Origin of the sequence: Neobacillus kokaensis, assembly GCF_014656545.1 — a bacterium.
GTDB lineage: Bacteria > Bacillota > Bacilli > Bacillales > Cytobacillaceae > Neobacillus > Neobacillus kokaensis.
This window is the reverse complement of the sequence record NZ_BNDS01000005.1, coordinates 180,571-237,893: the sequence shown is the minus strand read 5'-3', so window position 1 is coordinate 237,893 and position 57,323 is coordinate 180,571. Positions and strand designations below refer to the sequence as shown.

Here is a 57,323-nt window from a genome sequence, read left to right as displayed (position 1 = left end):
TATAAAAAGCAGAACTATAAATTTATCATTATATGAAATGTGATTGTGGAAAACATATATAATAAGGATAAAATGCAGTATTTCGACAATATCCACTTGCTGTGGACAAGTTTTTACAGAGCCTTAGGATAACATGTCCACATGTTATCCACAATTTGTGGATAATTTATTTTTTGTTAGAAGTTATTCAGAGTGAAAACATAGTTATAATATCAAATAATAGCTAGCAGTGCAATGGTTTTTCTAAACTTATCCACAAGAGCAACATGATGTGCATGGGAATTGTCCACAGATAGATATTTTGTGAAAAACCTGTCAACATCTTGTGTGGATAGCAAAAAAAATGTCGATTTATTATCCACAGTTGATGGTGGGGCGTTCTCTAGAGAACGCTTATTAAAAAATGATTATGCTGGTTAGGTTGTATTCTTTTTTTTTATTTAATGCAAAACATTGAATTGGAAATTTGAAACAATGTTTGGAGAGCAGTTGACAATTTATGTGGGACATCTTTATAATAAGTAAGACTGTCGTCTGAATTTGAATTCTAGGACTTTTCCTTTTAGGGGGTGTCATATATGAAAAGAACTTATCAACCAAGTAAACGTAAACATAGCAAAGTTCACGGTTTCCGCAGTCGTATGAGCTCAAGCAACGGACGTAAGGTTCTAGCTCGTCGTCGTCGTAAAGGTAGAAAAGTATTATCAGCTTAGACCACTGAAACGTCTCAGTGGTCTTTTTTCTAATTAATTATAATTTTTTGGGATGAGCGAAAGTCTATTTTGATTGAAGGTGCTGTTTGATGAAAAAAGAATTACGCATAAAAAAAAATAAAGACTTTCAAACGGTTTTTCAAAAAGGCAAGTCTTTTGCAAATCGACAATTTGTCGTTTATTCGCTGTCAAAAGAGGATCAGGATTATTTCCGTATTGGTTTGTCTGTTAGTAAAAAAATTGGTAATGCTGTAACTAGAAATAGAGTGAAAAGGTATATTAGACAGTCCATTTTAGAACTGAAAGATCAGTTAGTACCTGGAAATGATTATGTCATTATCGCCAGGAAACCAGCGGCTGAAATGGATTTCCCTGCGGTAAAAGGCAGCCTGACACATGTACTTAAAGTCGGTAAGGTATTAAAGAAAAATGGAAAAAATCAATAAACAATTGCTTTCAATAAAGAAATTTTTATAGAAAAATGGTAAAATTACCTTTGGAATTACTTAAAAAGGCAGAGTAAATACATAAGAAACTTTTTTATATATTTTCATTTTATCTTTGAGGAGGAAAAACTGGTTGAGAAAACGAATATTACTTATATTTGGTGTACTTTCGATCTTCCTGCTTTTGACTGGATGCAGTGAATTCAATAAGCCAATCACAGAAGAAAGTACAGGCTTTTGGAATGAATATATTGTCTATCCGTTGTCATGGCTGATTAAGGAAGCTGCCTATTTGCTAGGCGGCAGCTATGGTCTTTCAATTATTGTTGTTACCATTTTAATCAGGTTGGTTATTTTACCGCTGATGATTAAACAGACGAAAAGTTCAAAAGCGATGCAGGCTTTGCAGCCAGAAATGAAAGCGCTCCGCGAGAAGTACAGTTCCAAAGATCAAAAGACACAGCAAAAGCTGCAGCAGGAAACAATGGCCTTATTCCAGAAGCATGGTGTTAATCCAATGGCCGGCTGTTTCCCGTTAATCGTTCAAATGCCGATTTTAATTGGTTTTTACCATGCCATTTCACGTACAAGGGAAATAGCGGAAGGGAACTTCCTATGGTTCGACCTTGGTGAAAAAGATCCATTTTATATTTTACCGATTGTTGCAGGAATCACGACATTTATCCAGCAAAAAATGATGATGGCCGGCACAGAAAACCAAAATCCGCAAATGGCGATGATGGTTTGGATGATGCCGATTATGATTGTTGTTTTTGCAATCAGCTTTCCATCAGCACTTTCCCTCTACTGGGTAGTCGGAAATATCTTTATGATTGTCCAAACCTATTTTATTAAAGGACCGGATTTAAAGATGCAAGCAGCCGGTAAAGCGGGAGGAACTAAAAAGTGAAACAGGTAACTGCTACAGGACAAACCGTCGAAGAAGCAGTAGAGTCAGCTTTAGCGCAATTAAGCACATCGAAAGATCAAACCAATATAGATATTATTGACGAAGGTAAAAAAGGGATTTTTGGCATCTTTGGGTCACGCCCAGCGGTTGTAAAGGTTACTGTAATCATTAATCCTATTGATGAAGCAAAGAAATTCCTAAAGCAAGTGAGCGAACAAATGGGTTCTCCTGCAGAGATTGAAGTAAAGCAGGAGGGGAAACAAGTTTGTTTTACCTTATCGGGTGAAAAAATTGCTTTGTTGATCGGAAAGCGAGGACAAACCCTTAATTCGCTGCAATATTTAACGCAGCTGGTGATTAACCGTTTTTCACAAAGTTATTTAACTGTCATTTTAGATGCTGAAGATTACCGCAATCGTAGAAATGAAACGTTAATTCAGCTGGCTCAGCGGCTGGCGCAAAAGGCCGTTAATACAGGTAAAGAGGTTTCATTAGAACCGATGCCTTCCTATGAAAGAAAAGCCATTCATACGGCATTGGCTGAAAATAGACGCGTAAAGACAAGTTCCGATGGAACAGAGCCGCATCGATTTGTCGTCATTTCACCGGTAAGAAAATAATTTGATTCAGGATAAGACATCCTTCCAATATGGAAGGGTGTTTTTTTATGGCCATTTTTAGAGAAAGAAGTATAAAAATTTGACTTTGAGAATTGTCTAGCTCCAGCACCCTAGCGGCTAGTGTCATTCGCTCTCCGTCCTACGATAAGTCAAGCACGAATGCGCCTCCGGCTCTTCGTGTTTCCTTTATCTCAGTTGGAGTGCCCAACAAGGAAAGCTTCGGGAGCATAGGCATCGCATGAAGGAGAATAATCATTAGCTTTTTTCGAGGAGGCCATACGCCGCTGGCCAGGGAGCTTGCGCTTTTCTTATGTGAATAACTTCTTTCGTTGATTTTGTTTTATTGTTATTCACATGTGGATAAGTTAAAATAATACAAGACTCTTTTGGATTGTGGATAAGACGCAGCTGGTTACTTAAAAAACTGGCTTTTTTGTGATAATCTAACCTTTTGGAGAAAAAAAGATCCATTTAAATATGAAATTTTTGATAGTGGTGAGGTGAATAGAAATGGATTTTGATACAATTGCGGCGATTTCGACGCCTATGGGGGAGGGCGCCATTGCGATTGTTCGCTTGAGCGGGGAAGAAGCAATCCCGATAGCTGATAAGCTATTTAAGGGAGCAAATGGCAAAACGCTTGCAGAACAAGGCAGTCATAGGATTCATTATGGGCATTTGAAAGACCCGAGCAGCGGCCAAGTGGTGGAAGAGGTTATGGTGTCTGTTATGAAGGGGCCAAAAACCTTTACTAAAGAGGATGTAGTAGAAATCAATTGCCACGGAGGACTTGTTTCGGTTAATCGAGTTTTGCAGCTTGTGTTAAATTATGGGGCACGTCTCGCAGAACCAGGAGAGTTTACAAAACGTGCTTTTTTAAATGGACGGATTGATTTATCGCAGGCAGAAGCGGTGATTGATTTAATTCGTGCAAAAACCGATCGGGCAATGAATGTCGCATTAGGGCAAATGGAAGGAAGGCTGTCCCGGCTGATCCGCCGCCTGCGTCAGGAAATATTAGAAATCTTGGCTCATATTGAGGTTAACATCGACTATCCGGAGTATGATGACGTAGAAGAAATGACCCATACAATGCTGCTGCCCAAAGCGAAGTATGTTCGGAACGAAATCAATAAACTTTTGCAGACATCGCAGCAGGGGAAAATTCTTCGTGAAGGGTTGTCTACTGTTATTGTCGGCAGGCCAAATGTTGGTAAGTCCTCATTGTTAAACAGCCTTGTTCAAGAAAATAAGGCGATTGTAACTGATATCCCGGGAACAACAAGGGATGTTATTGAGGAGTATGTGAATGTTCGCGGTGTACCGTTAAGATTATTAGATACTGCTGGGATCCGGGAAACAGAGGACATTGTGGAACGAATTGGTGTCGAACGTTCCCGCCAGGTTTTAAAAGAAGCTGATTTAATTTTGCTTGTGTTGAATTACTCGGACAAGCTAACAAAAGAGGATGAAAATCTATTCGAGGCTGTAAAAGGAATGGATACTATCGTTATTGTCAATAAAACAGATCTGCCGCAGCAGATTGACCTTGATAGGGTCCATGAGCTAGCGAAGGATCATCAAATTGTAACAACCTCGTTGTTAGAAGACCACGGTGTAGATGAATTGGAGGAAGCAATTGCTTCTTTATTCTTTGCAGGATCTATTGAAGCGAAGGATGCCACCTATGTATCGAATAGCCGTCATATTGCCCTTCTAAATCAAAGCTTTAGGGCAATCGAAGAGGCTATTGGCGGCGTGGAAATGGGAACACCGATTGACATCGTTCAAATTGATTTAACGAGAACCTGGGAGCTGCTAGGGGAAATCATCGGGGACAGTGTCCATGAAAGCTTGATTGACCAGTTATTCTCACAATTCTGCTTAGGGAAATAACAAATAGTATTTCCTATCCGAAATGCGGGAAAATCGGCCGCTGCGGTCAACGGAGCTAAGAACCACAAAACTTAAGGTTGAACAATATATACGTAAGGCATTTTTTCCGCGGCATGCGGAAAAGGAGGAACAAAACATAATGCAGCAATTTGAAGCAGGTAGTTATGACGTCATCGTTGTCGGGGCCGGACATGCCGGCTGTGAGGCGGGCCTAGCGCCGGCAAGAATGGGCGCCAAAACTCTATTGATTACGATAAATCTCGATATGGTGGCCTTTATGCCATGTAACCCTTCTGTAGGCGGTCCAGCAAAGGGGATTGTTGTCCGGGAAATTGACGCCCTCGGCGGAGAAATGGCTAAAAATATTGATAAAACATATATTCAAATGCGGATGCTCAATACAGGTAAGGGCCCCGCAGTGCGCGCCTTACGCGCGCAAGCAGATAAATTTGCCTACCAGCATGAAATGAAAAAGACACTTGAAGAACAGCCCAACCTTACGTTAATCCAGGGGATGGTAGAACAACTAATTGTTGAGGATGGCGTTTGTAAAGGGGTCATCACAAAAACCGGAGCTATTTATCGCTCGAAAACAGTTATTATAACAACAGGTACGTTCCTGCGCGGGGAAATTATTATCGGTGAATTAAAATATTCAAGCGGTCCTAACAATCAACAGCCATCGATTAAGCTGTCTGAACACTTGGAACAGCTTGGCTTTGAGCTTGTTCGCTTTAAGACTGGTACACCGCCAAGGGTTAACGGCAATACGATTGATTACAGCAAAACAGAAATACAGCCTGGCGACGAAGAGCCAAGGGCATTTTCATATGAAACAACGAAATATATTACCGATCAGCTCCCATGCTGGCTAACCTATACAAACGAATACACGCATCAATTAATTGACCAGAACCTTCACCGGTCGCCGATGTATTCAGGGATGATTAAAGGAACAGGTCCGCGTTACTGTCCTTCAATTGAAGACAAGGTCGTCCGCTTCAATGATAAGCCGCGCCATCAGATTTTCCTTGAACCTGAAGGTCGAAATACGAAAGAAGTCTATGTTCAAGGTCTTTCTACAAGTCTTCCTGAAGATGTTCAGCACAAGCTGATCAAAACAGTGCCTGGCTTAGAGCAAGCGGAAATGATGAGGCCGGGCTATGCTATTGAATATGATGCGATTGTACCGACACAGCTTTGGCCGACATTAGAAACAAAGGTGGTAAAAAACCTCTATACTGCTGGTCAGATAAACGGAACTTCGGGATATGAAGAAGCAGCCGCTCAAGGAATCATGGCCGGCATTAATGCAGGACTTAATGTCCAAGGGCGTGAAGAGCTTGTATTAAGCCGTTCTGATGCGTATATCGGTGTTTTAATTGATGATTTAATTACAAAGGGAACAAATGAACCTTACCGCCTGCTTACGTCTCGAGCGGAGTACCGCCTTTTGTTAAGACATGATAATTGCGATTTACGCTTAACAGAAATGGGCCATAAAATAGGTTTAATCCGCGAAGAACGCTATCAAGCTTTTTTAGCGAAAAAGGAAAAGATTGAAGCTGAAAAGGAAAGATTACGGTCAACGATCTTAAAGCCATCTGATAAAAATGTTCAAGAGCTGATTCGAAGCATCGGCGGGAGCGAGTTAAAGGATGGAATTCGAGCTTCTGACCTGTTAAAGCGTCCAGAAATGACGTATGAAATGCTAGAAACTCTAACAACACCGGAAATTTCTTTAGATGCTGATTTAAAAGAGCAAGTAGAAATCCAAATTAAGTATGAGGGCTATATTGAAAAATCCTTGCAGCAGGTTGAACGATTGAAAAAGATGGAAGATAAAAAAATTCCGGAAAACATTGATTATGATGCCATTTCGGGGCTTGCGACGGAAGCGAAACAAAAGCTGAAGAAGATACGACCGTTATCGCTGGCACAGGCATCGAGAATTTCCGGGGTAAACCCTGCTGACATCTCCATCCTGCTTGTCTACTTGGAACATGGGCGGATTGCCAGAATAGCCAATGAATAAGTGAGTGAGGAAGTTAGCAGATGAATATTGATCAATTTATCGCAAGTCTAAAGGAAAAAGGATTAAGTCTGACGGAAAAACAGCTCAATCAGTTTGAAAAGTATTATGAAACACTTGTTGAGTGGAATGAAAAAATGAATTTGACAGCAATTACGGATAAAGAAGATGTGTATTTAAAACACTTTTATGATTCCATCACCGCTGGGTTTTATTTTGATTTTACCAAGCCCTTACGTCTCGCTGATGTCGGGGCTGGTGCTGGTTTCCCAAGTATTCCGTTAAAAATTGTCTTTCCTGAAATCGAGGTAACCATTGTCGATTCCTTAAATAAGCGAATTTCGTTTTTAAACCATTTGGCCAATGTGTTAGGACTAGAAAAGGTTCAATTTGTTCATGACCGTGCTGAAACATTCGGTGTTAATCCAAAATACCGGGAAAGTTTTGATGTTGTCACAGCACGAGCTGTAGCGAGAATGTCTGTTTTAAGCGAACTATGTTTACCGCTTGTAAAAGTCGGAGGGCATTTTCTTGCATTAAAAGCAGCCAATGCTGAAGAGGAATTAACTGCAGGCAAAAAAGCTATCGCTACTCTTGGCGGCAAGGTTGAAAGCATGTCCACCTTTATATTGCCAATAGAAGAATCTGAACGGAACATTTTAATTATTAAAAAGGAAAAACAAACACCAAAAAAATACCCGAGAAAGCCAGGGACCCCGGGAAAGACACCAATTGAGTAGCGCGAAATGCAATACTCTTGTTAGGTTATGTTAATTATTGTTAACGGAAATCTGCTTTAGGGTGATGACAAAATTTTTGCAAAAATGTTATCCTAGGCAGGAAGAAATAATTAAAATAGAGAATAAGTAATAGGGAGTTTCGAAAGGTGGTGTTGGGGATGAAGAGTTCGTTTACACGCTTTTTTGGCCTCGGTGACAAAGGAGAACAAACGGTTGAACTGGAACAAGAGCTGAATATTGAAAGAAATGAAGAAATCAAAAAAATACCCATCGATCAAATTGTTCCGAACCGTTTTCAGCCGCGAACCGTTTTCGACGAAGAAAAAATTGATGAATTATCGCGAACTATTCATATACATGGAATTATCCAGCCAATCGTCGTGAGGGAATTTGCTGCAAATCAATTTGAAATTATTGCCGGTGAACGCCGCTGGAGAGCAATGAAAAAGCTTGGTTGGACCGAAGCACCAGCCATCGTAAAAGATATGACCGATACGGAAACAGCTTCTGTTGCGTTGATTGAGAATCTGCAGCGGGAGGAGTTATCTCCGATTGAAGAAGCCATTGCCTATGGCCGACTGTTAGAACTGCATAATTTAACCCAGGAGGCGCTGGCGCAGCGCTTAGGAAAGGGGCAGTCAACTGTTGCCAACAAGCTTCGACTTCTCAAATTACCACAGCCGGTTCAAGATGCCTTATTAAATAAAGTGATCACAGAGCGCCACGCTCGAGCTTTGATTCCGCTAAAAGACCCGGAAAAACAAGTCGCATTGCTTGCGGAAATCATTGAGAAGAACTTCAATGTTAAACAAACGGAAGACCGCATTGCCAAGCTGTTGGAAGAAAAGACAGCCAAACCGAAACCAAAGCGTAAGGCATTCAGCAAAGATATGAGAATTGCCGTAAATACGATTCGTCAATCGTTATCAATGGTGACAGATAGCGGCATTAATCTTAATGCTGAGGAAGAGGAATTTGACGAATTTTATCAATTTACCATTCGTATTCCAAAGAAAAAATAATAGTTTTGAAGATGGAAGAACCAAGCAGCCACTTTGTTTGGTTCTTATTTATTTCCCCAATATATTGCCAAATCTAACTATAATCTCCTCTCGTCTATTTGGAATATTTTTTGAAAAAATTCAACAACCCGGATGTTTCATGATAAAATAGAGAAATGGAATTTTAATTTTACGTATGAAGGCAGAATATTCTTGAAAATCACTACAAATTGCTAGAATAAGAGAAATATATTTTTTTAGAAGCAAAGGATGGGTGACAAAGTGGGTAAAATCCTTTCAATCGCGAATCAAAAAGGTGGAGTTGGTAAAACAACTACCTCTGTCAACCTAGGCGCCTGTTTAGCATATATCGGCAAGCGAGTATTATTAGTAGATATAGATCCGCAAGGAAATGCAACAAGTGGGATTGGTATTGAAAAGGCTGTTGTCGAACAGTGTGTATATGATGTTTTGGTAGATGATGTAGAGGCAAAAGAAGTCATCCTGCCAACAGCGGTAGAAAATTTGTACGCCATTCCGGCCACAATTCAATTGGCTGGGGCGGAAATTGAGCTTGTGCCGACCATTTCAAGGGAAGTCCGCTTAAAACGGGCTCTTGAGGAAGTAAAGGATCAATTTGATTATATTATTATCGATTGTCCGCCATCACTAGGACTGTTGACACTTAATGCCTTAACAGCATCAGATTCCGTCATTATTCCAGTACAGTGCGAGTATTACGCCTTAGAAGGATTAAGTCAATTATTAAACACCGTTAGATTGGTGCAAAAGCATTTAAATAAGGACTTAAAAATTGAAGGCGTTTTGTTAACAATGCTAGATGCGAGAACCAATCTGGGGATTCAGGTTATTGAAGAGGTCAAAAAGTATTTTCAAGATAAGGTGTATAAAACGATTATTCCACGGAATGTACGTCTAAGTGAAGCACCAAGCCATGGGGAACCGATTATTACGTATGATGCAAAATCACGCGGAGCGGAAGTGTATGTAGATTTGGCAAAGGAAGTGGTCGCAAATGGCTAAAGGATTGGGAAAAGGTTTAGGAAAAGGTCTAGACGCCATCTTTTCCAATATGGAGGCCGGGAAAGAAGAGACGGTACAGGAGATTAAAATTAAAGAACTAAGACCAAACCCTTATCAGCCGCGGAAATACTTCCAACAGGAGGCAATCGATGAATTAAAGGCCTCTATTATCGAACATGGAATTCTCCAGCCAATAATCGTCAGAAAAAGTATAAAAGGCTATGAGATTGTAGTCGGAGAACGCCGCTATCGAGCAGCAAAGGAGGCAAAACTTACCACTGTTCCAGCCGTAGTGAGAGAGCTTACGGAACAGCAAATGATGGAATTAGCCGTCCTAGAGAACCTGCAGCGGGAGGATTTAAATCCGATTGAAGAAGGGCAAGCCTATCAAACCTTAATGGACAAGCTTGACTTAACACAGGAAGAGGTTGCTAAAAGGTTAGGAAAGAGCCGGCCTCATGTAGCTAACCATATCCGCTTATTATCCCTGCCGCCGAAAATTCAAGAGCTGATTTCGGATGGGAAAATCTCAATGGGACATGGCAGGGCATTATTGGGACTTAGGAACAAGGCCACTCTGCCAATGGTGGTAGAAAAGGTTATCAATGAATCTATGAATGTCCGACAGCTGGAAAAATGGATACAGCAATTAAACGAAAATGTTCCACGTGAAACAAAGCAGCCGGAGAAGAAAAAGGATGTCTTTATCCTTGAGCGTGAGCATTCTCTCCGCGAACGATTTGGCACTTCGGTTACGATTAAACAAAATAAAAATAAAGGAAAAATTGAGATTGAATTTTTCTCCCAGGATGATTTAGAGAGGATTTTAGAAATTCTCGGCCAAGAACACGAATCATTGTAAGCCATCTATAGGATGGTTTATTTTTTTATAAAACCCTTTTCTGCAGATAGAAAACATGATAGGTTAAATTTAATACTATTTCGTGAGGCGAAAGTAAGGAGAAAGACAATGTTTTTATTGGGAACACTTGTGAACGGAGTATTGATTATTGTCGGTACGCTCCTTGGGAGACTGTTAAATCGAATTCCCGAGGGAATGAAGACTACAGTTATGTATGCGATTGGTCTTGCAGTAATGGTTTTAGGGCTGCAAATGGGCTTAAAAAGTGATAACTTCTTAATTGTTATTATCAGTCTTGTCTTTGGTGCGGTAATTGGAGAATGGATGAAACTGGAGGATAAATTGAATGATTTGGGCAAATGGCTTGAAAGTAAAGTAGGCTCAAATGGAAAAGGCAGTATATCGGAAGGGTTTGTGACTGCAACCTTAATCTTTGTTATCGGTGCGATGGCGATTATTGGAGCCTTAGACAGCGGCATTCGCGGCGACCACGATGTACTTTATACGAAAGCAATCATTGACGGTTTTACCGCCTTAATCCTCTCTTCTACACTTGGAATCGGTGTTATTTTTTCCGCCGTTCCTGTTCTATTGTATCAAGGATTAATTGCCTTGTTTGCGACGCAAATTAATCAATTCGTTCCAAAACTGCTGATGGAACAGTTTATTACCGAGATGACGGCAACAGGCGGTATCATGATTTTTGCCATCGGATTAAATTTAATTGGATTAACGAAGGTGAAGGTTGCCAATCTTCTCCCTGGTATAATGGTGGTAGGAATTATTGTAACGATTTTATATAATTTTTAATGGTAGAAAGAGGAAAAGGGATCTCCTGTAAAAATTGAGCTCCCTTTTTTCAATTGGTCTTTTCTTCTTCTGTAACAATTGTTTTTTGATAAATCAGGCCAGCTAGATAAATTCCTTCAGATATGGTTTTAGCCATTTTCATTACTAAATTTAGGCGGGTGTTTTGTAACACAAAAAACTCCATAAAACCGCTTACATTGACAATCCCTGTGATATGTATATCACCCACCGCAGGGAGCTCCTTATTTACCCCGGCCCCTGGTTTGACAGGGCCTTTTCCAACCTGGATCACGCCAACATTTTTTGTCCGTCCAAGACAGGCATCAATTCCAATCATATATGGATTATCGTGTTTTAATTGAATTTCATTCAGTCTATCTTCAAGATTTACCGCATGAATCGGCTCATCAAGTGTTCCGTATACATAAAAGGACGTTAGTTTTTTTTCTTCTAACAATGTACCGATTAAGGGTCCTAAAGAATCACCTGTGGAGCGGTCAGTGCCAATACAGACAAAGACAATCGGGCGGCTGGTCATTGCAGGAATAAAGCTAAGCAGCTCACCGGCCAAATTTTGGGCGGCATGAGCATCATCATGGAAAATTTGTGTTTTAGCCTTTTTATCGAAAAAGTGTGCTTTCAGATTCATTTCGATCCACCTCTTATCCACGATCAATCATGTGCTTTAACATTATACGGAAAATTTAGAATATCTATACATGGACAATCTAAAAATGCTAAAAACACTTCACTATTCTATGCTTATAAAAATTGTTAAAATAGAATAGGTATGAAAGTTTTGAAAGCAGGTGTATAAATGGAAGAGATTACAACGGAAAAAGGGTTTAAAAAAAATGTAATAGATAAACTACAAAATGAAGATACATGGATGAGTTTGGGTGAAGCGTTTTTAAAAATTTTAATCATTATGGCCATTTCTAATATCATTATTCGAATTGGGAAAGTAGCGATTCATAATGTTTTTAAACTAAGGAATTTGTCGCCGCTTAATAAGTCAGAGCGGCGGGAAGAAACATTGGCCAAGCTTTTGGATAATACACTGACATATGTAGTGTACTTTATTGCCATTATGATGGTTCTTTCCGTTTTGGGAATAGACGTTAAGGCACTGATTGCTGGTGCCGGAGTTGTTGGCTTAGCCGTCGGTTTTGGTGCGCAAAGCTTAGTGAAGGATATTATTTCTGGGTTTTTCATTATCTTTGAGGATCAGTTTTCCGTTGGCGATCATGTTCGAATCGGGGAATTCGAAGGAAATGTTGAAGCAATAGGATTAAGAACAACAAAAATCAAAAGCTGGACCGGGGAAGTGCATATCTTACCAAACGGAAGCATCACTCAGGTGACAAATTTTTCGCTCAATAATAGTATTGCCGTTATTGATATTGCCATTTCTAATGGTGAGGATATTGATAAGGCTCAAAAGGTTATTGAAGATGCGCTGGCAAAAATGCCTAGTCAATATGAACAATTAGTTGCTGTTCCGACACTTTTAGGGATTCAAACGATGGGACCGACGGAGGTGGTCTTGCGGGTTACCGCCGAAACATTGCCTATGCAGCATGCAGCGGTTACAAGAATGATTCGGAAGGATATCAAGAGTATTTTAGATGAGTATGGAATCAGGGTCCCTTCAGCGAAATTTGTGATGTTGCCAGATGGGGAAAAATAAAAAAGAGGTGAGCATGATGGAAGAAAAAGAATTTGGACTAAATGATGTGGTTGAGATGAAAAAACAGCATCCGTGCGGGACAAATCGCTGGAAAATCATACGAATGGGCATGGACATCCGGATCAAGTGCGAAGGCTGCGGGCATAGTGTAATGATTCCAAGAAGAGAGTTTTCCCGAAAAATGAAAAAGATTTTAGTGAAGCATGAAGGATAACATTTCATGCTTCTTTTTTTTGGTGTCAGGCACCATGTGAATTTTTCACATAGTGCCTTTTTTTATAGTTTTTCAAGATTTACAAGACAGTCATAGAGTGTGCTGCCCAAGCGGTTGTCTGATTCGCGGCTTGAGGTTAAATTATTGACTGGTCCGCCGAACCTGCGCCAGATTCCTTCATCGATATTTATCGTATTAGGGTGGGCTGCAGATAGAATGGAAACAAATCCTTTCACTTCCCCGCGATCGTTCCAGACTCTGACTTGATCACCATTTTGCAATCCTTGATCATCGGCAATATTTTGGGCAATCTCGACTTTAAGCTTAATATTCCCGCTCAACAAATGATAGTTTTGCGAATGATTGGATCGCATAGGGTGAATCGTCAGCAAGCTGTACGGATATTTTGCCGCAAGCTCTGGCATGGACCACTTAGATTCATCAGGAAGGGCTAATGTTAATTCCCCAGGAAACCCTTTTTGCTGGCCCAATTGGGAGGTGAATTCAAATTTACCTGATGGTGTTGCGAATCGTTTATCCTGCCATGGAATTTTCGCTGCTGGCAGTTCTAATGTGCTGTTTTCTTTTAATTTTTCCAGTGTGAAGCCCTTTTCCTTTAGCGGTTTTAGAGTCATGTTGAGCCATTCATCTCTGGTGAAGTTAAAATCCTCACCAAATCCAAGCTGCTGGGCTAATTGCGTCCATATCCATAAATCTGGCTTCACTTCGCCAGGGGTCTCTTGAACAAGCTTAGGACCATAATTAACATAATGATGATACATTGATGAATAATAAAAGTCCTCTTCCTCGAATGCAGTTGTAGTCGGCAGGATATAATCCGCAATTTTTGCCGTATCGGTCATAAATTGCTCAATGACGACTAATGTTTCTACTGAAGAAAAGGCTTTTTCGACCACCGTTGAATCAGGAACCTGAGTTAGCGGGTTGCCGCATGTTACGACAATCATCTTAATTTCCGGATTCTTTGCGGTTAATACGTCCTCAGCCTGCTTCATGATCGAAAACAGACGGTGGTTTTTTCTACGGTTCGGAAGGGTTAATTCCTCGAACGCAAAGCTTTGGCCCACCTGGATATTGGCGTAATTTGCACCGCCCCCGGGGATGCCGATATTGCCGCTGACAGCGACAAGGGCATCAATCAGGCGAATGGTGTTGCCACCGTTTTGATAACGCTGTAAGCCAAGCCCCATAAAGGTCGCTGTCGGCTTCTCGGCATAAACATACGCTAAGTTGGTGATGACCTCCACAGGAACCTCGGCCATTTCACTTACTTTTTCAAGGGATATACTATTTATTAACTTTTCTAAGTCGGCAAATCCGTATGTGGACCTTTCGATAAATGTCCTGTCTTCAAGGCCTAGGCGGAGTATTTCTTTGATAATCCCTGCTGCTAAAATACCGTCCATTCCAGGCTTTATTGTAATGTGCTCATCAGCAATTTTAGCTGTTGCGTTAAACAGCGGGTCAATAACAATTAATTTAGCGCCAAGCTTCTTGACCTCAAGCAGTTTTTCATAAAAATGCATATTGGTGCGAGCAGCATTTCGGCCCCAAATGATAATGCTTTTACTGTTGTAAATATCATTTGGTTCGTGGCTTAAGGCGTTGCCAAAATCCCATTTTTGTGCTTCAATTCCTGCCCCCCAGCAAAGTGATCCGTAAAGCTCAGTCACTCCGCCGTAACAATTAAAAAAGCGCTGGTCGAGATTTTTTAATATCCCATTATTCGCATAATCATGGCTGTGCAGGACAGCTGTTGTTCCGTACTTTTCTTTGATTTTCGTGAATTTAGCGGCGATTTCAGCGAGCGCCTGCTCCCAGGAAATTTGTTGAAATTGTCCGTTTACCTTTTTTAAAGGATAGAGTAAGCGTTCAGGTGAGTTTGTTCTTGTTTCAAGCATCCTGCCGCGTCCGCAGATTTTACCTTTCGTAATCGGGTGATCTGGGTCACCTTCGACTTTTGTCACCCGCCCATTTTCCACTGTTACATGAAAACCGCAGCTATCCCAGCAATTTAACGGACATGCCGCTTTTACGACTGTCGCCAAAAAATTCACCTCCAAATGCTGACTTTTTAAATAAGGATAATACAATTTCTTGAAAAATACTATTATCTTTTTCTTAACATGGTTCTAATGAGAAAGAAAAGGTTGTGGAGCCTATGGAAGTGTCTTTAATAAGGGTTCTTGAGGACAAAATCACTATTAAATTGCCTTACGTTAATTGAAAGGTAATGTGCGCTAATGAAGAAGCCGTTTGCGCTAATTGATAAGTGATTTACGCTAATTGAAATCGTAAAACTGCCTTTCATAAAGTTTTTTGAGGACAAAACCGGTAATGAAGATAGTAAAATGTCCCATAGCTCAGCGCACTATGGGACATTTAAGAATTTATTTGTATTGCGGTATTTCCAAAACAAGTTTATAAGAATCTATTAAACTATATAAATTATACATTTGTTTGACTTGTTTTGCTGCCCAGCCAATGTCTGTGGCGTACTGATGTGTGGCCTTTCCGTTTGCGGCTGCGGCTCTCGGATTCCATCTCATTTTGTAAAGGGTATCCTGACCTGCATTAATATAGCCGTTAGCAATAAATTGGGCTCCGCCAATAATCGCATCTTCAGGCGTAAACCAGCCTGCGTTATAGGCGAACTGTGCGCCGCCGTTAATGGCATCTGCGTCAATAGCCCCGATGCCGTACATATTGTAAACTGTTTTCCCGTTTACTTGGACACCATTTGCTAGATCGGATCTACCGTTACTGGTTTCTAACAGGGCATGGGCAATTAAATACATTTCATTAACCCCATACTTTTCGCCGGCTTTAATAAAGGTTGAAGCTAAACCATTTAAAATGCCTTTACCGGATAGCACTCTATCATTTACTTCTTTTGCATCGAGTTCTGCAGTTAATGATAATTTTAGAAATTGCAGAGAATTAGACGTACTTCCAAGGAAATTATTTGGATTTACATAATAGCTAACATCCTCAGGGCTGGCATTGACCCATGTTTTATTATAGGCTACCTTGTACCAGTCAAATCCATCTTTGCCTTTAATGGTTCCGAGAATTTGCAGGGTGTCTTTATCTTTTACTTGTCCGACATTCCAATAATCAGTACTTGCGCCGCCCCTTACATTCCAGCTCGCACCATTTACGGTACCACTTGTAGGACTTGATAAGGTTAAGGCATCGGCCCTGATATATGTATCATATTTTTTATCAGTTTGCGGACTAGAGGCCATCTCTATTCTTACCATGTCTGCTAAGCCAATATTATAGCTTTCATACACTTTTTCGATACTTGGACCTGTTGTATTTGGGTTAAACGGAGCAGTATCCGATAAATATTGAGAGCTGACAAATCCCGTCTTTCCATTTGCTGTTACTTTGGCCCAGCCATTTTCTTCAGATAAAACGGTGACTAACGTTCCCCTTGCCAGTTTCGTAATAACCGCTGCACTTGTAGAAGCTGTAGCTCGCATTTTTAAGCTCGATCCATAAAGGACATTGACATATTTTTCAACCGCCACAGGCTTATTCTGTTGAGAACCGTTATTGGCGGAAGAATCGGACCCAGACCCGGTATTTGAACCTGGAGCAGTATTAGCACCGCTGCCATTATTTAAATCTGATGATGGTTTCTTTTCACTTTCAGTATTGGAACCAGCAACTGGCTTCGTAGTTGTTAGAAAGTCACTACTTACGTAGCCTGTTTTTCCGTAAGCCTCAATTTTAGCCCAGCCATTTGCTTCAGAGTAAACAGCGACTTTCACACCTCGGGCTAATTTTATTAAAACAGAAGCTTTTGTTGAGGCACTTTTCCGCATATTTAATGAGGAACCAAGCTTCACATTCACATATTTGGCTGCCTTTTTTTGCTCCTCCTTCTTAGGGGGCTGCGGCTTAGGGCTTGAAATTTTAGAGACTAAAAATTCCGAGCTGACAAACCCTTGCTTTCCATTTACTTCTATTTTGGCCCAACCCTTAGATTCTGAAATAACCTTTACTTCAGTGCCATTTATCAGCTTTGTAATAATATCAGAGCTAGTTGAAGTGCTTTTTCTAACATTCAATCTTGAGCTGGCATTTATATTGACATATTTAATGATTATTTTTGGGGTACTCATAGAAGAACCGTTGTTTGTACCTTGAGATTTATCACCTAAGAAAGCGGAACTGACATAGCCTTTTTTTCCATAGACCTCGATTTTAGACCACCCTCCAGAGCTGGAGTAAACCTTGACAGGAGTCCCTTTTGCCAGCTTAACAATAATCGATGCACTGGTGGAAGCACCGTTCCGCATGTTTAATGACCCGCTTGCAACATTGACATATTTAGTAACCGGTTGGCTTGTGGATTGTTTAGTGAAACCATCGGAACCAGAGTTAGAGTCGGAATTTTTGGAAGCTAAGAAATTTGTACTGACGTATCCAATTTTTCTGCCGGCCTTTACTTTAGCCCAGCCCTTGGCTTCGGAATAAACCGTTACCGCGGTTCCTTTTTTCAAGGATCCGATGACGCTCGATTTGGTAGAAGCACTCTTGCGTAAATTTAACGCCCCGCTTGCAACATCCACATATTTAGTAACCGTTTGGCTTGTGGATTGCTTGGCGAATCCGTCTGAATTCTTAGAGGAAAGAAAGCTTGCACTGACAAAGCCAATCTTGCCGCTTGCTTTTACCTTCGCCCAGCCTTTTGCTTCGGAATAAACAGTTACTGCGGTCCCTTTTTTCAGCGAACTAATAACAGCAGAACCAGAAGTGGCACTTTTCCGTAAATTTAAGGAACCACTGGTTATATCCACATACTTTACATATGAATGGCCTGGATTTGCTTTTTCAGCCAAAACCGCTTCCTGATAAGCGGCCGTTGAAAGAACGGCAAAACAAAATGTAGGGATGATTGCCTTCTTTACGACATTCCCCGGCATTCGGGGTTGTTCTGGACTGGTTTGCGGTACGTCTGTTTTTTTCATTACTCCCCCTCCAATTTTTTACATAAATATGTATAATAATCCTGTATTTGGCGATACTAAAATGGAATTTGTAATAAATTTTACCATATTTACTAAAATAATAGAGAAGTTTGTTGAAATTTATCTTTTGTTTTTTTAAAAAAGTGGTAGAATAAGAGTCTTTTCTCCTGTCGGCTTTCTTGTTTTTTTGCCGACAAATGCCTATAATTGTGAAAGGTATTTATAAAGGGGCAGAGCGCCGCAAAAACGGGACACTTTATTTCCATGTGGTAGAAAGTAAAGTTTTTTTGTTGGAAATTAAGTGATGTTTAGCTCTGCTCACACCGCCTTTATAAAATTAATGATAGTTAAAATAGATGAAATTTTTTGAGGAGTGAAAGTGAATGGCTTTAACTGCTGGGATTGTCGGACTACCAAATGTTGGTAAGTCGACATTATTTAACGCAATTACCCAAGCTGGCGCAGAATCAGCAAACTACCCTTTCTGTACGATTGACCCGAATGTCGGGATTGTAGAAGTTCCCGATCATCGTCTGCAAAAATTAACAGAGCTTGTGCAGCCGAAAAAGACTGTACCAACGGCATTTGAATTTACTGATATTGCTGGAATTGTGAAAGGTGCTAGTAAAGGTGAAGGCTTAGGAAACAAATTCTTATCCCATATCCGTGAAGTTGATGCCATCTGCCAAGTGGTTCGCTGCTTTGCTGACGAGAATATTACTCATGTGTCTGGAAAAGTGGATCCGATTTCCGATATTGAAACGATCAATTTGGAATTAATCCTAGCTGATATGGAATCAGTAGAAAAACGTATTAGCCGCGTGGAAAAATTAGCGAAACAAAAGGACAAGGACGCAGCAGCTGAATTTGAAGTTCTCTCTATGCTGCGTGATGCATTTGAAGCGGAAAAGCCAGCCCGTTCAGTGGATTTTACTGAAGAACAAATGAAGCTGGTAAAGCATCTTCACTTATTAACCATTAAACCAGTTCTATATGTGGCCAACGTCAGTGAAGATGAGGTCGCAGATCCATCCGATAATGAGTACGTAAAACTGGTCCGTGAATATGCAGCAAATGAAAATGCTGAAGTGATTGTAATTTGTGCAAAAATCGAAGAGGAAATTGCCGAGCTTGAAGGCGAAGAAAAGCAAATGTTCCTGGAAGAGCTTGGGATTGCTGAATCAGGGCTTGATCAATTAATTCGTGCCGCTTACAGCTTACTTGGCCTCGCCACATATTTTACAGCAGGTGTGCAGGAGGTTCGTGCTTGGACATTTAGAAAGGGCATGAAGGCACCACAATGTGCCGGCATTATTCACTCTGACTTTGAACGTGGATTTATCCGTGCTGAAACAGTTTCCTATGATGATCTTGTTGCAGGCGGAAGCTACAATGCCGCTAAAGAAGCCGGCAAAGTCCGCTTAGAAGGAAAAGAATACGAAGTAAAAGACGGCGATGTTATCCATTTCCGTTTCAACGTATAAAGTCGTCATTTAGGGTGTCAGACACCATGTGAATTTTTCACATGGTGCCTGACACCCTTGCTTTTTATCAGCAAAATAGTGGCATAATTGTGAAGGAGATTGCATTTTGGGTTGCCCTATGCTATAATTTCAACTTGTGAGTAATGAATAATTGCTCCTTGCCCTTATTGAAGGGCCGTTTAGACCAAAAGGAGGTGACCGTGATGAATAAGTACGAAATCATGTACATCATCCGCCCAAACATTGAAGATGAAGCGAAAAAGGCTCTTGTAGAGCGTTTTAACACAATTCTTCTTGAAAATGGTGCGGAGACTGCTGAAACAAAAGATTGGGGTAAGCGTCGTCTAGCTTACGAAATCAATGATTTCCGTGATGGCTATTACGAAATCGTGAAAACAGCTTCTTCAGCTGCTGCAGTTCAAGAATTTTCTCGTCTTGCAAAAATCAGCGAAGATATCATTCGCCATATCGTAATTAAAGAAGAAGAATAATTTTTTATATAAAATTTCTAAAATGTTTCGCGTGGGATATTTTAGAAGGAAAAGGAGTTGATTCTGATGATCAATCGTGTAGTGCTTGTTGGCCGTTTAACAAAAGATCCTGAATTGAAATATACACCAAATGGCATTGCTGTTGCTACCTTTACCCTAGCTGTAAATCGACAGTTTTCAAACCCGCAAGGTGAGCGGGAGGCGGACTTTTTAAACATTGTTGTTTGGCGTAAAGCTGCTGAAAATGTCGCCAACTTCTTGAAAAAGGGAAGTTTAGCAGGAGTAGACGGCAGAATTCAAGTTCGTACTTACGAGCAAGATGGAAGACGTCAGTATTTTACTGAGATAGTAGCAGATACTGTTCAATTTCTTGAACCTAAAGGCTCTTCTGGTTCTGGCGGCGGAAACGGCGGCGGAAGAAGCAACGATTTCTACGGTGCTCCTCCAAGAGAGCCTCAAGGGTCTTCATATGGCGGCGGCAATCAGAATCAACGACAAAATTCCAACCAAGGTTTTACAAGAGTGGATGATGATCCATTTGCTGGAAGCGGTCAGATTGACATCTCAGATGATGATCTTCCATTCTAATAAACCATTTTATGAACGGACATAAAAAAAATCTAAAGGAGGGAATCTTCATGGCAGGAGGACGCAAAGGCGGACGTGCAAAACGTCGTAAAGTGTGCTATTTCACAGCAAACGGCATCACTCGCATTGACTACAAAGAAGTGGATTTACTTAAAAAATTCATCTCTGAGCGCGGTAAAATTTTACCACGCCGTGTAACTGGAACAAGCGCTAAATATCAACGTAAATTAACTGTTGCTATTAAACGTGCTCGTCAAATGGCATTACTACCATTCGTTTCAGGCGAATAATATAGCAAAAAAAAGGCACCCATCGTACGAGGGTGTCTTTTTTCTATACCGTTAAGATCTTGTGAAGTGAACGCATAGTAACATAATAAATGATATCCCGATCATACTCACGACCCAAAGCCAGGCAAGCTGCATATTACCGGAATCAAGTGCGACATAGATGGCAGTGGGAATGGTTTGTGTTTTTCCGGGAATATTGCCTGCAAACATTAACGTGGCACCAAACTCACCTAATGCTCTGGCAAAACTCAATATAGCACCAGATATAATCGCTTTAAGGGCAAGAGGAACGGAGATGGTCAGAAATAATTTAAGTTCATTGGCCCCGTCCACGCGAGCAGCATTCTCAATATCCTCATCAATTGCCTCAAATCCCGCTTTAGCTGACTGATACATCAGCGGGAAGGCTACAACGGTCGAAGCAATAACGGCAGCCCGTTTGGTAAACATAAGGGGCTGATGAATGACCCATTCTACTAGTTGCCCAACTGGACTATTTCTGCCAAAAATAATAATTAATAAGAAGCCGACAACAGTTGGCGGTAATACCAGCGGCAGCAGGAAGCCGGTTTCGACAAAGACCTTCCCTTTAAAATTCCTGTTTGCCATTAGCCTTCCAAAAAATAGACCTAAAATTAACACCAATATACCAGAAATCGAAGCAATTTCAACAGATAGTCTAATGGGTGACCAGAAGTTTGCTGTCATGACAATTAGTGCAGCCCCTTAAACCCGTACTTTTCGAAAATATCTATAGCTTTTTGGCTTTGCAGGTATTCAAAAAAAGCCATTGTCTCTTTTGGATGGGTGCTGGTCTTTATGATTCCCACCGGATAAATAATTGGTGCATGGGTGTTTTCTTCCGCGGAGGCGACAATCTGAACCTTCGGTGAAATCATGGCATCTGTTTTATAAACAATTCCTGCATCGACATTGTTTGTCTCTACATATGTAAGCACCTGCCGAACATCTTTGGCGAAAACAACTTTATCTTCGACAACTTTCCAAATATGTAAGTGTTCTAATGTATCCTTAGCATATTTTCCAGCTGGTACAGATTCTGGTGTACCTATGGAAATTTTATCTGCTTTTCTAAGGTCTTTAAATGATTGAATATTTTTATTTGTACCTTTGGGAACTACCAGCACAAGTTTATTTCCTACAAGATCTGTTCCGTTCTTCCTTTCAATTAGCCCGTCTGTCACTAATTGATCAAATTTGTCCTCTGTCGCTGAGAAATAGAGATCAACGGGTGCTCCTTGAGAAATTTGCTGCTGAAGTGCGCCGGATGCTCCAAAGTTATAGTTAATTTTTACATTAGTATATTCCTTTTCAAAGTTTGCTTGAATATCATTTAAGGCATCCTGCAAGCTTGCCGCTGCGGAAACCGTCAATTCTACTTTCTTTTCTGTTGTTACCTTTTTCTTACCGGAATCTTTGGAACTGCATCCAGTCGTAAACAGAAATAGAAGCAGGATTGAACAAAATAACAAGGATTGTTTTTTCATTTCATTCATCCTTCCACCGTCACATATTACTAATTATAACTCGTTATACGTTATTAACGCTAAGGAATTACGGAAGTTTTAAAAATAGTTGGAATGGATTGGTTGAATAGAGTCTTTCATGCAGATAAAATAAGGATTAGGTTTCCAGTTGATTTAGGGGTGAAGAAGTGAAAAATGTAGGTAAACTAACGGAAGGCGCTATTCTTTTGGCGGCCTTTGCTGCAATCTTACTAATAACGGTTTATGTACCACTTATTGGTTCCGGGTTGAATTTTGTCCTGCCGCTGCCGTTCATGATGTTTGCGGCAAAGAATACTATTAGAAATATCTTGGCTTTTACCATTGCTGCTGCTATACTTTCCTTTCTTGCCAGTTCCTTCATAGGTCTTGGGTTTATGCTTTTGTATGGCGTCATTGGCTCTGTCATAGGTTATTTACTGCAAAAAAATATGAGTCGGACCGCTATTTTAATCTCCAGCTCGCTTGTTTTCATGGCAGGGGTGGTTGCTATGTACGCGGTCAATGCTGCTTTCTTTAAAATTGATATCATTCAAGAATTTATGCAAAGCTATAAAGAGTCCGCTAAAATGTCTGAAGAATTGTTACGTTCAATGGGGCAGGAAAGTCAAATTGAGCAGTTGAATAAACAAAATGAACTGTTAATTAAAACATTGCAAATCTTAGCTCCTAGTTTATTAATTTGGGGATCGATTATTTGTGTATTTGTGATTCAGTGGATTTGTTTTCCAATCATTAAAAGGTTTGGCATTAAAGTGCAGCCGTGGGGCAGCTTTCGGAACTTGTCATTGCCGAAAAGTCTTTTATGGTATTACTTAATCGCTATGGCCATTAAGCTCTTTGGACATCCTGCAGAAGGGACCTATTTATATATCGCTGTTTTTAACGCTATATACTTATTGGAAATGTTTATGGTGCTGCAAGGACTCTCGTTTGTTTTTTATATATTCCACAAGCGGTCAGTGGCAAAGGGACTTGGTGTGCTTGTGGCAATTCTTGCTTTCATCATTCCGACTATTCATTATATAATAATGTTATTGGGAATTATCGATTTAGGATTTAATTTTCGAAAGCGATTGGAACAAAAAGAGTAAGACTTTCGATTGGAGCTGAAAACTTTGCCGGCATTTTTAGAAAAGAGGTCAATACGATACCCTTTTTACGGTTTAATAGGTGTTACAGTAGTATTGCTCATCGTCCTGTTCTTATATAATTGGATTTTAAGTCTTGCTGGATTAGTATTAATGATTATTCCAATTTATTTTATGTTTGTCATTGACCAGCGCCAAAGACAGGAAGTGGAAGAGTACATCTCGACCCTTTCTTACCGGGTAAAAAAGGTTGGCGAGGAAGCACTGCTAGAGATGCCGATTGGGATTATGCTCATTAATGATGATTATTATATTGAGTGGACCAATCCGTATTTAGCCACTTGTTTCGATGAGGATACGCTTGTCGGACGGTCGCTGTATGATGTGGCAGACGACCTGATTCCACTCATTAAGCAGGAAGTAGAATCAGAAGTGATTACCCTTTACGAGCGGAAATTCCGCGTCGTCCATAGGCATGAAGAGCGGCTTTTATACTTTTTTGATGTGACTGAGCAGACTGAAATTGAAAAACTGTACCAGAACGAACGGACCGTTATCGCAACGATTTTTTTAGACAACTATGATGATCTGACCCAAGGGATGGATGATCAAATGCGAGGAAGTATCAACAATTTGGTTACTTCCATTTTAAATAAGTGGGCACACGATAATGGCATCTTTTTAAAGCGGGTTTCTTCAGAGCGGTTTATTGCTGTATTTAATGAAGAGATCCTCCAAATTCTAGAAAAGGGTAAATTTTCCATATTGGATGATGTAAGAGAAATGACTTCTAAGCACAATGTCTCATTTACCTTAAGTATTGGTGTTGGAGCGGGAGTTTCCTCCCTGCCGGAATTAGGCGTACTTGCCCAGTCCAGCCTTGATTTAGCGCTTGGCAGAGGCGGTGACCAAGTAGCCATTAAACAGCCAAACGGAAAGGTCAAATTCTTTGGCGGCAAAACAAACCCAATTGAAAAACGAACACGGGTAAGGGCAAGGGTTATTTCACACGCTTTAAAGGATTTAATAACCGCTAGTGATAAAGTAATTATCATGGGACATAAAAATCCGGATATGGACTCGATTGGTGCAAGTATCGGGATTTATAAAGTAGCGCAAATGAATCAGAAGGATGCCTATATAGTAGTGAACGTGCAGGAAACAGACAATGGGATCAAACGGCTGATGGATGAAATTCGCAGCCAAGAGGCCTTATACTCCCGTTTTATTGGTTCCGATGAAGCACTGGAGATTGCCACAGATAAAACTCTTTTGGTTGTGGTCGATACCCATAAGCCTTCTTTAGTGATGGATGAACGTCTGCTGAACAAAATTGACCATGTCGTTGTTATTGACCATCATAGGAGAAGCGAGGATTTCATTACCAATCCATTGCTTGTATATATGGAGCCTTATGCCTCCTCTACTTCAGAGCTGGTAACCGAGTTTCTTGAATATCAGCCGAAGAAGGTTAAAATAGAAGTAATAGAAGCCACCGCGCTTTTAGCGGGAATCATTGTAGATACAAAAAGCTTCACGTTAAGAACAGGTTCAAGGACATTTGATGCTGCTTCTTATCTTAGAGCACATGGTGCTGATACAGTACTTGTCCAGAAGTTTATGAAAGAAAGCATTGATACATATAAACAAAGAGCAAAATTAATTGAATCTGTGGCTTTTTATCGTGATGGTATTGCCATTGCCAAAGGCGGAGAGATAGAGGTCCATGATCAAGTTATAATTGCCCAGGCGGCTGACACGTTACTTACAATGGAGGGTGTTCAGGCCTCCTTTGTGATTGCAAAACGAAATGAAGGTGTTATCGGCATCAGTGCCCGTTCCTTAGGGAATGTCAATGTTCAGGTGATTATGGAAAGCTTAAAGGGCGGCGGACATCTGACAAATGCCGCTACACAGCTTACGGGTTTAACAATTGCTGAAACGGAAGCAAAATTAAAGCAGGCAATTGATGATTATTTGGAAGGGAGCAAAAGGGAATGAAGGTTATTTTTCTAAAAGATGTTAAAGGAAAAGGGAAAAAGGGAGAAATTAAAAATGTTGCGGATGGGTATGCCCATAACTTCTTAATTAAGCAAGGTTTGGCGGTAGAGGCAAACAACGCAAATCTCAGCTCATTAGATGCTCAAAACAAGAAGCAGGAAAAGCTTGCAGCAGAAGAGCTTGCTGACGCAAAGAAGCTAAAGGAAAAGCTGGATCAAACGACAGTTGAATTAACGGCCAAAGCAGGTGAAGGCGGCAGATTATTTGGCTCAATCACTTCCAAGCAAATTGCTGAAGAATTACAGAAGAAGCATGGCATTAAAATTGATAAGCGTAAAATGGAATTAGCAGATGCTATCCGTACTCTTGGTCACACAAAGGTACCTGTAAAGCTTCATCATGAGGTAACAGCAACTTTAACTGTGCATGTGAAGGAACTGTAATATATTTTCCAGTTCAAATTTTAGTTAATCATGATAGAATAGAGTAAGATTGAGAGAACGTGATCGGTGTCTGCTGGTCACTTTTTCTTTTTGAATGGGATCTTCTATTAGGAGGTTTTTTGCAATATGAGTGAATTGTTTGCTGACCGCATGCCTCCACAAAATATTGAGGCTGAGCAGGCAGTTATTGGAGCAATCTTTTTAGAACCGTCTTCCTTGACAATGGCTTCAGAAATTTTGATTCCTGAAGACTTTTATCGGGCGGCCCACCAAAAAGTCTTTAACGTCATGTTAAAGCTGAATGATGAAGGAAAAGCGGTCGATCTTGTGACCGTAACAGAGGAATTATCAGCAGCTAAACTGATCGAGGATGTTGGCGGTGTTAGTTATTTAGGGGAGCTGGCGGCATCTGTCCCGACAGCGGCTAATATAGAGTATTATGCTAAAATTGTGGAAGAAAAGTCTTTACTTAGACGATTAATCCGTACGGCAACGAATATCGCAACAGATGGATATACGCGCGAGGATGAAGTGGAAACCCTCTTAAGCGAAGCAGAAAAAAGTATTCTTGAAGTGGCGCAAAGGAAAAATGCCGGGGCGTTTCATGATATTAAAGATGTCCTTGTCCGGACGTATGACAATATTGAGGAAATGCATAAACGCGTTGGGGATATTACCGGTCTAGAGACAGGGTTTGTGGAGCTTGACCGTATGACTGCAGGCTTCCAGCGCAATGACTTAATCATTGTCGGTGCTCGTCCTTCTGTGGGTAAAACGGCCTTTGCCTTAAATATTGCGCAAAATGTTGCGAAAAAAACAGGCGAAAATGTGGCCATCTTTAGTTTGGAGATGGGTGCTGAACAGCTGGTGATGCGTCTATTATGTGCCGAAGGGAACATCGACGCCCAGCGGCTTCGTACCGGGTCACTGACAGAGGATGACTGGGGAAAATTGACGATGGCAATGGGCAGCTTGTCTAACACAGGGATTTTTATCGATGATACTCCAGGGGTTAGAATCAGTGATATACGTTCCAAATGCCGCCGCTTAAAGCAAGAGCACGGCTTAGGAATGATATTAATTGACTATTTGCAGCTTATTTTAGGAAGCGGCCGTTCCGGTGAAAACCGTCAGCAGGAGGTTTCGGAAATTTCCCGATCCTTAAAACAATTAGCCCGTGAGCTAAAGGTTCCGGTCATTGCCTTATCTCAGCTTTCCCGTGGAGTTGAGCAGCGGCAGGACAAACGGCCAATGATGTCCGATATTCGTGAATCAGGAAGTATTGAGCAGGATGCTGATATTGTGGCCTTCCTTTATCGTGATGATTACTATGATAAGGAGTCGGAGAATAAAAACATTATTGAAATCATTATCGCTAAGCAGCGTAATGGTCCGGTCGGCACTGTGCAGCTGGCATTCGTAAAAGAATATAATAAATTCGTAAACTTAGAGAGACGTTTTGATGATACAATGTCCCCTCCAGGAGCTTAAATAGCAGTTTCTAGGTCAGCCAAGCTGTGGCTGGCTTTTTTATAGATTACTATTTGCACGAACGATTTTAATAGTTTAATATAAAACGTTCGTGTTTAATTGATTTTTGCTTTTGAAATTGGTACACTAAATTAGTGTTAAGATAAAAAGGCGTAAGCGCCTTAAGAACAAGCATAGCTTGTTCCTGCGAAGATTATTCTAAGAGGCTAGGCGCTGGCGCTGGACTACTTTAATTACCTAGAAGTGAATATTTCGGAGGTGCCTTTCATGTCATCAGTAGTAGTTGTTGGTACACAATGGGGAGACGAAGGAAAAGGGAAAATTACCGATTTTCTTTCTGAAAATGCAGAGGTAATTGCTCGTTATCAAGGCGGCAACAATGCAGGCCACACGATTAAATTTAATGGTGTTACCTACAAATTGCACTTGATTCCTTCAGGGATTTTCAATAAAGAAAAGATTAGTGTCATCGGAAACGGAATGGTTGTTGATCCAAAGGCACTTGTAGCTGAGCTTGCTTATTTACATGAAAGAGGCATTACAACTGATAACCTAAGAATTAGCAATCGTGCCCATGTCATTCTTCCATATCACATTAAATTGGATGAGGTAGAGGAATTACGGAAAGGCGCCAATAAGATTGGAACGACGAAAAAGGGGATTGGTCCTGCTTACATGGACAAAGCTGCCCGTGTCGGTATTCGCATTGCTGATTTACTTGATCGTGAAATTTTTGAAGAAAAATTAGAACAAAACTTAGCGGATAAAAACCGTTTATTTGAACGAATTTATGAAGTAGAAGGCTTTAAAAAAGAAGAGATTCTGGATGAATACTTCGAGTACGGCCAGCAAATTAAACAGTATGTCTGTGATACATCCGTTGTCTTAAATGATGCATTAGATGAGGGCAAACGCGTATTATTTGAAGGTGCTCAAGGGGTTATGCTTGATATTGATCAGGGTACATATCCATTTGTTACATCATCCAATCCTGTTGCTGGCGGGGTTACCATTGGTTCTGGTGTAGGTCCTTCAAAAATTACTCATGTAGTTGGTGTTTGTAAGGCTTATACTTCCCGCGTCGGTGATGGTCCTTTCCCAACTGAATTACATGATGAAATTGGACATCAAATTCGGGAGGTGGGACGTGAGTATGGTACAACTACAGGACGTCCTCGCCGTATCGGCTGGTTTGACAGCGTCGTTGTCCGCCATGCCCGCCGTGTCAGCGGTTTAACGGATTTATCGTTGAATTCGATTGATGTTTTGACTGGAATTGAAACGTTAAAAATCTGTACGGCATATCGTTACAAGGATGAGGTCATTACAGAGTATCCAGCAAGCTTAAAAGTGCTGTCTCAATGTGAGCCAATTTACGAAGAGCTCCCTGGCTGGACTGAAGATATCACAGGGGTGAAATCCTTGGATGAACTGCCTGTCAACGCCCGCCACTATGTGGAGCGTGTAACACAGCTGACTGGTATTCCATTATCTACTTTCTCTGTAGGCCCAGACCGGAATCAAACAAATGTAGTCCGCAGCCCATGGAGACAGATCTAATTAGGGATTTATGAGGGGCCCTCTAGTTTTGGGGGCTTCTTTTGTTTGGTGGAGATGTGACTTAGGAGAAAACAGCCTATGGGACAAAACGAATTGTGATGATGAGTAAACTGTCCCATAGGCGAGTTCTAAGGGACAAACAAGGTGGAAAGCCGAGAGGGAGTGTCCCATAGGGCAGTTCTAAGAGACAAACCAGGTGGAAAATCGAGAGGAAGTGTCCCATAGGCCAGTTCTAAGAGACAAACCAGGTGGAAAATCGAAAGGAAGTGTCCCATAGGCCAGTTCTAAGAGACAAACCAGGTGGAAAATCGAGAGGAAGTGTCCCATAGGCCAGTTCTAAGAGACAAATCTGGTGGAAAATCGAAAGGAATGTCCCATAGACGGGTTCTAAGGGACAAACCAGGTAGAAAATCGAAAGGAAGTGTCCCATAGAATGTTCCTTATGGTCAAATGGTTCGCAAAAACTGGTGGATTTTTATTCCATATGCTAATTGAAGGACAAAATCACTAAAATCATCTAAGAAAATATCCTTCAAAAAATTTTTCAAAAAATATATTAAAAAAAGTATTGCACTTAATATAATAACCATGCTATTATAAAAAGCGTCGTCACAAACACGATAAATAAGTACGAGCCATTAGCTCAGTCGGTAGAGCATCTGACTTTTAATCAGAGGGTCGAAGGTTCGAGTCCTTCATGGCTCACCACCTTTATAAAATGGCCCCTTGGTCAAGCGGTTAAGACACCGCCCTTTCACGGCGGTAACACGGGTTCGAATCCCGTAGGGGTCATCGGCATTTGGCAGGTCAGCAAGAGGCTGGCAAGGACGGTCTCCTTGCTGACTAGCCATTAATATAAATATTGGTCTGGTAGTTCAGTTGGTTAGAATGCCTGCCTGTCACGCAGGAGGTCGCGGGTTCGAGTCCCGTCCAGACCGCCACTTATACATAATTAAGTTGGTTTTAGGGAATAGTAACAAACTACAGCTAATCATTTTGTAGGGTACAAATTTAATACGGCTCAGTAGCTCAGTCGGTAGAGCAAAGGACTGAAAATCCTTGTGTCGGCGGTTCGATTCCGTCCTGAGCCATCCACGAAAAAGCTTGCACCCATTTGCAAGCTTTTTTACATTCCATCTAATCCCTCTATCATACCTGTAATTTATCTGTAAAAAAAGAACTATATTTTTACAAATCCTCCGCTAACTTTATCCTAATTTGTGTTATCTAAAACTACTACACTAGTACCAATGTAAACCTTGGTTTAATAGGTATTTGCGGCTGTATATCCTAAAAACATAATAGGTAAAATTTACTGGCATATTTCACAAAAAGCAGGAAAATGTCAGCAATTATACATTTATGTTACATTATTGAGATTCTTCAATTTTTTAAAAAAATCTATGGTAAAGTAAAATGGGTTTAAAATTCTAGCCAAAAGTACTAGTTTAAGAGGTTTTTGTGTTTAGGAGGAAATCATGTTATTTTCACATAAAAGATTGTTCATTTTAAAGACAACCATCATCTCCACGATGGCGGCCGCTGCAATTGCCTTTAGTAATGGTCCAAGTGCCTTTGCAGATACACCTAAGACAACTACTACATATCAAGTATATGTAAATGGAACATACGCTGGAAATGTTACAAATAAAAAAATTGTTAACCAGATCATTGCTGAGAAAACTAAGCAGGCTGGTAAGTTCCATGTTAAGGCAGCACCAAAGGTACATTACATACCGGAACGTGTTTTTCAAAATACAACCAATAATCCACGAACAAACGAAACATTAAAGGATGTATTTCAGATTAAGGTGGAGGCTGTCGCTATAGTCATTGACGGGAAGCCTGTCACTTATGTAGACAGCAAAGAAACTGCCGAAGAGGTCCTGAAAAATCTAAAGCTCCATTATGTTTCTAAAGAGCAGCTTGAAGGGCTTGAAGAGCATGAAGCTAGAAAGGCCTCTATGGATTCTGTTTTACCCCCATTGAAGGAAAATGAAACTCGTATATTAGACGTTCGTTTATCAAAAAATGTTTCAATTGAAGAGCAAAATATTGAGCCTGAAAAAGTTATGACACTTAAAGATGCCGTTACCTATTTGCAAAAAGGGACATTACAGGAAAAGAAGTATAAGGTTCAAGATGGCGATGCCCTTGAATCCATTGCTCATCGTCATGATTTAAAGCTAGGAGATATGCTTGCATTAAATCCGGGATTATCGGGTGATTCCCTTTTGAAAGTCGGACAGGAAGTAAATGTTACGGCACTTACCCCTTTTATTGAGGTAATCGTAGAAAAAGAAGCGAATCGCAAAGAAGCTATTTCTTATGCTACCAAGACGGTTGAAGATTCTGCTATGCCAAAGGGACAAACGAAAATGAAACTAGAAGGCAAAGAGGGCTCACAAGCTGTAACGTACAAGATTACCGAACAAAATGGAACGGAGACTAAAAGGGAAAAAGAGAGTGAACACATTCTCAAGAAGCCAGTAGACCAAATCATGATAAAGGGGACGAAAGTGATTCCTTCCCGCGGCGAGGGCAGTTTTGCTTGGCCGGCGGTAGGTGGCTATATTTCCAGTCAAATGGGTCACCGCTGGGGTAAAATGCATAAAGGAATTGATATCGCCAGACCTAGCGACAGAACAATTAAAGCAGCCGATAATGGCGTAGTGGTAAAGGCAGGATGGGGCAACGGATACGGAAATATGATTATCATTGACCATCAAAACGGTTTTCGCACATTATACGGCCATATGTCTTCTCTAAAGGTAAGGTCAGGTCAAATCGTTTCAAAAGGAACAGGTATTGGAATTATGGGGTCAACCGGAAATTCAACAGGAGTTCATTTACATTTTGAAGTATATAAAAACGGCAGCTTAGTCAATCCGTTAAAATACGTAAACAGATGAAAAGTCTCCAGCGAATGCTGGAGGCTTTTCCTGTTGCAAGCCGCGTACCCCTTTGTAAAATACTTGTAATAGATGAATTTTAGGCGAAATAATGATAAAGTAAAGTAGATTAGTTATGACTTTTTTGCAGTATGTAAAATAGATCGTAGTTCCATGTTAATGGAGAGGAGTAATCATATGGAAAAGAAAATTCTTATAGTGGACGATGAAAAGCCAATTGCAGATATTTTACAATTCAATCTTAGAAAAGAAGGTTATGTAGTGTACTGCGCATACGATGGAAATGAAGCACTTGATTTAGTAGAGGACATTCAACCTGATTTAGTACTTCTTGATATCATGCTGCCGGTAAAGGATGGCATGGAGGTATGCCGTGAAATACGAAAAAAATATGAAATGCCAATTATTATGCTGACAGCTAAGGATTCTGAAATCGATAAAGTATTAGGTCTTGAGCTCGGTGCTGATGATTACGTAACAAAGCCATTTAGCACGAGAGAGTTGATTGCCCGGGTGAAAGCAAATCTGCGCAGGCACCAGCAAATCATTTCTCAGCCTGAAGAAGAAAATGATACGAATGAAATTTCAATTGGCTCCCTCGTGATTCATCCAGATGCCTATATTGTTTCTAAACGCGGCGAAACAATCGAACTGACACACCGGGAATTTGAATTGCTGTTCTATTTAGCAAAACATATCGGCCAGGTGATGACAAGAGAGCATTTACTGCAAACGGTATGGGGATATGACTATTACGGTGATGTCCGTACAGTCGATGTTACGGTAAGACGCCTAAGGGAAAAAATTGAAGATAGCCCAAGCCATCCGGCATGGATTGTAACAAGACGCGGGGTGGGATATTATTTACGAAATCCTGAACAGGAGTAATGACTTGTGAAAAAGGTTGGTTTCTTTCGCTCTATACACGTTAAATTTGTTATCATCTATGTCCTCCTTATATTAGTAGCTATGCAAGTGATCGGCGTTTATTTTGTCAAACAGCTTGAGTCTACGTTAAGGACAAATTTTCAAACGTCCATCAAGGAACGGGTTAATTTGTTGGCTTATAATATCCGGGAGGAAATGGAAAAGGAAAGAACACCTGAAGACCCGACACTCGAAGAAGATATACGTAAAACTTTGAAAGACTTTGAAGCAGTTGATATATCTGAAGTCCGTGTTATTGATGGCCGGTCGATGAGATTCTTAGGGACATCTGATGAAAACAATCAGGGGATCGTCGGCCAGCGGACAACAGAGCTTAGGATTAAACAATCAATGGTACTGGAAGAAGACCAAAGTGTTATTCGAGTTGACAAGGGGCATCGAATATGGGTCCTTTCCACCCCGATTAAGTCCGGAAAAAAGGTGCTGGGCGCCATTTATCTGGTAGCTAAGATTGAAAGTGTTTTTACCCAAATGAAAACCATTAATGGAATCTTTGCAACCGGAACAGCAATTGCCTTATCAATAACGGCGGTATTAGGGATCCTGTTAGCCCAAACGATTGCGAAGCCCCTGGCTGATATGCAAAAGCAGGCGCTCGCGATGGCGAAAGGTAATTTTTCCCGTAAGGTTAAAGTGTACGGCAACGATGAAATTGGGACTCTGGCCAGCACCTTTAACCATTTAACGAAAAAGCTCCAGGAAGCCCAGGCAATGACGGAGGGAGAGCGGCGCAAACTATCCTCGGTGTTGTCATATATGACCGACGGGGTATTGGCTACAGACCGCAAAGGTCGTGTTATCCTCATTAATGAACCAGCAGCAGAGATGCTGGATGTTTCACGTGAAACAATACTTTCCCAGCCAATTGAAAAAGTGCTTGGTTTGGATGATTCGATTACATTTGAGGATTTGCTGGAAGAAAATGATTCCTTAATTTTAGATTATAGTACGAAATCCGAACCGTATATCCTTCGTGCCAATTTTTCTATCATTCAAAAAGAAACCGGTTTTGTTAACGGCCTAATTACGGTTCTTCATGATATTACCGAGCAGGAAAAAATTGATGCGGATAGAAGAGAGTTTGTTGCGAATGTTTCCCACGAGCTGAGGACGCCGCTGACAACCATGCGGAGTTATCTTGAGGCACTGGCAGATGGAGCCTGGCAGGATAAAGAAATTGCCCCGAACTTTTTAGAAGTGACGAGGACAGAGACGGAAAGAATGATCCGCCTTGTAAATGACTTATTGCAGTTATCAAAAATGGATAGTACAGATTATAAGCTGAATAAGGAATGGGTGAACTTTGTTGTTTTCTTTGAACGTATTATAGAACGATTGGAGATGTCAAAACAGCAAAATGTAACCTTCAAGCGAAAGCTGCCAGATCGCGCTATTTTTGTTGAAATTGATGAAGATAAGATGACACAGGTTTTATACAATATTATCTCGAACGCTTTAAAGTACTCACCAGAAGGCGGACAGGTTACCTTCTCTATTAAGGAAAAGGGTGACAAAATTATTGTTAGTGTTTCTGATGAAGGCGTGGGGATTCCAAAAGAGAGCATTGGAAAAATATTTGATCGTTTTTATCGTGTGGATAAAGCAAGAACTCGCAAATTAGGCGGTACAGGACTAGGACTTGCCATTGCAAAAGAAATGGTGAAATGTCATGGCGGCAATATTTGGGCAACTAGCAGGGAAGGCAAAGGAACAACTATTTCTTTCTCGCTGCCATTTGATCGTACTGAAGAGGATGAATGGTCATGAGATATGAAACGATAAAATCTGTTATTTTAACTATCTTAGTTTTAGTCAGTGTTTTGTTAACCTGGAATCTTTGGACATATCAGCCTGATTATGAAACCATTGAAAGTAATAATACCCTTAGAGAAGTCACATTAAGTGAAAAGCAGGAAGTGCAAAAAATTATCCGCCCAGATCGGGTGCTGTTCCATATAAACGGCAAACATTATGGAACAAATAATAGCGTGGAATTAGAGAAAATTGTTAAAGGAATAAGTAAATGGTCCATTTTTGATTTAAAAAACTACTCAGATAAAGTGGAAAACTATAATGAGTTGGTTCATGGATCCGGCAATGCTGAAATTATTTTTCCAGGAGATATTCCGATTGAATTATACCGGAGCGTGGTCAACATTGAGGGAAGAAAAATACCATCCTTTAACTTTGACCGAATCGTGATAAATGTTGAGCATTCCGGAAAGGAAAACGGGATTGTCTATTTTGTCTCTTCGCAAAATCAAAAGGTATTTGTTGCCCATATTTCACCAGCAAATTTAACCGCGTTCAACCGTGATTTTTTTAAAAAAGGCAATGAATATCCTCGTTATTTTGCTTATAAGGCAACAAGTAAGCGGACGATTTTCCTACAAGAGAATCCCACAGAGATGATAACGTATAAATATTTGCCTGTTACACTTGATTCGGAGGAATTTAAAGAAGCGCTTTTTGATGACCCAAGCTTTGTCCAAAAAAGTGTGCTGACGAACGGGGAAGAATATACAAACGTTTCTAGCAAAATGACAGTTAATTACGATAAAAATATGTTATCTTATGTGAATCCGACAGCAGAGGATAATTATTCGGAGAAGTCCTATGATTTAGTGAAGCGCAGCATCGATTTTGTTAATGAACATGGCGGATGGACAGACCAGTATCGATATGTTGAAAAGGATGAATATAAACGCTCTGTAACCTTTCGGCTGTATAGCAGAGATGGTTACCCAGTATTTAATGATTTAGGGATGTCAGAAATTTATGAGGTATGGGGCGGCAATAAAATAAATAGATATATTCGCCCTAATATTGCTCTAGAACTGCCGTTGAATACAGAGGCCAAAAGCGTAGTCCAGCCATCAGGATATAAGGCATTGGAATTTTTACAAAACAAAAAGAATTTTAACCCTGAGCTTCTTGAACAAATGGTATTAGGCTACCGGATGGAACGTGATACAGAAGAGAGCCAGCTGATCCTCTTAGAGCCTGCCTGGTATTATCGCTATGATAATAGATGGGGAATTATTACGTCTGAAGAACTAGGAGGGCCAGTTCATGGATTGGAGTAAAATTAAAACAATTTTTATCATCACCTTTCTCATTTTAGATGTCTACCTTTTATTCCAATTCATGAAAATCCGTGATGCCAATAAATATGAGGTGAATACCGAAGCCTCCTTTGAAGAAAAGCTGAAGGCAGATGAAATTACCTATGGGGAACTGCCAAAAACGTTAATCAAGGCACAATACCTTAGTGCAAAGCCAAAAATCTTTACGCAGGAAGATATGGCTAAGCTTAAAGGGCAAAAGGCATCATTTACGGAGCCTAGCAGCTCTCTGATGATAACTCTGGAGAAGCCGCTTAAGTTAAGTGGGAAGTTTGAACCTGCGGAGCTTGCTGATTTTTTAAAGAATAATGTGATATATGGGGACCAATATCAATTTTGGAAGAAAAATGACGAGTTAAGAACGATTACTTACTTTCAACAATATGAAACCTTCCCGTTATATCAAAATATAAATGGGATGATCACTTTCCATTATAACGAGAAAAACCAGATTGTTTCGTATCAGCAAAGCTATTTAGAAGGAATGGAAGAATTGACGGAGAAAGAGGAAATTCTCCGTCCGATAAAAGCGATTGAAACATTGCATCAAAAGGGAGTACTGAAGCCGAAGAGCACGATTACCAAGGTTGAACTAGGCTATTCGACACTCGTACAATTAGCAGCATCCCAAGTGTTAGCACCTACCTGGCGCTTTGAGGTTAATGACAAGGAGAGTTTGTTTGTCAATGCCTTTGAAGGTCAGATTATTGATTTTAAAAATGATGAAAAAAAGAGTGTGGAGTGAGTAGTATGTCTTTGCGATATAGCATCTTAGCAAGCGGGAGTACGGGGAACGCTCTATATGTAGAGTCTGATGAACACTCCTTCTTGGTGGATGCGGGTTTTAGCGGTAAGCAGATGGAAGCATTATTTCAGCAAATTGACCGTGACCCGAGTAAGCTTTCCGGTATCTTTGTGACCCATGAACATAGTGACCATATAAAGGGGGTTGGAATCCTGGCACGTAAATATCATTTGCCTGTATATGCGAACGAAAAAACATGGCAGGCGATGGACAATTTAGTTGGTGTCATACCAACTGAGCAAAAGTTTGTCTTTGGCATGGAAACGGTAAAAAGCTTTGGTTCAGTGGATATCGAATCATTTGGGGTTTCCCATGATGCAGCGGAACCAATGTTTTATACCTTCCATCATTCCGATAAGAAGCTGGTGTTGATTACCGATACAGGATATGTCAGCGACCGGATGAAGGGGATTATCTCGAATGCAGATGTCTACGTATTTGAGTCCAATCATGATGTTCAAATGCTGCGGATGGGGCGCTATCCATGGAATATTAAACGGCGCATCTTAAGTGATCTCGGACATGTTTCAAATGAGGACGCAGCACTTGCTATGAGCGAAGTAATTGGCGACCGGACAAAAAGAGTGTACCTCGCTCATTTAAGCCAGGATAATAATATGAAGGACTTAGCAAGAATGTCGGTAAGCCAAACATTGGAAGGCTGCGGAGTGATTGTCGGGGAACAAATTGGGCTTTACGATACCGATCCGAAAACACCAACCATTTTAACCGCGGTTTAAATATTTAAAAATGAGGGTACTTCTCAGTAGGTACCCTTTTTTGTGTGTCCAAAATCGTAAAGTTTGTTTCTAACAGATGCAATTTTTTAGTAAATTTCCGTTAGTAGAGTATAATTGTAATTATAAGCCAAAATATATATAGCAATCATTTCGAAAGAGAGGAATGGTGTAGAATTGGGTTATTATGATGATCATTCACCAAATCGATACCAGGGGCAGAAAGGAAATCGAGGCGGCATATTCTTTGCTGGTTTGGTTGGTGTCATTCTCGGGGCAATTTTAGTTATTATTCTGGTCCCTTCGCTGACGGAAAGAGGGATATTGCAATCGGATCAAAGAGCAGCGGAAAGTACTGATACGAGCGGTGGCGAAAATGTGATCCATCAGCAGGTTTCCTATGATGTAAAGACGGATACAACAAAAGCCATTAATAAAACGGCTGATGCGGTCGTAGGAATTAACAATATTCAGTCCACAAGTTTTTGGACGGATAATAACAATATGGATGAAACAGCGGGAACTGGCTCTGGAGTGATTTATCGGAAGGCTGGCGGCAAGGCCTTTGTAGTGACAAACCACCATGTAGTGGAAGGTGCTACAAGGCTTGAGGTAAGTATGTCAAATGGGACTAAGATTCCTGCTAAGCTATTAGGAAGCGATATATGGACGGATCTAGCAGTCCTTGAAATTGATGCGGCAAAAATCAAAAAGACTGCTGAATTTGGCGATTCTGACAGCTTAAAAGTGGGTGAACCGGTCATTGCCATTGGAAACCCGCTAGGTCCTACCTTCTCTGGTTCGGTTACACAAGGGATAATATCCGGGTTAGAACGGACAATCCCAGTGGATATCAATCAAGACGGTGTTGTTGACTGGCAGTCGGAAGTGCTTCAGACGGATGCAGCGATTAACCCGGGGAACAGCGGCGGTGCGTTAATTAATATGGCTGGTCAGGTAATTGGCATCAATTCGATGAAAATTGCTCAGAACGCAGTTGAAGGAATTGGCTTATCGATTCCAATTAATTCTGCAAAGCCGATTATTCATGATCTTGAGACATTCGGCAGTGTAAAGCGTCCATATATGGGCGTGGACTTGAAATCGGTTGATGAAATTCCTGCTTATTATCAGCAGGAAGCACTGAAGCTTCCGCGGGATGTGACTCATGGAGTAGCCATTCGTCAGGTAGTTCCAGGTTCACCTGCATCGCATGCTGGACTTCAGGAATTGGATGTCATTATCGAAATGGATGGTGTGAAAATTAGTGACGTCATTGATCTCCGCAAGCATTTGTATCAGGATAAGAAAATTGGCGAGAAAATGACGGTAAAGTTTTATCGTAATGGAAAACTGCAAGAGACAAGATTAACGTTAACCGGTGAACGAATGCAATAGATAGTTGAAAACAGGAAGGTGAGCTATTCACCTTCCTGTTTTTTCATGTTATTTATGAAGGCTGTATGATATAGTACGTGTAGTCTAAAATAGAATTATTAATTGTTTTTAAGAAAGGTGAAGGTTAAAATGATTTATTGCTGTGAGGAACATGTGGAACTTGGATTAGATGTAGTTGTGGATGAATATGAGACATTTCCGGTATTAACGAAAATTGATGTGGATAACTTATCAACAAGCTGCGAATTTTGTCAAAATAGGGCAGTATATCTTGTGGCGAACAAGTGATTTCATACAAGATGTGGATAAAAAATGTGCATATGTGGATAACTTCTGTGGATATCTTGTTTGTAACCTGTTTGTAATCAAAATGAAAAGGGCTGTGGATTGTGAATATCTCAATAATTACAGTTGGCAAACTAAAGGAAAAATACTTGAAATTAGGAATTGAGGAATATGTAAAAAGATTGTCTGCCTATGCCAAGGTGGAAGTCATTGAAGTTGCTGATGAAAAGGCACCAGAAGAATTAAGCGGGTTGGAAATGCTTCAGGTAAAGCAAAAAGAAGGCGAACGGATTTTAGCGAAGATCAGTGCGGATACATATGTGATTGCGCTTGCGATTGAAGGGAAAATGCAATCATCAGAGGAGTTGGCCGATACACTAGATAAGCTTGCAACGTACGGCAAAAGCAAAATTGCCTTCGTGATTGGCGGATCATTGGGATTGAGTGACGAAGTATTGCAGCGGTCGAATGAGCGGCTGTCGTTTTCACGTATGACCTTCCCCCACCAGCTGATGCGGCTGATATTGGTAGAGCAGATTTATCGGGCGTACAGGATTAATCGGGGTGAACCTTATCATAAATAGAGGCAGTTTTTTTATTAATTTCCGCAAACAGCACCATAAGTAAGTGAGGTTCCTAAGGGAATGGGTCCCCGTATGCATATCTTCCTTAGTGCTTCTTTCTTGGAAAGAAGCACTAAGATATAATAATAATTAGATTGTCCCTTTAGTTAGACATTAATCCAATGATAAATTCTACCTAACCTTTATGTTCCGTAGTTTTACCATTCTTTTGGCTCATAGTTTAATTCTCTAAATAATTGAGTTCGCTCTTTCTTGGATAAATCTCTCCATTGTCCAGGTGGAAGGTTGCCTAAATGAATATTCATGATTCGGGTTCTTTGCAATCTGTAAACCTCGTATCCTAATTCGGCGCACATACGGCGAATTTGGCGATTTAGCCCCTGTGTTAAAATGATTTGAAAATCATATTTTGATAATTGAACTGTTTTACAAGGAAGTGTTTTTGTACCTAATATTTTGACACCCTCTGACATCTTCTTCAAAAATTCAGGAGTAATGGGCTTGTCTACTGAAACGATATATTCCTTTTCATGCTTATTTTCAGAACGTAGGATTTCGTTAACAATGTCGCCATCGTTCGTAAGAAGTATTAAGCCCTCTGAATCTTTGTCTAGGCGTCCAATATTAAATATTCTTAATGGATGGTTGACCAAATCAACAATATTCCCCTTTACACCTTTTTCTGTTGTACTAGTAATGCCTACAGGTTTATTTAAGGCAATATAGACATTATTCCTTGCTACTCGGATTGGATTTCCATCCACTCGAACGTCATCCCCAGGTTCAACTTGGCTGCCTATTGTAACACGTTTACCATTTATAGTAACTCTTCCCTCGGCAATTAATTTATCCGCACCTCGTCTAGATGCTTTACCAGATTCGCTTATATATTTATTAATACGCATGTTGACACATCCTTAATCAGAGGATTGTTTTGTTTGATACTTAACTATACTTTATTTTAACGATGAATCACAAACTCTTTTTTAGATATAAGGGATAAAATTTTTGCAGTTTCTCAATTACCCCAGTTGCTAGTACATGGGGATTTGATTCAGCTGGAAAAGAATCATATTTTCAAGTGCCGGAATAGTTATTCCAAGGAAGGAAATCTTGTATGTAAGTGACCCCGGTGTATTCGAGTATTTAATTATTGGTTATGCTAAATAACAAATGCTAAGATATTTTCGTTTGATAAAAAAATTAATACACTTAAGGGGTTCTATAGATGAAAGCATTAGTCTTAAAAGAATATGGTGAAAATCGAACCATTACTATTGAAAATATAGATATCCCTGTTCCTAAACAGGGTGAAGCACTAGTACGAATTCATGCTGCTCCGCTTTATCCTTTTGCGCTTAAAATGGCTACAGAGGGTTCTCCATTCATGAAAGAACTGCCGCTTGTTCTGGGCAATGAAGGCGCGGGTATTGTTGAATCAGGGACGACTTTCCCAAAAGGTAGTCGTGTCATGATATTTGGTGACAATTTAGGCAGGGCGAAAGATGGAACATACCAAGAATATATTGTCGTTCCAGAGTCCTATCTGTTCAGGCTTCCAGATTACTTTAGCTTTGAGGAAGGGGCTTCTTTCCCAAGTTCTTATTTGACTGCCTACTTAGCTCTAACAAGGAGGGGCAGGATAAAGGCTGGAGAATGGATTGCAGTCCCTGGGGCGGCTGGATCTGTTGGTTATGGTGCTATACAAGTTTCCAAAGCACTTGGAGCAAAACCAATTGCGATTGTTTCCTCCACAGAAAAGGCAGAAAAAATTAAAGATGTTGCAGAAAATCGTGTTGTTGATTTATCGAAGGAGAACGTTAAGGAAGGTATCTACCGTATAACTGAAGACCACGGAGCGGATCTTATACTTGATACAATTGGCGGGAAAATGACGAATCAATTGCTTCTTTCAGCTGCACCATATGGCCGGGTTGTATCAATTAGTTTTTCTGCAGGAAATGAAGCAAACATTAATCTTATTAACCTTGTTATCAAACAAGCAACTTTGACAGGTTTTAATCTTTGGGAATACTCTAATGAAGCTGTCAGTGAGACTTTAGAACAGCTTTTCAAGTTGGCTAAGCAAGTTGATATTCGGCCAACAATAGATTCAACGTTCTCACTGGAAGAATTTGAAGCAGCTTTTGAAAGACTGACTTCACGTAAAGCGGTGGGTAAGGTTGTTTTTAAGATATAAAAAAGCTTTGTTAAAGGACAACCATAATTGTTATATGCCATTTAGGATTTTAAAATGTAGTTTTAGCATAAACTATATGAATAATATCAACGGTAATGAACTGCACCTCAATTTTGGAGCTATCTAATTAATTGTAGGTGCAGTTTTTCTATGGTTAAATTTATTGCTGATGTATTACCTTAAGGAATAACTCTTCAAAGTTAAGATAATGTAATTACTTCATATTTTGAGGCTAACTCAATAAATTGGGCCATTCCGCTGATTTTCCCAGCTGCAAGCTTATCATTTAGCTCATAAAAATCAACACATGTTTTACAAGCAAGTACGTCTGTACCCTTTTCTTCCAGTTCTTTTAATTGGAGAGAAACAAGTGAGTTTTCCGTCAATGTAAACACACCGCGGTTCATGCAAAAAACAGCCACAGGCAGTTCTTCCTTTTGCTTAAGAATAGTAAAGAAAGTTTCTAATATCCCTTCGCCTAGTTCTGGCTCTCCTTTGCCAAGCTGATCTGAAGCAAGTAAAATTACTTTATTTTTCAATTTCTCCACCTCACTGATTTAATTATCTATGTTACCATATTTGAATTATGAATCAGGCGCTTTTTTAATATCGGTGTATTGCGTCATATCATGGATATATCCGCATTATATACAATAAAGTACCCTAGGTAAGACTTTTTATGTCTATCTTATAGGGTACTTTTTTTAAGGAAGGAGCCGCTTTTTCCTGACAGTAAACAGTCTGCTATTTTACTACTTTAATATAAAAATAGATATCCTGCCCGACCTTTTTCGGTTCAGTCAGGAGCTGGTAGCCATGTTTGATGGCTTCTTCCGGAACACTTCGGAAGGATTGTGGGCAATCCGCTATGACCTGTAAGACTTCCCCAATTTTCATGTTTTTTAGCGCATCCAGCGCATAAATGACGGGGTAGGGTCATGGCTCGCCGCGAATGTCTAAAGTGTAGTTGACATCCATTACTTGGGACATACCTTATACCTCCTTTGTAACGTGAGAAATGGATTCTATTTTTTGATGTTTGATTCCCGTTCCATAACGGAAGTGTTTTCCCCACCAATTTGATAATAAGAACCAAGCGGCAAGCATAGCTATCGTTCCAAATAGTGCTCCCATAGGTCCCCATTGTTCTATTAAGTTTACTTTCGACCAATTTTCTACCAGGGCATGATAGATGCCGAGATGATCCCAGCCATAGGCGAGAGCTGTAGCACCGACGATATTGCCTGCACCGACTACCCAGAATAATAATTGACCTTCCATTGCCCGATACATCATGCCAGTCTCACAGCCGCCGGCAAGTACAATACCAAACCCGAAAAGAAGACCGCCAATGACCGTGCTTGGTGCAGCCACTTTGATAATAGAAGCAGCGCCGTTTTGAATATAGAAAAATGTTACCACAACACTGATCAGCATCCCAACGGAAATCGCCTTAGACATGACGGCACGGCCGCTGATCCATAAATCACGGAAAGCGGAAGTGAAACAAATTTGCCCGCGTTCAATAAGAATTCCAAAAAGTGCTCCAGCTATACAGGCAACTGCAAGCATCGGTTTTCCTGCCGCGAAAAAGTAAACAACAAGAGCAAGGTACAAACAGGCAAAAATGAGACCTATGATAGGTTGAATATTTCTTTTTTCGACATTCTGGGTGACAACTGGGTTCATCGGGCCCTTCATCAACTTCGGTTTTCCCCGCCACCATTTAGTATTCACGACCTTAACACCAAAGTATGTTCCGATGGCAGTGGTCACCATAAAGATCCAAGAGTGGAACGAGAACTGCGGTACACCCGTGAAAAAGGCAGCCAGGTTGCACCCGAGGGCAAGACGTGCACCAAATCCGGCGATAATGCCGCCAATAAATCCTTGGATCAAACGCCGCTTTTGCTTCGGCACGCGGATCTTAAAACTGCTGCTAAGTAAAATCGTAATCAGTGCGCCAGCCAGCATTCCAATGACTATCCAGCCATCGGTCCTGCTGATAGGTGTCCCTTCAAGGCCCACAAGCTGAAAATACGCCCATTGTGACACATCAACCCCGAACCATCCGAGGATGTGTCCGCCCAACCTGGTAAATTCACCGGTTACCGCCCAAACTGTACCCGTGATTCCAAAGTACAATGCACTGGCAAGACCAGCCATACCAACGGCGATGTAGGGATTCCAGTATTCTTTGAAAATTTCCTGATAAAGATTCATTAACGTATCTCCTCCTTTTTTGCAAAGGCCATGGTGCCCATCTTTGTTGCTAATACATGAGAAACATCCCTATGAAATTGTCCAAAATTGCAGATGCATACAAAAATGCCCGGGGATATCCTGGGCATTCAGAGAGCTTCATTTAATCACTAATATAACGGTAAGTTTGGCTAAGACGCAATACGAATTATCGATAAGATTGATTAATAAATATCGAAATAATGGATACTTGGGACACGGGGGTTCATTTGTATAGACTCGTTCGGGGCTCTGTTGCCTTCTTATTAAATATTGTGGATGAAGTATATTTTGTTATATTTGGAAGGGGATTTTATCCTTCATAAAGGGGATGAGGGACATTTTGCAGGATTCTAAGGGGAAATTTGCCCTTCATTATACAAAAAAGATTGAAATAAAAATTAGTGCCACTGTCACTCCCTGCATTTTGTCGACATCATCAACACTATTCGGGGAGTGCAGGCACTGTGTTAAAGCTTCTCCAATTTTACAGCAATTGCAGAAGTCATTTCTTTTGTTACTTTAAGGAGATTAGATTTTAAAACCGCATTAATTATCGGTCCCATTGCACCGCCGGCAGTGATGTCTAGGAAGCTGGTTATTCTCGTTTTATTTTCATCGATTGCTTCGGCCAGGAAGTATCCTCCTCCTGAAAGTTTCTCATTTATCCCTTTTAATGCAAACGTAACCTTTGTCGGTTCCATCCATTCTTTAATGGTGACCATCAGACTAATCTTTTTCTTAATGAATCCGATATTACTATAAAACTCCCAGCTGGACTGACGATTTGTATACTTCTGATGCTGAATATATCCGGGAATAAGCGGGGCCCAGTTATCCATATTCTTAACAAAATCCCAAACCTTATTGATCGGTAAACCCACTTCAACTTGATGCATTCCGCTTGGCATTCCTTCTCCTTCTTTCCCTTTAATTAAAAACCTTCATATATTTATATGTGTCTTTCATTAAAGGGAGATTTGTCCCTCCTTTTATAAGCTCTTATCCGATTCGGGACGTGACAGGTACTGTTCCAAAAATCAATATGTTACCTCGGGGGTAAACTGGCCAATTCCCTTTAATTTATAGTCAAAAAAATTAAGAATTAGTTTATTTGGCGTTTCAATCACCTAAAAAATTATTTTCAATAATGTTGTTTGCCTCTTGAGTGTTATTTCAATGAGTGCTTGATACAGAGTGGTTTTTATATCCTCATAAGATTTGTTAGTAGGTGTGGATTCTATAGACTTGTATGTTGACTCATTTAAAAGTTGAACAGCCTCACTAATTTTCATATGGTTCTCTCCAAAATGAATGGATGATGAGATCTAGAAGGTTTTTAGTAGCTGCTATGTTCAGCTACTGTTTTTTTTATCTGGAGTTACTAATATAAGCCCTATTTATTTTTCAAAAGTCATATTTTTTTATGATAAATTAACTGACTGGTATATATAAATAAATAAGTTACACAACAATCCCTTCAGATGTAAAGAGGCTAGCCTGATATTCATTATACGAGGAGTGATTAGATTGAAACCAATGATTCATGTAGAGAACCTGGTTAAAACCTTTAAAGGAAATGTGCAAGCCGTAAAAGGGGTCTCATTCGATGTGGAAGAGGGTGAGTTTTTTTCTTTCCTCGGACCAAATGGCGCCGGTAAATCAACTACTATACAAATGATCACTACCTTATTAAAACCCACATCGGGCAGAGCTGAAATTGCGGGCTTCGATGTCATGAATGAGCCGGAACAAATACGGCGTGTGATTGGAGTGGCTCTACAAGAGACAGGAATTGACCCTCAGCTGACTGCTCGTGAGCTCCTGGAGATTCAGGGGAAATTGTTTGGCTTTCAGTCGAGCATGGCGAGGAAGAGAGCGGACGAATTATTAGAGCTTGTAGGTTTAACTGAAGATGCCCATAGAAAATGTGGTAAGTATTCAGGTGGGATGCGTAGACGTCTAGACTTAGCATTAACCCTTGTTCAACGCCCGAAGGTTTTATTTTTAGATGAACCTACGACAGGGCTTGATCCATATAACCGAAAACTCATCTGGGAAGAAATCCGTTCTCTAAATAAAGAAAAAGGCACGACGATTTTTTTGACAACCCAATATCTTGAGGAAGCGGATGAATTGGCAGATCGTATTTCGATTATCAACGAGGGGAAAATTGTTGCATCGGGCACCCAAGAGAACTTAAAAGCATCTATTGGTAAAGATGTCATTGATCTAGTCTTCACAACGGAAGAGGAAGCTATGCGTGCATCAGCATTGCTCGCACGATTAGCAGGTGACGAGAAACATACAGGGCCAGATCTCAGGTTGTTTGTGGAGAAAGGGACAGCTAAATTGCCAGAAATTATTCGATTGTTAGATCAGGAGTCCATCACTCCTACTACCCTGAACGTATCTCCTCCTTCTTTAGATGATGTCTTTTTAAATTTGACTGGTCATTCCATTCAAACTGAAAAATTAAAGAGAGAGGAGTCTTATGCATGAAGATATTTGTAAAGCACACGTTGCTTTTCACAAAAAGGAGTTTATTGAATACAATTCGGAACCCTTTCGCCTTCATTCCAAATATGGTGATTAGTCTCTTCTTTCTATTTGTCTATCAAGCTGGACTAAGTGGGATTGCAAAGCTCCCGGCATTTGGTGGTGCTAGTTATTTAGCGTTTATATTACCTGTATCCATTGTTTCTGGGGCCATTGGAGGTGCAGGAGGTGCAGGACAGTCTCTTATTACAGATTTGGAAAACGGCTATTTTTCTAGACTTTTGTTGACCCCCGCATCACGTCTTACCATTGTTTTGGGTCCAATTATTGCAGGGATGCTTCAACTTCTTGTTCAAACGATTCTCATAATGCTCATTGGATTTATAATGGGTCTAAAAGTGGTAACAGGCTTCTCAGGAGTTGTCGTTGTCCTTCTTCTCGCAGTGGGATGGGGTCTGGCTTTTGCGGGCTATTCCGTTGGTTTTGCTCTTCGAACGAAAAATGCTCAAGCTGCCCAGGCAGGAACATTTATCTTCTTCCCGCTTATATTCCTGAGCACAACATTTGTCCCGTATGATCTCATTGAAGCAGGTTGGCTTAAAGCAGCCGCGGTAATCAATCCAACGACCTATGTCTTTGAAGGTATGCGTGCAGTGATGATCAATGGCTGGGGTGAAAGTGATATTTGGAAGGCTTTTATTGTCATTATTTTACTCTGTGTCGCTACCATCAGTTTTGCTGCTGTTAGTGCCCGCCAAGCTGTGAGCAGAGGGTAGAGTTTTATGCGAATAACGGTAAACCTTATCATAAGTAAGTACAAGGGGAAAAGACAAGGCACAGCTGGTACCTTGTCTTTATCTTTTATGTGTTAAATATAATCATTGGAAAGAAACAAAAAGACTAACAAACAGCAATCTCTTTTAGTTAATCCCACTCAGATGCTTTATTTTCTTTGCCACTTTAATGATCACAGTCGTACCTTTATCTATTTTAGAGTCAATAGTAATTCCGTAATCATCACCATAGTAGAGCTTCACTCGCTGATCGACATTGTTAATGCCTACACCACCTAGTTTAACGACTTTATCTGCTGCTTTCACACCTACTCGCTTCAAATCAAAGCCCTCGCCGTTATCTTGAACAATGAAGAGAATGTCATCCCCTTTTTCCTCGGCACTGATGTTAATGAACCCTTGTCTATTAAGGCCACGGATACCGTGATAAAGAGCATTTTCTACAATCGGCTGTAAAATAATCTTAGGAATTTGATACTTTAATAACGATTCATGACAGTCGATGGTGTATTCAAGCTTGTCACCATAACGCTCCTTTTGTATAAACAAATATTGTCTCACATGGTTCAGTTCATTTTCTACCGTTGTCAGCTCGTTACCGCCTCTAAGAGAAAGTCGAAAGAATTGAGCTAAAGCCTTTGTAATCTCAATTACCTTATCACTATTATTAAACTCTGCCATCCAAACAATTGTATCCAAAGTATTGTATAAAAAGTGAGGGTTAATTTGACTATGCAAAGCACTAATTTCAGAAGACCTTAAATGTCTTTCTTTTTCAGTAATTTCTTGCATCAATTTTTTAATCTTATTAATCATTACATTGAAGTGTTTGGCAAGACTTTGCGCTTCATAACAGCCATTTTCATCAATAGGTACCTCTAATAATCCATTCTCAATTTCCTCCATGGCCTTTTCGAGCTTTTGAAAAGGAGCCGTTATTCTACCAGCAAAGACAGCCACACTAGAAGCTGCGATGATGAGTAGGACAAATCCCACTAATAAAAAGATTTCTAAAAGCTGTTTTTTAATTGCTTGAAGGCTATCTTGAGAGGAAACGCCTACAAGCTTCCAGTCGGCATTTTTTAAATGATAAATATGTGTAAGAGTATTTTCTTTCGCATCATACGCTTTTTTATTTGCTACGATATTTTGCAATATCCTTTGTTTGGAACGGTCAACAAAATAAGAAGGATTCTTATGGTATACCACTTGGGATTGATCATTAATAATAAACGAAAAGCCTGTATTCCCTAAATCCAAATCTGAAAGATAGTCTTCAATCACCTTATACTCAATATCGATAAGTAAAACGCCGATGTTTTTTCCTTTCTTATCTTTAATTTCGCGGCTGATGGAAATGACCCAATTTTTTTTGTCCATGGAGAACTTTTGCATTCTTGCAGAGGTGAGAACGGGCATATTGCCACTGTGTATAGCTGCCACGTACCATTGCTCCTTCATCATATTTCTCGACATGCTCATATTTAATCGTCTTTCATTGGAAAGAATCCGCCCATCCTTACTCACGATAATGACAGATTTAATGAAAGGGTCTGTAGCCATCGTGGTATGAATGGAAGTAAGGATATCTTTCCTAGCGGAGAGGTCTCGCCTCGTATCGGAGAAATAATCAATCAGTTGTGGGTTTTCTGCAAGCAAGCTAGACACTGCTTTAAGCCTGTCGATATAAAGCTCTAGGTACATGCCGCTTTTATTAATAGCTGTTTTAGTGGTAGAAATAGATTCATTCCTTACAACAGATGAATTGCTGTAATATAAAATAAACCCCATGAGAAAGAGCGTTACGGCACTTGCTATTAAGTAATGGAGGGCAATTTGCACGCGTAATTTTTTCAACAGCTTTGATTGCAGCATCTTCATTCCCTCGCTCTTTCTTTGAACCGATTAGGGGAAAATTTAAATTTTCGTTTAAAGGATGTACTAAAATAATTAGGGTCCTCAAAACCTACTGCTGTAGCAATTTCATAAATCTTTAAATCCGTACTGAGCAACAGGATTTTTGCACGATCTAACCTAGTAGAAAGCATATAGTCTTGAAACGTTTTTCCATAAAGCCTTTTAAAGAGGCTGCTAAGGTAGGTTGAGCTTAGAGACATTTTCTTGGCTAAAAAAGTTAAGGAGAAATCTACATTTGCAATGTTTGCTTCTATTTCCTGCTGGATTTTTGCTTTATAACCTGCATCCTCAGATGTATGGGGTATGCTGATCATATCATGAACAAGCTGGGATATCTCCAACTGGTTGTGAGCCGTTTGAAGCTTTTCGATTAACTTTTTTAATACCTCTTGAATATCATTCTTCGAGACAGGCTTTAATACATAATCATCAAGACCAGATTTTAATGCTGTAACAGCGTAATCAAAATAGTCATAGCCCGTAATAATGGCAATTTTCACATCTGGTTTCATTGCTTTAGCGGCATTGGCAAAATCAAGACCATTTATCTTGGGCATATTAATATCCGCTAGAACTAGATCAGGTAAATATTTTTTGAAGCTTTCAAGCGCATCTTCTCCATTATATGCTTCATATACTTCTGAAATAGAGAGCGCTTCAAAGTCAACAAAAGAACGAATGCCTTTGATAATAATAGGTTCATCATCAACTAATAATAATTTATACATCCAATCCACCTTTAATAAAGAAAGATAAATAAACTTAAAGAAAAGGTGGTATCCACCACCTTTTTTGCAAAACAATTTTATCGTATATGGGGCCATTCTTATTTTATAAGAAATTCAAGATAACCGTAACCTAATTTATTCATCTCTGCTTTAGGGATAAATTTTATAGCCGCACTGTTGATGCAATAGCGCAGCCCGCCTTTATCTTTTGGGCCATCATCAAAAACATGACCTAAATGGCTGTTTCCTGAACGGCTTCTCACTTCCGTTCTGACCATATTAAAGCTTGTATCCTTAAACGTCTTTATCACACCAGGTTCAATCGGCTTTGTAAAACTAGGCCAGCCACAGCCAGAATCATATTTATCAACAGAGGAGAATAGCGGTTCTCCAGTTACAACATCTACATAAATGCCTGGTTCATAGTTATCCCAATATTCATTAGTGAAAGCAACCTCTGTCTCTTCTCCTTGGGTTACCTCATACTGAATGTCTGTTAGTTTTTCCTTTATTTCTTGATCACTCGGTTTTGGATAATTTTTAGGATCAATTAATGCTGGTATTTTTTGATCCCTTAGAGAATCAAAGCTTATGTGGCAATATCCATTTGGATTTTTTTCAAGATAATCTTGATGGTACTCTTCTGCAAGATAGAAATTCTTTAGTGGCTTTACCTCTGTAACAATCGGCTCATCATATTTTTTCTGCTGCACTGCAACCACTTGCTCAATGACCTCTTTATCAGCCTTTCCCTTATAATAAATGCCCGTACGGTATTGTTCCCCGATGTCATTTCCTTGTTGGTTAAGTATGGTAGGATCAATAATAGTAAAATAATTAGTAAGAAGTTTTTTTAATTCTACACGTTTAGGGTCATAAAGTACATGAACCGTTTCGGCAAAGCCAGTATCCCCGCTGCTCACTATTTCATAGGTAGGGTTCTCGGTGTGACCATTTGCATAGCCAGAAGTAACATCGTAAACACCATAAACCCTTGACATATAAGCCTCAACACCCCAGAAGCAGCCCCCTGCAAGCCATATTTCTTTTAATTGGCTGCTATCAAAACTCAAATTTACATTTGGGTTTGCGGGATACTTTGAATTCGATGCTATACTCTCTGTAGTACTGTTACTACTTGTAATAGTACCACCTAATGCAGAACATCCAGCAAGTAGAAATATTCCGATTAAAACGCCTGCTATTTTTAGTTTCATTCTGTTCAAACCACCTATCATTACTTAATACTTTCAAACTCTTTAATAATCTGGTCATTAGGGACATGCCCAGGTTGAGTTCTAACTAAGACCCCATCCGAACCAATAAAAGCAGAAGTAGGGTATCCTCGAACGTTATATTGTTTTGTAATAGAGCCGTCTTCATCTAATAAGACTGTTATATTAGAGGTATTTTCAACACCATTAAACCATTTAATAAAAGATTCACTCTTTTTTTCGTTGTTATAACCAGGCGACACTATGGAAAGGACTTCAAAATCATGTTTCTCTCCAGCTAACGTATTTAGTTCCTCAAGCCCTGCTAAGCAAATCGGACACCACGAAGCCCAAAATTTCACATACACTTTTTTACCTTTATAATCTGAAAGACGATGAGTTTGTCCTTTTACATCTTTCAGGTCAAAGCTTGGTGCGAGCTTACCTTCATTCTTTTTACCAGCAGTCTCTGTGGAATCAGAGCTGTTTGCATTTGAATTAGAACAAGCTGCTATCATAAGCATTAAAATTGAAATAATGGTTAGTACGGTTAATTTTTTCATTCATATCACTCCCTTATCCTGTTATTACCGTGACCAATAGGTTTAAATTGTTCGTCATGAGTAAAATTCCCATAATAATGACGAAGACACCACCAACTATTTGTATTTTTTTCATATGTTTGTTGATTTTTTTTATATGTCTTAATAGGGCATCAGAAAAAATGGCAAGGATGATAAACGGTATTAATAAGCCTAATGCATAAATGAACATGAGAAACGCCCCGTAGATTGCTTGTCCTTGGCTGGCAGATAAGCCTAAAACAGCACCAAGGGCAGGTCCTATACAAGGTGTCCATCCAAAACTAAAGGTAAATCCTAATAAATAGGTTCCAAGAATGTCTCGTTTCCCGCTTCTTTTAAGATTAACCTTACTTTCTTTATTTAAAAATGATAAACGGAGCAGCCCAATTTGGTGTAAACCCAATATCACAACAATAAGGCCGCAAACAACCATAAACCAGCTTGTATTAATGACAACTCCGAGTGCTCCAGCACCAAACCCTAAGATGATAAAGCTAGTTGATAGTCCAAATACAAAAACGACCGTTTTAAGTAATAAGTGTAGATTTATTGTTAACTTGCCAATAGTTATGAAATGGTTGCTTCCTTCAGTGCTCTGGTCATTTGAAGATAACACCGATATATAAACAGGTAAAAGCGGCAGGATGCAAGGGGCAAAAAAGGAAAGCAACCCCGCAACAAAAACTGTACTTAATAACACTTGTTCACCTATCAAAGGAACACCTCCTTTTTAATCGATAGGTTCATCTTAGTTCTATTTGTAAAAGAAAAACATAGATTTATTTCACATAAATCTTAGAAATGATTTGATTCTCCCTTATTAGCCAAGAAATTTATTTACTCCCAGGCAAATTGATTAAGTAGATATAAAAAAGCCGCTTCCTTGACAACAAGGAGGCGGCTTTTACTTCACTATTTATATCATTCCAGGCTTAGTGCCTGAACGTTTGACTAACATGCTGCCAATACCATAGAAAATAGCAGCTGATACAAGGCCAACAAAAGCCACTGAAAGATGTGGTGCGTAGAAGTTACAGTATAATGCGATGGCGGAAGACAAAATCCAGACAACGAATGCCAGTGGTCTCCAGTTTACTAAATTCTCAGAGTCATTTTTACGTAAAACCAAGCGATCCATAATGATAATGGCTCCTATAGGCGGAATAATTACCCCAAGAAGAACGAGCCAGTTGAAAAAGTGATTATAAATTCCAGAAACTGCAACAATTAAACCGATTACACCAATAATAAGAGTTATAGGTCTCATTTTTTTACCGGTCATATGCGACCAGCCAACAGCGCCATTATATAAGCAGTGGGTACCTACAGAACCCAGATTGATAAAGACAAACAGGATAGACAAAATGGTAAGTAAAGGACCATGTCCTGCTAATACTGACATGAAATCCCCGCCAGTTGAAGCAGGGTTTGGGATAACCCCAGTTGCTACAATAATTCCCCCAACAAGCTCTGCAATAAAGTTCCCGATCGGGAAGGCGAAAATGGTGGATAAAGCCCCTTCACGGCCATTTTTTGCCCAACGGGTAAAGTCAGCTGTCATTGTACCAGAATCAGCAAATCCAGCGAAAACTAACGTTACAGCAGCTCCAAATGACATAGCATTCGATACATGAGGATGATAGCCTAGAATATCGGAGTTACCAGTTTTCATTGCCATAACAATCGCTATAATTGCAATTAGAATATAAAAAGGTGCTGCAATCCAACCTAATATGGATAAAGCCTTAATACCGATATAAGTTACTGTAACATAGAGGACACCACCGATAATGGTCATTAGCAGCAAACTAGCACCAAAAGACCCATGCATCGTAGCACCAGTAAGTCCGACTTGAAGAGCAAACCAGCCGATAACGACAGTAGATAGTAATCCGGAAATAATATAATAACCTGATCGTCCGAATGTTTTTTGTGCAGTCAGGGAAAAGTTCAATCCCGAACGGCCGGCATCATAGCTTAGTAAGCCCACCATTATGAAAAGGAGCAAATTTCCAAGCAGCATCGCTAAGGCACCGGCTTTAAAGCCAAGCTGAGCAGTAATTAGCCCGCCGATTACTGCACTAGTTAATACCATTGGGAAACCAAACCAAACAGCTGCAACGGATGATAATTTTTTGCGGTATTCTTTAGGAACAGGGGTATGTTCAAACTCTGGATCCAATAATTTCTTTTCATCAATGCTGGTTGACATGAATATTCCTCCTAGTGGAACCCATTTTGATAATCTCCAATCCAAATAACAAACCCAGAGAAAAGTCAGTTCTGGATGAAGATCTCTTTTTAACTTAGTAAACCAATTGCAAGATTGACGGCACCACTTTGTTCACTATTGAGCAAAGTAGTTAAGTAAGAGCAGGTAGTAAATGGTTTCCCCCTTTTAGTTCACTTAAATACCTTTATTTAAAAAATCTTCATATGAACTTACAAGATTATTGTAAGAGGCATACCATTTAATGTAATTGTATATAACAACTAAAAATATAGGTTATCGATTAGGCAATATGCATAAGAAAAAAGGGCGGATTTAGCATTAATGGATATAGGAGGTATATCAGTAAAATTTCAGAGAGATGGTAAGGGGATTTATTGAAAGCTGGTCCCTTTTAAAGAAAAGACAACTATAAAAGCAGTGTGATTAGCAAATGAAATCACACTGCTTTTAACATGTTAACAGAAAGATTTTAATGAAATAGGTTGATGCAATTAATCCACCTTGTTTTTATGTTTAGGGACTTGTGTGCCGGGTTCTGCTTTATCGTCGGCAGCCTCTAATACAGTAAAGGTACTAAAGTGGCTGGTTTCCACTGAAACCTTGCCATCGTTGTAAACAGCGCCAGGTACCAGTTTCCATTCTTTTGCTTGCTCATTAAAATAAAATACCTTCAAATTTTTTGGATCTCTCACTTTACGGCCATCAAGAGTAAATGTTAACGTAATTGGTTCTTCAAATTGATGAATTTCCTTTCCGTCAATTAAAATGGTAAAGTCGTAAGCAGGGCTTTTGGCTTTGTTGATATCTCTTAAACGCTCAAGAGTCATCTCAAAACTTCCCTCAGAGACAATGGCAGCTGGAATCAAAAGATTGACCTCATCATTTATTACTTGTAAAGGAATTCCATTATCCTTTGAAAGCTGTGCTTGTTCCTTTGTTAATGATACTTTTGCAGAATGCTCTGTTCCAAGATCGATCAAAAGGATAAGCTGTGCTTTAGCAGTACGGAGCTCCTTACTAGCCGTATCTAATTCAGATTGTGAAGCTTGAGTGTTGTTGTAAACTTTTTGTGCCATTTCATAAGCCGTTTTATAGATATTATAGGACTCCTTTGTAAATAAAGCTGCATCCAGTTCTTCTGATAATAGTTCTTTTAAAACGGAACGATCAGGTAACAATTCTTTATTGGTAGATGTATTCAACTCATAAATAACCGGCTGGACATTTCCCCAAGTCAACTTAATTTCAAAAATATGGTCATAGGCTGGATTATAGAAAGTATTTAAACTTTTATCCAGGACACCCAGCTCGACCCATTCATCTTTACCAACTCTGGCACTTACAGCAGCTTTGGAAATGGATTTTGAACCTTGTACAATTGTAATCACTGCTACATCTGTTTTTTCTGAAAGACGGTACGTTAATGACCCATTTGTTTTATCAGTCATATTCGGTTTATAAGCTGTTGTTAGGTCACCATCCAATAGACGTTCAGGACCAAACCCTTCTTCCTCGATTGGATTGGTAACATAGGTTGGATTGTTCTCGGTTTTAACATATTCGCCGCCATTAATGACGAATTCATTAATATGAGCAAATCTTGTTAAATAATTTGCTGTAAAGAGAATTCTAATATATTTGGCCTTAATGCCGCCGATATGATCATTACCATAATAATAGTTTCCTGGATTAGCAGAGTCGTGTGTGTAGCCATCTGCAATCATATCTGCATAATCAGCTTTACCACCGGCAAGATTGTCCACACCATCACCTAAAGTAATCACATCTGTCCAATTTTCATTGTCCATGGACAATTGTACTTTGGCGTCTCGGATATAGTTAATATTATTTTCTTCGTTATATACCCGTAAACTATTAAAAATTCTAGGTTCGCCAACTGAATACGTGATCGACTGCCCTTTTCTCTGAAAATCTGTAAAAATAGCTTTCGTCCCGAACTTTTTATCGAAAGGAGCCAGCAGTGTCCCCGCATTTCTTGAATCACTGGCTGCATAGGCAGAAGAGATTCCCATATCCGTTCCGACAAAACTTGGTCCATAAATTTCTTTAGATGTAACGCTAAAATCATTCAGGTCGAATGTAATATCTTTATCCGTATTGTTAAATAGTCTTACATATCGAGCAATGGTCCCCTCATTAGGAGCTTTCCATTCCACCTCATTCGCTGAGGCCTGTAAGGTTAATTTATCGCTTGTTGCATTTACTGTTAGATCCTTCAGTTCTTTAATGCGCTCTAATTTTATACCCAGGTATTCTTGTGGTTTCAGGGTAATATCTGTTGTTTTGCTTAAACTAGTATTTTCAAGGGTATGCTGAGAAAGAATGCCTTTATAATTAGTATTATTAGTGTACGTATAGGCAGAAGACGATTTTGCAATATCAATGCGAATTTCGCTGAACTTGATCCAAACAGGAACCGTTTTAAGGTTTTTTAGGCGGACATATCTTGCTTTAATACCTGTTAGGTCTTCTTCCACTTTATCCATCCCTGATGCCTTACCTGCATATTGCTTAACCATCGTGTAATTTACATTATCAGTTGAATATTCTAACTGGTAATCCGTCCACTTGTCACCATTATCCCTGCCTACAGCAAAGTAAACTTTACCTAAATCTCTAACCTTTAATAAATCTACACCAATATAATCTCCAGCAACGGAAGTATCTTTAATTGTTCCTGAAGGATTATACCAAATAAAAGTAGTGTCAACTCCATCAAATAAATTGGCTGTTTGTCCTTGATACACGTTAAAATGGCTAGGCACCATTAACTCATATTGTAATGTAGTGTCATCCTTCATTTCGTTAATCACAATATCCTTAATACCTAACCAAGTATTTGTACGATCTTTTGTTGCGATTAAACGAATACCCCTTGCTTTTAGATTTAAATTTTCTAATACCACTTTACTGACATGGCCATATAAAGCACCTTCGATATCGATCCAATTCTCTCCATCAACGGTGTATTGTGCTTTGCTTTCTGTAAAGGTGTCATTAGCATTGCCGGCTTGTCCTAATTCAAAGCGCACTGTATTTAGGACAAGAGGTTTTTCGTAAAGTACCCCAATATACGTGCCAGTCGAAATGGAGTTAGGGTTTTTAAAGATCACTTCGGTACTTGTTTTGTTATCTAACAGATTCTCTAAGTC

General features: G+C 39.9%; 51 protein-coding genes and 4 tRNA genes (1 of these 55 running past the window's edge). 38 read left to right on the top strand and 17 right to left on the bottom strand.

Annotation, left to right across the window (positions count from 1 at the left end):
* The first annotated feature begins 578 nt into the window (after positions 1 to 578).
* The 11 genes from rpmH (at position 579) to IE222_RS08300 (ending at position 11,074) form a co-directional block, all read left to right on the top strand.
* On the top strand, positions 579 to 713 hold the full coding sequence (gene rpmH, locus IE222_RS08350; RefSeq protein ID WP_191271662.1) for a 50S ribosomal protein L34: 135 nt from the start codon (positions 579 to 581) through the stop codon (positions 711 to 713).
* An 89-nt stretch (positions 714 to 802) separates the two neighbouring features.
* Positions 803 to 1,159 (top strand): ribonuclease P protein component, encoded by a 357-nt coding sequence (gene rnpA / locus IE222_RS08345; RefSeq protein ID WP_191271660.1) that lies wholly within the window; start codon positions 803 to 805, stop codon positions 1,157 to 1,159.
* A gap of 133 nt (positions 1,160 to 1,292) precedes the next feature.
* Positions 1,293 to 2,069, top strand: a complete 777-nt coding sequence (gene spoIIIJ / locus IE222_RS08340) for a YidC family membrane integrase SpoIIIJ (protein ID WP_191271658.1) — start codon at positions 1,293 to 1,295, stop codon at positions 2,067 to 2,069.
* Positions 2,066 to 2,689: an RNA-binding cell elongation regulator Jag/EloR gene (gene jag / locus IE222_RS08335; RefSeq protein ID WP_191271656.1), complete on the top strand. Its 624-nt coding sequence runs from the start codon at positions 2,066 to 2,068 to the stop codon at positions 2,687 to 2,689. The genes spoIIIJ and jag overlap by 4 nt, the downstream gene beginning before the upstream one ends.
* A gap of 510 nt (positions 2,690 to 3,199) precedes the next feature.
* A complete protein-coding gene (mnmE, locus tag IE222_RS08330) occupies positions 3,200 to 4,585 on the top strand; it encodes a tRNA uridine-5-carboxymethylaminomethyl(34) synthesis GTPase MnmE (RefSeq protein WP_191271654.1) in 1,386 nt (461 codons plus the stop codon).
* Positions 4,586 to 4,724: 139 nt separating this feature from the next.
* Positions 4,725 to 6,620, top strand: a complete 1,896-nt coding sequence (gene mnmG, locus IE222_RS08325; protein ID WP_191271652.1) for a tRNA uridine-5-carboxymethylaminomethyl(34) synthesis enzyme MnmG — start codon at positions 4,725 to 4,727, stop codon at positions 6,618 to 6,620.
* Between the two features lie 20 nt (positions 6,621 to 6,640).
* On the top strand, positions 6,641 to 7,357 hold the full coding sequence (rsmG, locus tag IE222_RS08320; protein ID WP_191271650.1) for a 16S rRNA (guanine(527)-N(7))-methyltransferase RsmG: 717 nt from the start codon (positions 6,641 to 6,643) through the stop codon (positions 7,355 to 7,357).
* A 158-nt stretch (positions 7,358 to 7,515) separates the two neighbouring features.
* Complete coding sequence (noc, locus tag IE222_RS08315) at positions 7,516 to 8,379, top strand: nucleoid occlusion protein (protein ID WP_191271648.1); 864 nt, start codon at positions 7,516 to 7,518, stop codon at positions 8,377 to 8,379.
* 261 nt (positions 8,380 to 8,640) lie between these two features.
* On the top strand, positions 8,641 to 9,402 hold the full coding sequence (locus IE222_RS08310) for a ParA family protein (RefSeq protein ID WP_191271646.1): 762 nt from the start codon (positions 8,641 to 8,643) through the stop codon (positions 9,400 to 9,402).
* Between the two features lie 4 nt (positions 9,403 to 9,406).
* Entirely contained in the window at positions 9,407 to 10,264 is an 858-nt protein-coding gene (locus IE222_RS08305; protein ID WP_191271697.1) for a ParB/RepB/Spo0J family partition protein, read from the top strand.
* A gap of 108 nt (positions 10,265 to 10,372) precedes the next feature.
* Positions 10,373 to 11,074, top strand: a complete 702-nt coding sequence (locus IE222_RS08300; RefSeq protein WP_191271644.1) for a DUF554 domain-containing protein — start codon at positions 10,373 to 10,375, stop codon at positions 11,072 to 11,074.
* Positions 11,075 to 11,123: 49 nt separating this feature from the next.
* Here IE222_RS08300 and yyaC read toward each other — a convergent pair whose 3' ends face one another.
* The gene (yyaC, locus tag IE222_RS08295) at positions 11,124 to 11,723 is read right to left on the bottom strand and encodes a spore protease YyaC (RefSeq protein WP_191271642.1); all 600 of its coding nucleotides are present in this window, start codon (positions 11,721 to 11,723) and stop codon (positions 11,124 to 11,126) included.
* Between the two features lie 168 nt (positions 11,724 to 11,891).
* On the opposite strand from yyaC, the gene IE222_RS08290 reads away from it, so the two are divergent.
* The gene (locus tag IE222_RS08290) at positions 11,892 to 12,764 is read left to right on the top strand and encodes a mechanosensitive ion channel family protein (RefSeq protein WP_191271640.1); all 873 of its coding nucleotides are present in this window, start codon (positions 11,892 to 11,894) and stop codon (positions 12,762 to 12,764) included.
* A gap of 16 nt (positions 12,765 to 12,780) precedes the next feature.
* On the top strand, positions 12,781 to 12,978 hold the full coding sequence (locus IE222_RS08285) for a DUF951 domain-containing protein (RefSeq protein ID WP_191271638.1): 198 nt from the start codon (positions 12,781 to 12,783) through the stop codon (positions 12,976 to 12,978).
* Between the two features lie 62 nt (positions 12,979 to 13,040).
* On the opposite strand, the gene IE222_RS08280 is transcribed toward IE222_RS08285, so the two are convergent.
* The gene (locus IE222_RS08280) at positions 13,041 to 15,047 is read right to left on the bottom strand and encodes a molybdopterin-dependent oxidoreductase (RefSeq protein WP_191271636.1); all 2,007 of its coding nucleotides are present in this window, start codon (positions 15,045 to 15,047) and stop codon (positions 13,041 to 13,043) included.
* Positions 15,048 to 15,389: 342 nt separating this feature from the next.
* Entirely contained in the window at positions 15,390 to 17,981 is a 2,592-nt protein-coding gene (locus IE222_RS08275) for an SH3 domain-containing protein (protein ID WP_191271630.1), read from the bottom strand.
* Positions 17,982 to 18,364: 383 nt separating this feature from the next.
* Here IE222_RS08275 and ychF point away from each other — a divergent pair, with 383 nt between their 5' ends.
* From ychF to rpsR, 4 genes are all read left to right on the top strand, one after another.
* A complete protein-coding gene (ychF, locus tag IE222_RS08270) occupies positions 18,365 to 19,465 on the top strand; it encodes a redox-regulated ATPase YchF (RefSeq protein ID WP_191271628.1) in 1,101 nt (366 codons plus the stop codon).
* A 203-nt stretch (positions 19,466 to 19,668) separates the two neighbouring features.
* On the top strand, positions 19,669 to 19,956 hold the full coding sequence (gene rpsF / locus IE222_RS08265) for a 30S ribosomal protein S6 (protein WP_191271626.1): 288 nt from the start codon (positions 19,669 to 19,671) through the stop codon (positions 19,954 to 19,956).
* 66 nt (positions 19,957 to 20,022) lie between these two features.
* A complete protein-coding gene (ssb, locus tag IE222_RS08260) occupies positions 20,023 to 20,544 on the top strand; it encodes a single-stranded DNA-binding protein (RefSeq protein ID WP_191271624.1) in 522 nt (173 codons plus the stop codon).
* Between the two features lie 50 nt (positions 20,545 to 20,594).
* A complete protein-coding gene (rpsR, locus tag IE222_RS08255; protein WP_191271622.1) occupies positions 20,595 to 20,834 on the top strand; it encodes a 30S ribosomal protein S18 in 240 nt (79 codons plus the stop codon).
* 51 nt (positions 20,835 to 20,885) lie between these two features.
* Here rpsR and modB read toward each other — a convergent pair whose 3' ends face one another.
* The gene (modB, locus tag IE222_RS08250; protein WP_191271620.1) at positions 20,886 to 21,542 is read right to left on the bottom strand and encodes a molybdate ABC transporter permease subunit; all 657 of its coding nucleotides are present in this window, start codon (positions 21,540 to 21,542) and stop codon (positions 20,886 to 20,888) included.
* A 5-nt stretch (positions 21,543 to 21,547) separates the two neighbouring features.
* Positions 21,548 to 22,342, bottom strand: coding sequence for a molybdate ABC transporter substrate-binding protein (modA, locus tag IE222_RS08245; RefSeq protein WP_191271612.1), 795 nt, complete (start codon positions 22,340 to 22,342; stop codon positions 21,548 to 21,550).
* Between the two features lie 167 nt (positions 22,343 to 22,509).
* Here modA and IE222_RS08240 point away from each other — a divergent pair, with 167 nt between their 5' ends.
* The 18 genes from IE222_RS08240 (at position 22,510) to rlmH (ending at position 39,740) form a co-directional block, all read left to right on the top strand.
* A complete protein-coding gene (locus IE222_RS08240; RefSeq protein WP_191271610.1) occupies positions 22,510 to 23,454 on the top strand; it encodes a YybS family protein in 945 nt (314 codons plus the stop codon).
* A 24-nt stretch (positions 23,455 to 23,478) separates the two neighbouring features.
* Positions 23,479 to 25,452 carry a DHH family phosphoesterase gene (locus IE222_RS08235; protein WP_191271608.1) on the top strand — a complete coding sequence of 658 codons (1,974 nt, stop codon included), beginning with the start codon at positions 23,479 to 23,481 and terminating at the stop codon, positions 25,450 to 25,452.
* Positions 25,449 to 25,895 carry a 50S ribosomal protein L9 gene (gene rplI, locus IE222_RS08230; RefSeq protein WP_191271606.1) on the top strand — a complete coding sequence of 149 codons (447 nt, stop codon included), beginning with the start codon at positions 25,449 to 25,451 and terminating at the stop codon, positions 25,893 to 25,895. The genes IE222_RS08235 and rplI overlap by 4 nt, the downstream gene beginning before the upstream one ends.
* A 126-nt stretch (positions 25,896 to 26,021) precedes the next feature.
* Positions 26,022 to 27,386 (top strand): replicative DNA helicase, encoded by a 1,365-nt coding sequence (dnaB, locus tag IE222_RS08225; RefSeq protein ID WP_191271604.1) that lies wholly within the window; start codon positions 26,022 to 26,024, stop codon positions 27,384 to 27,386.
* A gap of 267 nt (positions 27,387 to 27,653) precedes the next feature.
* Positions 27,654 to 28,946 carry an adenylosuccinate synthase gene (locus IE222_RS08220; protein ID WP_191271602.1) on the top strand — a complete coding sequence of 431 codons (1,293 nt, stop codon included), beginning with the start codon at positions 27,654 to 27,656 and terminating at the stop codon, positions 28,944 to 28,946.
* A 632-nt stretch (positions 28,947 to 29,578) separates the two neighbouring features.
* A tRNA-Lys gene (locus IE222_RS08215) sits at positions 29,579 to 29,654 on the top strand.
* 12 nt (positions 29,655 to 29,666) lie between these two features.
* Positions 29,667 to 29,738: transfer RNA gene (locus IE222_RS08210), tRNA-Glu, on the top strand.
* Between the two features lie 72 nt (positions 29,739 to 29,810).
* A tRNA-Asp gene (locus IE222_RS08205) sits at positions 29,811 to 29,887 on the top strand.
* 77 nt (positions 29,888 to 29,964) lie between these two features.
* A tRNA-Phe gene (locus tag IE222_RS08200) sits at positions 29,965 to 30,037 on the top strand.
* Between the two features lie 387 nt (positions 30,038 to 30,424).
* A complete protein-coding gene (locus IE222_RS08195; protein WP_191271600.1) occupies positions 30,425 to 31,858 on the top strand; it encodes a peptidoglycan DD-metalloendopeptidase family protein in 1,434 nt (477 codons plus the stop codon).
* A 177-nt stretch (positions 31,859 to 32,035) separates the two neighbouring features.
* On the top strand, positions 32,036 to 32,746 hold the full coding sequence (gene yycF / locus IE222_RS08190) for a response regulator YycF (protein ID WP_191271598.1): 711 nt from the start codon (positions 32,036 to 32,038) through the stop codon (positions 32,744 to 32,746).
* A 6-nt stretch (positions 32,747 to 32,752) separates the two neighbouring features.
* Positions 32,753 to 34,573, top strand: a complete 1,821-nt coding sequence (gene walK / locus IE222_RS08185; RefSeq protein ID WP_191271596.1) for a cell wall metabolism sensor histidine kinase WalK — start codon at positions 32,753 to 32,755, stop codon at positions 34,571 to 34,573.
* Positions 34,570 to 35,892: a YycH family regulatory protein gene (locus IE222_RS08180; protein WP_191271594.1), complete on the top strand. Its 1,323-nt coding sequence runs from the start codon at positions 34,570 to 34,572 to the stop codon at positions 35,890 to 35,892. The genes walK and IE222_RS08180 overlap by 4 nt, the downstream gene beginning before the upstream one ends.
* Positions 35,879 to 36,676, top strand: coding sequence for a two-component system regulatory protein YycI (locus tag IE222_RS08175; protein WP_191271592.1), 798 nt, complete (start codon positions 35,879 to 35,881; stop codon positions 36,674 to 36,676). Before IE222_RS08180 ends, IE222_RS08175 begins: the two co-directional genes overlap by 14 nt.
* A gap of 5 nt (positions 36,677 to 36,681) precedes the next feature.
* On the top strand, positions 36,682 to 37,476 hold the full coding sequence (gene yycJ, locus IE222_RS08170) for an exodeoxyribonuclease YycJ (protein WP_191271590.1): 795 nt from the start codon (positions 36,682 to 36,684) through the stop codon (positions 37,474 to 37,476).
* A gap of 174 nt (positions 37,477 to 37,650) precedes the next feature.
* Positions 37,651 to 38,871: a S1C family serine protease gene (locus IE222_RS08165; RefSeq protein ID WP_191271588.1), complete on the top strand. Its 1,221-nt coding sequence runs from the start codon at positions 37,651 to 37,653 to the stop codon at positions 38,869 to 38,871.
* Positions 38,872 to 39,000: 129 nt separating this feature from the next.
* A complete protein-coding gene (locus tag IE222_RS08160) occupies positions 39,001 to 39,159 on the top strand; it encodes a CxxH/CxxC protein (protein ID WP_191271586.1) in 159 nt (52 codons plus the stop codon).
* Positions 39,160 to 39,260: 101 nt separating this feature from the next.
* The gene (rlmH, locus tag IE222_RS08155; RefSeq protein ID WP_191271584.1) at positions 39,261 to 39,740 is read left to right on the top strand and encodes a 23S rRNA (pseudouridine(1915)-N(3))-methyltransferase RlmH; all 480 of its coding nucleotides are present in this window, start codon (positions 39,261 to 39,263) and stop codon (positions 39,738 to 39,740) included.
* 197 nt (positions 39,741 to 39,937) lie between these two features.
* Here the strand turns inward: rlmH and rluF are convergent, their stop codons facing one another.
* Positions 39,938 to 40,645 carry a 23S rRNA pseudouridine(2604) synthase RluF gene (gene rluF, locus IE222_RS08150; RefSeq protein ID WP_191271582.1) on the bottom strand — a complete coding sequence of 236 codons (708 nt, stop codon included), beginning with the start codon at positions 40,643 to 40,645 and terminating at the stop codon, positions 39,938 to 39,940.
* Between the two features lie 323 nt (positions 40,646 to 40,968).
* On the opposite strand from rluF, the gene IE222_RS08145 reads away from it, so the two are divergent.
* Positions 40,969 to 41,940, top strand: coding sequence for a quinone oxidoreductase family protein (locus IE222_RS08145; protein ID WP_191271580.1), 972 nt, complete (start codon positions 40,969 to 40,971; stop codon positions 41,938 to 41,940).
* 200 nt (positions 41,941 to 42,140) lie between these two features.
* Here IE222_RS08145 and IE222_RS08140 read toward each other — a convergent pair whose 3' ends face one another.
* The 4 genes from IE222_RS08140 to IE222_RS08125 all read right to left on the bottom strand — a co-directional run bounded on the left by IE222_RS08140 (position 42,141) and on the right by IE222_RS08125 (position 45,092).
* Positions 42,141 to 42,479 carry a DsrE family protein gene (locus IE222_RS08140; RefSeq protein ID WP_191271578.1) on the bottom strand — a complete coding sequence of 113 codons (339 nt, stop codon included), beginning with the start codon at positions 42,477 to 42,479 and terminating at the stop codon, positions 42,141 to 42,143.
* Positions 42,480 to 42,684: 205 nt separating this feature from the next.
* Positions 42,685 to 42,864, bottom strand: a complete 180-nt coding sequence (locus tag IE222_RS08135) for a sulfurtransferase TusA family protein (RefSeq protein ID WP_223282629.1) — start codon at positions 42,862 to 42,864, stop codon at positions 42,685 to 42,687.
* 69 nt (positions 42,865 to 42,933) lie between these two features.
* On the bottom strand, positions 42,934 to 44,163 hold the full coding sequence (gene yedE, locus IE222_RS08130) for a selenium metabolism membrane protein YedE/FdhT (RefSeq protein WP_191271574.1): 1,230 nt from the start codon (positions 44,161 to 44,163) through the stop codon (positions 42,934 to 42,936).
* 488 nt (positions 44,164 to 44,651) lie between these two features.
* Positions 44,652 to 45,092, bottom strand: a complete 441-nt coding sequence (locus tag IE222_RS08125; RefSeq protein ID WP_191271572.1) for an SRPBCC family protein — start codon at positions 45,090 to 45,092, stop codon at positions 44,652 to 44,654.
* A gap of 628 nt (positions 45,093 to 45,720) precedes the next feature.
* Here IE222_RS08125 and IE222_RS08120 point away from each other — a divergent pair.
* Both IE222_RS08120 and IE222_RS08115 read left to right on the top strand, forming a co-directional pair.
* On the top strand, positions 45,721 to 46,683 hold the full coding sequence (locus IE222_RS08120) for an ATP-binding cassette domain-containing protein (protein WP_191271695.1): 963 nt from the start codon (positions 45,721 to 45,723) through the stop codon (positions 46,681 to 46,683).
* Entirely contained in the window at positions 46,680 to 47,456 is a 777-nt protein-coding gene (locus tag IE222_RS08115; protein ID WP_191271570.1) for an ABC transporter permease, read from the top strand. Before IE222_RS08120 ends, IE222_RS08115 begins: the two co-directional genes overlap by 4 nt.
* Before the next feature lie 144 nt (positions 47,457 to 47,600).
* Here IE222_RS08115 and IE222_RS08110 read toward each other — a convergent pair whose 3' ends face one another.
* From IE222_RS08110 to IE222_RS08080, 7 genes are all read right to left on the bottom strand, one after another.
* Positions 47,601 to 49,355: a cache domain-containing sensor histidine kinase gene (locus IE222_RS08110; RefSeq protein ID WP_191271568.1), complete on the bottom strand. Its 1,755-nt coding sequence runs from the start codon at positions 49,353 to 49,355 to the stop codon at positions 47,601 to 47,603.
* Positions 49,352 to 50,119 carry a response regulator transcription factor gene (locus IE222_RS08105; RefSeq protein WP_191271566.1) on the bottom strand — a complete coding sequence of 256 codons (768 nt, stop codon included), beginning with the start codon at positions 50,117 to 50,119 and terminating at the stop codon, positions 49,352 to 49,354. The genes IE222_RS08110 and IE222_RS08105 overlap by 4 nt, the downstream gene beginning before the upstream one ends.
* 98 nt (positions 50,120 to 50,217) lie before the next feature.
* Entirely contained in the window at positions 50,218 to 51,336 is a 1,119-nt protein-coding gene (gene msrB / locus IE222_RS08100; protein WP_191271564.1) for a peptide-methionine (R)-S-oxide reductase MsrB, read from the bottom strand.
* 20 nt (positions 51,337 to 51,356) lie between these two features.
* Positions 51,357 to 51,896, bottom strand: a complete 540-nt coding sequence (locus IE222_RS08095) for a peroxiredoxin family protein (RefSeq protein WP_191271556.1) — start codon at positions 51,894 to 51,896, stop codon at positions 51,357 to 51,359.
* Between the two features lie 13 nt (positions 51,897 to 51,909).
* A complete protein-coding gene (locus IE222_RS08090) occupies positions 51,910 to 52,632 on the bottom strand; it encodes a cytochrome c biogenesis CcdA family protein (RefSeq protein ID WP_191271554.1) in 723 nt (240 codons plus the stop codon).
* 201 nt (positions 52,633 to 52,833) lie between these two features.
* A complete protein-coding gene (locus IE222_RS08085) occupies positions 52,834 to 54,129 on the bottom strand; it encodes a purine-cytosine permease family protein (RefSeq protein ID WP_191271552.1) in 1,296 nt (431 codons plus the stop codon).
* Between the two features lie 512 nt (positions 54,130 to 54,641).
* Positions 54,642 to 57,323, bottom strand: partial view of a beta-N-acetylglucosaminidase domain-containing protein gene (locus IE222_RS08080; protein ID WP_191271550.1) — the 3' portion only. It continues 1,998 nt past the right edge of the window; the window shows 2,682 of its 4,680 coding nt (coding positions 1,999-4,680); the start codon falls outside the window, past its right edge; it ends in the stop codon at positions 54,642 to 54,644.

Bases quoted from the DNA above. Each gene is read 5' to 3' on its own strand.
- rpmH (WP_191271662.1), top strand. From the start codon at position 579: ATGAAAAGAACTTATCAACCAAGTAAACGTAAACATAGCAAAGTTCAC.
- rnpA (WP_191271660.1), top strand. From the start codon at position 803: ATGAAAAAAGAATTACGCATAAAAAAAAATAAAGACTTTCAAACGGTT.
- mnmE (WP_191271654.1), top strand. From the start codon at position 3,200: ATGGATTTTGATACAATTGCGGCGATTTCGACGCCTATGGGGGAGGGC.
- mnmG (WP_191271652.1), top strand. From the start codon at position 4,725: ATGCAGCAATTTGAAGCAGGTAGTTATGACGTCATCGTTGTCGGGGCC.
- rsmG (WP_191271650.1), top strand. From the start codon at position 6,641: ATGAATATTGATCAATTTATCGCAAGTCTAAAGGAAAAAGGATTAAGT.
- noc (WP_191271648.1), top strand. From the start codon at position 7,516: ATGAAGAGTTCGTTTACACGCTTTTTTGGCCTCGGTGACAAAGGAGAA.
- IE222_RS08300 (WP_191271644.1), top strand. From the start codon at position 10,373: ATGTTTTTATTGGGAACACTTGTGAACGGAGTATTGATTATTGTCGGT.
- yyaC (WP_191271642.1), bottom strand. From the start codon at position 11,723: ATGAATCTGAAAGCACACTTTTTCGATAAAAAGGCTAAAACACAAATT.
- IE222_RS08290 (WP_191271640.1), top strand. From the start codon at position 11,892: ATGGAAGAGATTACAACGGAAAAAGGGTTTAAAAAAAATGTAATAGAT.
- IE222_RS08285 (WP_191271638.1), top strand. From the start codon at position 12,781: ATGGAAGAAAAAGAATTTGGACTAAATGATGTGGTTGAGATGAAAAAA.
- IE222_RS08275 (WP_191271630.1), bottom strand. From the start codon at position 17,981: ATGAAAAAAACAGACGTACCGCAAACCAGTCCAGAACAACCCCGAATG.
- ychF (WP_191271628.1), top strand. From the start codon at position 18,365: ATGGCTTTAACTGCTGGGATTGTCGGACTACCAAATGTTGGTAAGTCG.
- rpsF (WP_191271626.1), top strand. From the start codon at position 19,669: ATGAATAAGTACGAAATCATGTACATCATCCGCCCAAACATTGAAGAT.
- ssb (WP_191271624.1), top strand. From the start codon at position 20,023: ATGATCAATCGTGTAGTGCTTGTTGGCCGTTTAACAAAAGATCCTGAA.
- rpsR (WP_191271622.1), top strand. From the start codon at position 20,595: ATGGCAGGAGGACGCAAAGGCGGACGTGCAAAACGTCGTAAAGTGTGC.
- modB (WP_191271620.1), bottom strand. From the start codon at position 21,542: ATGACAGCAAACTTCTGGTCACCCATTAGACTATCTGTTGAAATTGCT.
- modA (WP_191271612.1), bottom strand. From the start codon at position 22,342: ATGAAAAAACAATCCTTGTTATTTTGTTCAATCCTGCTTCTATTTCTG.
- rplI (WP_191271606.1), top strand. From the start codon at position 25,449: ATGAAGGTTATTTTTCTAAAAGATGTTAAAGGAAAAGGGAAAAAGGGA.
- dnaB (WP_191271604.1), top strand. From the start codon at position 26,022: ATGAGTGAATTGTTTGCTGACCGCATGCCTCCACAAAATATTGAGGCT.
- IE222_RS08220 (WP_191271602.1), top strand. From the start codon at position 27,654: ATGTCATCAGTAGTAGTTGTTGGTACACAATGGGGAGACGAAGGAAAA.
- IE222_RS08195 (WP_191271600.1), top strand. From the start codon at position 30,425: ATGTTATTTTCACATAAAAGATTGTTCATTTTAAAGACAACCATCATC.
- yycF (WP_191271598.1), top strand. From the start codon at position 32,036: ATGGAAAAGAAAATTCTTATAGTGGACGATGAAAAGCCAATTGCAGAT.
- IE222_RS08180 (WP_191271594.1), top strand. From the start codon at position 34,570: ATGAGATATGAAACGATAAAATCTGTTATTTTAACTATCTTAGTTTTA.
- IE222_RS08175 (WP_191271592.1), top strand. From the start codon at position 35,879: ATGGATTGGAGTAAAATTAAAACAATTTTTATCATCACCTTTCTCATT.
- yycJ (WP_191271590.1), top strand. From the start codon at position 36,682: ATGTCTTTGCGATATAGCATCTTAGCAAGCGGGAGTACGGGGAACGCT.
- IE222_RS08160 (WP_191271586.1), top strand. From the start codon at position 39,001: ATGATTTATTGCTGTGAGGAACATGTGGAACTTGGATTAGATGTAGTT.
- rluF (WP_191271582.1), bottom strand. From the start codon at position 40,645: ATGCGTATTAATAAATATATAAGCGAATCTGGTAAAGCATCTAGACGA.
- IE222_RS08145 (WP_191271580.1), top strand. From the start codon at position 40,969: ATGAAAGCATTAGTCTTAAAAGAATATGGTGAAAATCGAACCATTACT.
- yedE (WP_191271574.1), bottom strand. From the start codon at position 44,163: ATGAATCTTTATCAGGAAATTTTCAAAGAATACTGGAATCCCTACATC.
- IE222_RS08125 (WP_191271572.1), bottom strand. From the start codon at position 45,092: ATGCCAAGCGGAATGCATCAAGTTGAAGTGGGTTTACCGATCAATAAG.
- IE222_RS08120 (WP_191271695.1), top strand. From the start codon at position 45,721: ATGATTCATGTAGAGAACCTGGTTAAAACCTTTAAAGGAAATGTGCAA.
- IE222_RS08115 (WP_191271570.1), top strand. From the start codon at position 46,680: ATGAAGATATTTGTAAAGCACACGTTGCTTTTCACAAAAAGGAGTTTA.
- IE222_RS08110 (WP_191271568.1), bottom strand. From the start codon at position 49,355: ATGAAGATGCTGCAATCAAAGCTGTTGAAAAAATTACGCGTGCAAATT.
- IE222_RS08105 (WP_191271566.1), bottom strand. From the start codon at position 50,119: ATGTATAAATTATTATTAGTTGATGATGAACCTATTATTATCAAAGGC.
- msrB (WP_191271564.1), bottom strand. From the start codon at position 51,336: ATGAAACTAAAAATAGCAGGCGTTTTAATCGGAATATTTCTACTTGCT.
- IE222_RS08095 (WP_191271556.1), bottom strand. From the start codon at position 51,896: ATGAAAAAATTAACCGTACTAACCATTATTTCAATTTTAATGCTTATG.
- IE222_RS08085 (WP_191271552.1), bottom strand. From the start codon at position 54,129: ATGTCAACCAGCATTGATGAAAAGAAATTATTGGATCCAGAGTTTGAA.